The sequence below is a fragment of the Streptomyces yaizuensis genome (genome assembly GCF_034961445.1).
GTDB lineage: Bacteria > Actinomycetota > Actinomycetes > Streptomycetales > Streptomycetaceae > Streptomyces > Streptomyces yaizuensis.
The window spans coordinates 166,089-221,593 of the sequence record NZ_BSBI01000010.1; the positions used below are offsets into that span (position 1 = coordinate 166,089).

At 73.3% G+C, this 55,505-nt stretch carries 52 protein-coding genes (1 of these 52 only partly in view); 21 read left to right on the forward strand and 31 right to left on the reverse strand.

Features of this window, described 5'->3' with window-relative positions; all coding sequences use genetic code 11:
- Positions 1-1,094 carry the 5' portion of an MFS transporter gene (locus SYYSPA8_RS23515; RefSeq protein ID WP_323449417.1) on the reverse strand. Its footprint begins 235 nt before the window's first position, so the window shows 1,094 of its 1,329 coding nt (coding positions 1-1,094); it begins with the start codon at positions 1,092-1,094; its stop codon lies beyond the left edge, outside the window.
- 63 nt (positions 1,095-1,157) lie between these two features.
- Here SYYSPA8_RS23515 and SYYSPA8_RS23520 point away from each other — a divergent pair, with 63 nt between their 5' ends.
- Positions 1,158-2,270, forward strand: a complete 1,113-nt coding sequence (locus tag SYYSPA8_RS23520; protein ID WP_323449274.1) for a GlxA family transcriptional regulator — start codon at positions 1,158-1,160, stop codon at positions 2,268-2,270.
- A 3-nt stretch (positions 2,271-2,273) separates the two neighbouring features.
- Here SYYSPA8_RS23520 and SYYSPA8_RS23525 read toward each other — a convergent pair whose 3' ends face one another.
- The 3 genes from SYYSPA8_RS23525 to SYYSPA8_RS23535 are packed head-to-tail and all read right to left on the reverse strand — an operon-like array spanning position 2,274 to position 5,445.
- Positions 2,274-3,323: an alcohol dehydrogenase catalytic domain-containing protein gene (locus SYYSPA8_RS23525; protein WP_323449275.1), complete on the reverse strand. Its 1,050-nt coding sequence runs from the start codon at positions 3,321-3,323 to the stop codon at positions 2,274-2,276.
- Complete coding sequence (locus SYYSPA8_RS23530; protein ID WP_323449276.1) at positions 3,320-4,513, reverse strand: acyl-CoA dehydrogenase family protein; 1,194 nt, start codon at positions 4,511-4,513, stop codon at positions 3,320-3,322. The genes SYYSPA8_RS23525 and SYYSPA8_RS23530 overlap by 4 nt, the downstream gene beginning before the upstream one ends.
- 26 nt (positions 4,514-4,539) lie before the next feature.
- Complete coding sequence (locus SYYSPA8_RS23535) at positions 4,540-5,445, reverse strand: SDR family oxidoreductase (RefSeq protein ID WP_323449277.1); 906 nt, start codon at positions 5,443-5,445, stop codon at positions 4,540-4,542.
- Positions 5,446-5,546: 101 nt separating this feature from the next.
- Between SYYSPA8_RS23535 and SYYSPA8_RS23540 the strand changes: the two genes are divergently transcribed.
- Positions 5,547-6,473 (forward strand): cyclase family protein, encoded by a 927-nt coding sequence (locus tag SYYSPA8_RS23540; RefSeq protein ID WP_323449278.1) that lies wholly within the window; start codon positions 5,547-5,549, stop codon positions 6,471-6,473.
- Positions 6,474-6,572: 99 nt separating this feature from the next.
- Here the strand turns inward: SYYSPA8_RS23540 and SYYSPA8_RS23545 are convergent, their stop codons facing one another.
- The 4 genes from SYYSPA8_RS23545 to SYYSPA8_RS23560 form a co-directional block, all read right to left on the reverse strand.
- Entirely contained in the window at positions 6,573-7,019 is a 447-nt protein-coding gene (locus SYYSPA8_RS23545) for an ATP-binding protein (protein ID WP_323449279.1), read from the reverse strand.
- Between the two features lie 414 nt (positions 7,020-7,433).
- A complete protein-coding gene (locus SYYSPA8_RS23550) occupies positions 7,434-8,414 on the reverse strand; it encodes an acyl-CoA dehydrogenase family protein (RefSeq protein ID WP_323449280.1) in 981 nt (326 codons plus the stop codon).
- A gap of 3 nt (positions 8,415-8,417) precedes the next feature.
- Entirely contained in the window at positions 8,418-9,554 is a 1,137-nt protein-coding gene (locus SYYSPA8_RS23555) for an acyl-CoA dehydrogenase family protein (RefSeq protein WP_323449281.1), read from the reverse strand.
- Positions 9,554-10,777, reverse strand: a complete 1,224-nt coding sequence (locus SYYSPA8_RS23560) for an amidohydrolase family protein (RefSeq protein ID WP_323449282.1) — start codon at positions 10,775-10,777, stop codon at positions 9,554-9,556. The genes SYYSPA8_RS23555 and SYYSPA8_RS23560 overlap by 1 nt, the downstream gene beginning before the upstream one ends.
- A 145-nt stretch (positions 10,778-10,922) precedes the next feature.
- Between SYYSPA8_RS23560 and SYYSPA8_RS23565 the strand changes: the two genes are divergently transcribed.
- Both SYYSPA8_RS23565 and SYYSPA8_RS23570 read left to right on the forward strand, forming a co-directional pair.
- Positions 10,923-12,425: a class I adenylate-forming enzyme family protein gene (locus tag SYYSPA8_RS23565; RefSeq protein WP_323449283.1), complete on the forward strand. Its 1,503-nt coding sequence runs from the start codon at positions 10,923-10,925 to the stop codon at positions 12,423-12,425.
- A 221-nt stretch (positions 12,426-12,646) separates the two neighbouring features.
- Positions 12,647-13,237 (forward strand): lytic polysaccharide monooxygenase auxiliary activity family 9 protein, encoded by a 591-nt coding sequence (locus SYYSPA8_RS23570; RefSeq protein ID WP_323449284.1) that lies wholly within the window; start codon positions 12,647-12,649, stop codon positions 13,235-13,237.
- Between the two features lie 71 nt (positions 13,238-13,308).
- Here the strand turns inward: SYYSPA8_RS23570 and SYYSPA8_RS23575 are convergent, their stop codons facing one another.
- From SYYSPA8_RS23575 to SYYSPA8_RS23585, 3 genes are all read right to left on the reverse strand, one after another.
- Positions 13,309-15,564 (reverse strand): ATP-binding protein, encoded by a 2,256-nt coding sequence (locus SYYSPA8_RS23575; RefSeq protein WP_323449285.1) that lies wholly within the window; start codon positions 15,562-15,564, stop codon positions 13,309-13,311.
- Between the two features lie 153 nt (positions 15,565-15,717).
- The gene (locus tag SYYSPA8_RS23580; protein WP_323449286.1) at positions 15,718-16,347 is read right to left on the reverse strand and encodes a DUF6879 family protein; all 630 of its coding nucleotides are present in this window, start codon (positions 16,345-16,347) and stop codon (positions 15,718-15,720) included.
- The gene (locus SYYSPA8_RS23585; protein ID WP_323449287.1) at positions 16,340-16,609 is read right to left on the reverse strand and encodes a hypothetical protein; all 270 of its coding nucleotides are present in this window, start codon (positions 16,607-16,609) and stop codon (positions 16,340-16,342) included. The genes SYYSPA8_RS23580 and SYYSPA8_RS23585 overlap by 8 nt, the downstream gene beginning before the upstream one ends.
- 208 nt (positions 16,610-16,817) lie before the next feature.
- Between SYYSPA8_RS23585 and SYYSPA8_RS23590 the strand changes: the two genes are divergently transcribed.
- Positions 16,818-17,114: a hypothetical protein gene (locus tag SYYSPA8_RS23590; protein WP_323449288.1), complete on the forward strand. Its 297-nt coding sequence runs from the start codon at positions 16,818-16,820 to the stop codon at positions 17,112-17,114.
- A 64-nt stretch (positions 17,115-17,178) separates the two neighbouring features.
- Here the strand turns inward: SYYSPA8_RS23590 and SYYSPA8_RS23595 are convergent, their stop codons facing one another.
- Positions 17,179-17,694, reverse strand: a complete 516-nt coding sequence (locus tag SYYSPA8_RS23595; RefSeq protein WP_323449289.1) for an EF-hand domain-containing protein — start codon at positions 17,692-17,694, stop codon at positions 17,179-17,181.
- A 149-nt stretch (positions 17,695-17,843) separates the two neighbouring features.
- A complete protein-coding gene (locus tag SYYSPA8_RS23600) occupies positions 17,844-18,221 on the reverse strand; it encodes an STAS domain-containing protein (RefSeq protein WP_323449290.1) in 378 nt (125 codons plus the stop codon).
- A 283-nt stretch (positions 18,222-18,504) separates the two neighbouring features.
- Between SYYSPA8_RS23600 and SYYSPA8_RS23605 the strand changes: the two genes are divergently transcribed.
- Together SYYSPA8_RS23605 and SYYSPA8_RS23610 are read left to right on the forward strand one after the other, a co-directional pair.
- Positions 18,505-19,083 carry a sigma-70 family RNA polymerase sigma factor gene (locus SYYSPA8_RS23605; protein WP_323449291.1) on the forward strand — a complete coding sequence of 193 codons (579 nt, stop codon included), beginning with the start codon at positions 18,505-18,507 and terminating at the stop codon, positions 19,081-19,083.
- Positions 19,080-20,432: a zf-HC2 domain-containing protein gene (locus SYYSPA8_RS23610; protein ID WP_407706066.1), complete on the forward strand. Its 1,353-nt coding sequence runs from the start codon at positions 19,080-19,082 to the stop codon at positions 20,430-20,432. The genes SYYSPA8_RS23605 and SYYSPA8_RS23610 overlap by 4 nt, the downstream gene beginning before the upstream one ends.
- Positions 20,433-20,530: 98 nt before the next feature.
- Here SYYSPA8_RS23610 and purU read toward each other — a convergent pair whose 3' ends face one another.
- Both purU and SYYSPA8_RS23620 read right to left on the reverse strand, forming a co-directional pair.
- A complete protein-coding gene (gene purU / locus SYYSPA8_RS23615; protein ID WP_323449292.1) occupies positions 20,531-21,382 on the reverse strand; it encodes a formyltetrahydrofolate deformylase in 852 nt (283 codons plus the stop codon).
- A 73-nt stretch (positions 21,383-21,455) separates the two neighbouring features.
- Positions 21,456-21,902, reverse strand: coding sequence for an SCO4402 family protein (locus SYYSPA8_RS23620; RefSeq protein ID WP_323449419.1), 447 nt, complete (start codon positions 21,900-21,902; stop codon positions 21,456-21,458).
- 179 nt (positions 21,903-22,081) lie between these two features.
- Here SYYSPA8_RS23620 and SYYSPA8_RS23625 point away from each other — a divergent pair, with 179 nt between their 5' ends.
- Complete coding sequence (locus SYYSPA8_RS23625; RefSeq protein WP_323449293.1) at positions 22,082-23,443, forward strand: ABC transporter substrate-binding protein; 1,362 nt, start codon at positions 22,082-22,084, stop codon at positions 23,441-23,443.
- A gap of 97 nt (positions 23,444-23,540) precedes the next feature.
- On the opposite strand, the gene SYYSPA8_RS23630 is transcribed toward SYYSPA8_RS23625, so the two are convergent.
- Together SYYSPA8_RS23630 and SYYSPA8_RS23635 are read right to left on the reverse strand one after the other, a co-directional pair.
- The gene (locus SYYSPA8_RS23630; protein ID WP_323449294.1) at positions 23,541-25,439 is read right to left on the reverse strand and encodes a hypothetical protein; all 1,899 of its coding nucleotides are present in this window, start codon (positions 25,437-25,439) and stop codon (positions 23,541-23,543) included.
- A 140-nt stretch (positions 25,440-25,579) separates the two neighbouring features.
- Positions 25,580-26,962 carry a tetratricopeptide repeat protein gene (locus SYYSPA8_RS23635; protein ID WP_323449295.1) on the reverse strand — a complete coding sequence of 461 codons (1,383 nt, stop codon included), beginning with the start codon at positions 26,960-26,962 and terminating at the stop codon, positions 25,580-25,582.
- Between the two features lie 399 nt (positions 26,963-27,361).
- Here SYYSPA8_RS23635 and SYYSPA8_RS23640 point away from each other — a divergent pair, with 399 nt between their 5' ends.
- The 4 genes from SYYSPA8_RS23640 (at position 27,362) to SYYSPA8_RS23655 (ending at position 31,662) form a co-directional block, all read left to right on the forward strand.
- Positions 27,362-28,057: a bifunctional DNA primase/polymerase gene (locus SYYSPA8_RS23640; protein ID WP_323449296.1), complete on the forward strand. Its 696-nt coding sequence runs from the start codon at positions 27,362-27,364 to the stop codon at positions 28,055-28,057.
- A gap of 182 nt (positions 28,058-28,239) precedes the next feature.
- The gene (locus SYYSPA8_RS23645; RefSeq protein WP_323449297.1) at positions 28,240-29,112 is read left to right on the forward strand and encodes an ABC transporter ATP-binding protein; all 873 of its coding nucleotides are present in this window, start codon (positions 28,240-28,242) and stop codon (positions 29,110-29,112) included.
- Entirely contained in the window at positions 29,109-30,770 is a 1,662-nt protein-coding gene (locus SYYSPA8_RS23650) for a transporter (protein WP_407706067.1), read from the forward strand. The genes SYYSPA8_RS23645 and SYYSPA8_RS23650 overlap by 4 nt, the downstream gene beginning before the upstream one ends.
- A gap of 391 nt (positions 30,771-31,161) precedes the next feature.
- Positions 31,162-31,662 (forward strand): subtilase-type protease inhibitor, encoded by a 501-nt coding sequence (locus SYYSPA8_RS23655; RefSeq protein WP_323449298.1) that lies wholly within the window; start codon positions 31,162-31,164, stop codon positions 31,660-31,662.
- Here SYYSPA8_RS23655 and SYYSPA8_RS23660 read toward each other — a convergent pair.
- Positions 31,650-32,756 (reverse strand): alpha/beta fold hydrolase, encoded by a 1,107-nt coding sequence (locus SYYSPA8_RS23660; protein ID WP_323449299.1) that lies wholly within the window; start codon positions 32,754-32,756, stop codon positions 31,650-31,652. The two genes, SYYSPA8_RS23655 and SYYSPA8_RS23660, sit on opposite strands and share 13 nt — an antisense overlap.
- A 799-nt stretch (positions 32,757-33,555) precedes the next feature.
- Complete coding sequence (locus SYYSPA8_RS23665; protein ID WP_323449300.1) at positions 33,556-34,248, reverse strand: metal-dependent transcriptional regulator; 693 nt, start codon at positions 34,246-34,248, stop codon at positions 33,556-33,558.
- 265 nt (positions 34,249-34,513) lie between these two features.
- On the opposite strand from SYYSPA8_RS23665, the gene SYYSPA8_RS23670 reads away from it, so the two are divergent.
- Positions 34,514-35,269 (forward strand): SIS domain-containing protein, encoded by a 756-nt coding sequence (locus SYYSPA8_RS23670; protein ID WP_323449301.1) that lies wholly within the window; start codon positions 34,514-34,516, stop codon positions 35,267-35,269.
- 110 nt (positions 35,270-35,379) lie between these two features.
- On the opposite strand, the gene SYYSPA8_RS23675 is transcribed toward SYYSPA8_RS23670, so the two are convergent.
- Together SYYSPA8_RS23675 and pdxH are read right to left on the reverse strand one after the other, a co-directional pair.
- Complete coding sequence (locus SYYSPA8_RS23675) at positions 35,380-36,753, reverse strand: PAS domain-containing protein (RefSeq protein ID WP_323449302.1); 1,374 nt, start codon at positions 36,751-36,753, stop codon at positions 35,380-35,382.
- Between the two features lie 434 nt (positions 36,754-37,187).
- A complete protein-coding gene (gene pdxH / locus SYYSPA8_RS23680; protein ID WP_407706068.1) occupies positions 37,188-37,901 on the reverse strand; it encodes a pyridoxamine 5'-phosphate oxidase in 714 nt (237 codons plus the stop codon).
- Between the two features lie 268 nt (positions 37,902-38,169).
- Here pdxH and SYYSPA8_RS23685 point away from each other — a divergent pair, with 268 nt between their 5' ends.
- On the forward strand, positions 38,170-39,261 hold the full coding sequence (locus tag SYYSPA8_RS23685) for a citrate synthase 2 (RefSeq protein ID WP_323449303.1): 1,092 nt from the start codon (positions 38,170-38,172) through the stop codon (positions 39,259-39,261).
- A 53-nt stretch (positions 39,262-39,314) separates the two neighbouring features.
- On the opposite strand, the gene SYYSPA8_RS23690 is transcribed toward SYYSPA8_RS23685, so the two are convergent.
- From SYYSPA8_RS23690 to SYYSPA8_RS23720, 7 genes are all read right to left on the reverse strand, one after another.
- Positions 39,315-40,055 (reverse strand): enoyl-CoA hydratase family protein, encoded by a 741-nt coding sequence (locus SYYSPA8_RS23690; RefSeq protein WP_323449304.1) that lies wholly within the window; start codon positions 40,053-40,055, stop codon positions 39,315-39,317.
- Positions 40,052-41,722, reverse strand: a complete 1,671-nt coding sequence (locus tag SYYSPA8_RS23695) for a 4-coumarate--CoA ligase family protein (RefSeq protein ID WP_323449305.1) — start codon at positions 41,720-41,722, stop codon at positions 40,052-40,054. The genes SYYSPA8_RS23690 and SYYSPA8_RS23695 overlap by 4 nt, the downstream gene beginning before the upstream one ends.
- Before the next feature lie 43 nt (positions 41,723-41,765).
- Positions 41,766-42,950, reverse strand: coding sequence for an acyl-CoA dehydrogenase family protein (locus SYYSPA8_RS23700; protein WP_323449306.1), 1,185 nt, complete (start codon positions 42,948-42,950; stop codon positions 41,766-41,768).
- Positions 42,947-45,028: an ATP-binding protein gene (locus SYYSPA8_RS23705; RefSeq protein ID WP_323449307.1), complete on the reverse strand. Its 2,082-nt coding sequence runs from the start codon at positions 45,026-45,028 to the stop codon at positions 42,947-42,949. The genes SYYSPA8_RS23700 and SYYSPA8_RS23705 overlap by 4 nt, the downstream gene beginning before the upstream one ends.
- Before the next feature lie 5 nt (positions 45,029-45,033).
- Entirely contained in the window at positions 45,034-46,569 is a 1,536-nt protein-coding gene (locus SYYSPA8_RS23710; RefSeq protein WP_323449422.1) for an acyl-CoA carboxylase subunit beta, read from the reverse strand.
- 148 nt (positions 46,570-46,717) lie between these two features.
- Positions 46,718-48,436, reverse strand: coding sequence for an acyclic terpene utilization AtuA family protein (locus SYYSPA8_RS23715; protein WP_323449308.1), 1,719 nt, complete (start codon positions 48,434-48,436; stop codon positions 46,718-46,720).
- A gap of 4 nt (positions 48,437-48,440) precedes the next feature.
- Positions 48,441-49,229, reverse strand: coding sequence for a TIGR03084 family metal-binding protein (locus SYYSPA8_RS23720; protein ID WP_323449309.1), 789 nt, complete (start codon positions 49,227-49,229; stop codon positions 48,441-48,443).
- Positions 49,230-50,076: 847 nt separating this feature from the next.
- On the opposite strand from SYYSPA8_RS23720, the gene SYYSPA8_RS23725 reads away from it, so the two are divergent.
- Complete coding sequence (locus SYYSPA8_RS23725; RefSeq protein WP_323449310.1) at positions 50,077-50,301, forward strand: hypothetical protein; 225 nt, start codon at positions 50,077-50,079, stop codon at positions 50,299-50,301.
- Positions 50,267-50,617: a hypothetical protein gene (locus tag SYYSPA8_RS23730; protein ID WP_323449311.1), complete on the forward strand. Its 351-nt coding sequence runs from the start codon at positions 50,267-50,269 to the stop codon at positions 50,615-50,617. Before SYYSPA8_RS23725 ends, SYYSPA8_RS23730 begins: the two co-directional genes overlap by 35 nt.
- A gap of 61 nt (positions 50,618-50,678) precedes the next feature.
- Here the strand turns inward: SYYSPA8_RS23730 and SYYSPA8_RS23735 are convergent, their stop codons facing one another.
- Complete coding sequence (locus tag SYYSPA8_RS23735; RefSeq protein WP_323449312.1) at positions 50,679-50,879, reverse strand: DUF397 domain-containing protein; 201 nt, start codon at positions 50,877-50,879, stop codon at positions 50,679-50,681.
- Complete coding sequence (locus tag SYYSPA8_RS23740; RefSeq protein ID WP_323449423.1) at positions 50,876-51,706, reverse strand: helix-turn-helix domain-containing protein; 831 nt, start codon at positions 51,704-51,706, stop codon at positions 50,876-50,878. Before SYYSPA8_RS23740 ends, SYYSPA8_RS23735 begins: the two co-directional genes overlap by 4 nt.
- 327 nt (positions 51,707-52,033) lie before the next feature.
- Here SYYSPA8_RS23740 and SYYSPA8_RS23745 point away from each other — a divergent pair, with 327 nt between their 5' ends.
- From SYYSPA8_RS23745 to SYYSPA8_RS23760, 4 genes are all read left to right on the forward strand, one after another.
- Positions 52,034-52,237, forward strand: coding sequence for a hypothetical protein (locus SYYSPA8_RS23745; protein WP_323449313.1), 204 nt, complete (start codon positions 52,034-52,036; stop codon positions 52,235-52,237).
- Between the two features lie 325 nt (positions 52,238-52,562).
- Positions 52,563-52,841: a hypothetical protein gene (locus tag SYYSPA8_RS23750; protein ID WP_323449314.1), complete on the forward strand. Its 279-nt coding sequence runs from the start codon at positions 52,563-52,565 to the stop codon at positions 52,839-52,841.
- 490 nt (positions 52,842-53,331) lie between these two features.
- Positions 53,332-53,832 (forward strand): NUDIX hydrolase, encoded by a 501-nt coding sequence (locus SYYSPA8_RS23755; RefSeq protein ID WP_323449315.1) that lies wholly within the window; start codon positions 53,332-53,334, stop codon positions 53,830-53,832.
- A 116-nt stretch (positions 53,833-53,948) separates the two neighbouring features.
- A complete protein-coding gene (locus SYYSPA8_RS23760) occupies positions 53,949-54,158 on the forward strand; it encodes a hypothetical protein (protein ID WP_323449316.1) in 210 nt (69 codons plus the stop codon).
- A 74-nt stretch (positions 54,159-54,232) separates the two neighbouring features.
- Here SYYSPA8_RS23760 and SYYSPA8_RS23765 read toward each other — a convergent pair whose 3' ends face one another.
- On the reverse strand, positions 54,233-54,493 hold the full coding sequence (locus SYYSPA8_RS23765) for a GntR family transcriptional regulator (protein WP_323449317.1): 261 nt from the start codon (positions 54,491-54,493) through the stop codon (positions 54,233-54,235).
- Between the two features lie 503 nt (positions 54,494-54,996).
- On the opposite strand from SYYSPA8_RS23765, the gene SYYSPA8_RS23770 reads away from it, so the two are divergent.
- Positions 54,997-55,155 (forward strand): hypothetical protein, encoded by a 159-nt coding sequence (locus SYYSPA8_RS23770; RefSeq protein WP_323449318.1) that lies wholly within the window; start codon positions 54,997-54,999, stop codon positions 55,153-55,155.
- Positions 55,156-55,505: the final 350 nt, after the last annotated feature.

Consider the following 55,505-nt stretch of genomic DNA (forward strand, 5'->3'; position numbering starts at 1 on the left):
CTGTCGTCGCCGTAGTGCTCCCGGCACAGCGCGATCGTCGGCGGCACGGTCGCCACCCAGTCGAGCCCGTAGAAGACGATGAAGAAGATCATCGGGAGTTCGACCGAGGGGGCGAGCAGCATCGGCAGGAAGAGCAGGCTGATCCCGCGCAGCGCGTAGTACACGGCGAGCAGCCGCCGGGCGTCGAAGCGGTCGGTGAACCAGCCGGAGGCGATCGTGCCGATCACGTCGAAGACGCCGATGACCGCGAGGAGCGAGGCCGCTGCGGTGATCGGCATGCCGTGGTCGTGGGCGGCGGGGACGAAGTGGGTCTTGATCAGGCCGTTGGTGGAGGCGCCGCAGATCGCGAAGGTGCCGGCGAGCAGCCAGAAGGGGCCGGTGCGGGCGGCCCGGGAGAGGACGGTGAGGGCGCGGCGGGCGGCGCCGGGGACGGGGGGTGGCTTGGGGACGGCCTCGGTCGCGCCGTAGGGGGCGAGTCCCACGTCGGCGGGGTGGTCCCGCAGCAGCAGGAGGACGAAGGGGACGACGGCGAGGGCGGAGAGGGCGACGGTGATGGCGGCGGGCCGCCAGCCGTGTGCCTCGATCAGCCAGGAGAGCAGGGGCAGGAAGACGAGTTGTCCGGAGGCTCCGGCGGCGGTGAGGATGCCGGTGACCAGGCCGCGGCGGGCGGTGAACCAGCGGTTGGTGACGGTGGCGGCGAAGGCGAGGGCCATGGAGCCGCTGCCGAGGCCGACCAGGACGCCCCAGTAGAGGACGAGCTGCCAGGCGGCGGTCATGACGGTGGTGAGCGCGGAACCGGTCGCGATGACGGTGAGGGCGACGGCGACGACCCGCCGGATGCCGAACCGGTCCATGAGCGCGGCGGCGAACGGCGCGGTGATCCCGTACAGCGCGAGATTGACGGAGACGGCGAAGCCGATGCTCCCGCGTGACCAGGCGAACTCCTCGTGGAGCGGGTCGATCAGGAGTCCGGGCAGGGAGGTGAAGGCGGCGGCTCCGATGATCGTCACAAAGGCGACGGCGGCGACGGACCACGCGCGGTGGGGGAGGGGGAAGGGCAGGGAGAGGGGACGGTTTCCGGTCACAGCAGTCAGGATCCGTGGCGGGGGTCCCGGTCATCGAGTGGCCCGAAGGACAGCTTTCGCTAGGATCGGGCCATGGATTCTTCCCCGCGCCGGCGCCGCCGGGACGCCCCGCACCGGGTGGTGGTCCTGGCCCTCCCGGGCTGTATCCCGTTCGAACTGAGCATGCCGCACCGGTTGTTCGGCCGGGCTCTCTCGTCGGCGGGTGATCCGCTGTACGAGGTGCTGACCTGCACTCCCGACCCGGGCCGGGTGTCCACAGAGGCCGACTTCGACGTGTTCGTGGAGCACGGCCCGGAGCTGCTGGCGACCGCCGACACGGTGCTCGTCCCGGCGGCGTACGAGCCCGGTGTGCTGTTCCGGGAAGGGCGGCTGCCGGACGAACTCGCCGAGGTCTTCGCCCGGATCCGGCCGGGCACCCGGCTGGCGTCCATCTGCACCGGTGGTTTCTTCCTCGCGGCGGCCGGGTATCTGGACGGCCGCCCGGCCACCACCCACTGGAGCTGGGCGGAGCGTTTCCAGGCGCTGTTCCCCCGGGTACGGGTCGATCCGCAGGTGCTGTACGTGGACGACGGCGACGTCCTCACCTCGGCGGGGGTGGCCGCCGGGATCGACCTGTGTCTGCATCTCGTACGGCGTGACCACGGCGCGGCGGTCGCCAACGACCTGGCCCGGCGCAGTGTCGTGCCCCCGCACCGGGACGGCGGTCAGGCGCAGTACATCCAGCGGCCGGTGCCGGAGCCGCAGATCGCGACGACGTCCGGCGCGCGCCGCTGGGCGCTGGACCGGCTGGGCGAGCCGATCCTGCTGCGGGACCTGGCGGAGCGGGAGTCGATGAGCGTACGGACGTTCACGCGCCGTTTCCGGGAGGAGGTCGGGGTGAGCCCGGGGCAGTGGCTGGTGCGGCAGCGGGTGGAGCGGGCGCGGCAGCTGCTGGAGGCGACGGAGCTGTCGGTGGACCAGGTGGCGCGGGACGCCGGGTTCGGCACGGCGCAGTCGATGCGGCAGCATCTCCAGTCGGTGCTGGGGGTGGCGCCGACGGCGTACCGGCGGACGTTCCGCGCGGTCACGGAACCGCCCACGGAACCGCCCACGGAGCCGGCCACGGAGCCGCCCACCGCACCGGCCACCGCACCGGCCACGGAACCGGCCACCGCACCGGCCACCGCACCGGCCGGCGAACGCTGACGGTCAGAACGTGAGCACCGCGCGGGCCACCCGCCCCGCACGCGTGTCGTCGGCGGCCCGCGCGAAGTCCTCGACCGGATAGGTGGCGGTGACGAGTTCGTCCAGGAGGAGCAGGCCCCGCCGGTAGAGCGCGGCGTAGCGCGGGATGTCGTACTGGGGCCGGGAGCTGCCGTAGCGGCAGCCGAGGACGGACCTGTCCAGGAACATCGCGGCGGGCGGGAAGGCGGCCTCGGCGGTGGGCGCGGTCATCCCGAGCAGGATCGCCTGGCCGCCCCGGTCGAGCAGGTCGATCGCCTGCCGGACCAGGGTGGTGCTCCCGACGCATTCGAAGACGTGGTCCGCGCCGGCGGGCAGGACCGCGCGGACGCCGTCCGCCGAGGTGAGGAAGTCGGTGGCGCCGAAGAGCCGGGCGGCTTCCTCCTTCGCCGGGTTGGTGTCGACGGCGACGACGCGTCCCGCGCCTGCGAGTCGGGCGCCCTGGAGGACGTTGAGCCCGACGCCGCCGGTGCCGATGACGACGACGCTGTCGCCGGGGGCGACCCTGGCCCGGTTGAGGACGGCGCCGACGCCGGTGAGGACGGCGCAGCCGAGGAGCGCGGCCGACGCGGGCGGGATGCCGTCGGGGATCCGTACCGCCTGGACGGCCCGGACGAGGGTCCGCTCGGCGAAGGCGGAGTTGCGGGCGAACTGGAAGAGGGGGGCGCCGCCCCGGGTGAAGGGCCGGGCGGGGCGGGCCGTGGTGGCGCGGCAGAGCGTGGGGCGGCCACGGTCGCAGTCGGCGCAGGCCCCGCAGTTGGCCAGCGTCGACAGGGCCACCGGGTCGCCGGGGGCGACATGCCGCACACCCGCTCCGACGGCCTCGACCCGGCCCGCGCCCTCGTGGCCGAGGACCACGGGCACCGGGAAGGGGATGGTGCCGTCGAGGACGGACAGATCGCTGTGGCAGAGCCCGGCGGCGGTGATCGCCACCAGGACCTCGCCGGGGCCGGGGGCCCGCAGCTCCAGATCGCTGACGACGGCGGCGTCCGCCCCGTCGAAGACCACACCTCTCACCGCGGCTCCCTCGGCAGGCCGAGCACCCGCTCGGCGATGATCTCGCGCTGGATCTCGTCCGAGCCGCCGTAGATCGTGTCGGCGCGGGAGAAGAGGAACGCCCGCTGGACGGGGTCGAGCGCGTAGGGGTCGGCGGCGCTCCACGGGGCGGGTCCGGTCGTGGCCTCCGCTCCCCGTACGGCCATGGCCAGCTCCCCGAGCCGCCGGTGCCAGCCCGCCCAGAGCAGCTTGGCGACGCTGGGGGCGCCCGGGTCGCCGTCGGCGCCGAGGGTGCGCAGCGCGTTCCAGCGCATGGTGCGCAGCTCGGCCCACTGGCGGACGATCCGGTCGCGGACGACGGGGTCGGTGGCGGCGCCGGTGGCCACGGCGGTGCGGACGACGTCGGCCAGTTCGGCGGCGAAGCCGATCTGCTGGACGAGGGTGGAGACGCCGCGTTCGCGGGCGAGGAGGCCCAGGGCGACCCGCCAGCCGTCGCCCTCGGCGCCGACGCGGTGGGCGGCGTCGGCGACGGCCCCGTCGAAGAAGACCTCGTTGAACTCGCTGGTGCCGGTCATCTGGCGGATGGGGCGGACGGTGACCCGGCCGGGCTGGTCCATGGGGAGGAGCAGGAAGGACAGGCCCCGGTGGCGGGTGGAGCCGGGTTCGGTGCGGACGAGGGCGAAGCACCAGTCCGCCTCGCGGGCGAGCGAGGTCCAGATCTTCTGGCCGGTGATCCGGTAGTGGTCGCCGTCGCGGACGGCGGCGGTGCGCAGGGCGGCGAGGTCGGAGCCGGCGCCGGGTTCGCTGTACCCCTGGCACCAGTACTCCTCGCCCCGGGCGACGGGGCCGAGGAAGCGCTTCTTCTGGTCGGGGGTGCCGTGGGCGATCAGGGTGGGGGCGAGCAGGTTCTCGCCGATGTGTCCCAGGCGCGCGGGGGCTTCGGCGGCGGCGTACTCCTCGGCCCAGATCACCTGCTGGGTGAGGGTGGCGGTGCGGTTGCCGTGGCCGGCTTCGGGCCAGCCGATGCCGATCCAGCCGCCCCGGCCCAGTTCGCGTTCCCAGGCGCGGCGGGCGGTGAGGTCCCCGTCGTCACGGTGGTACGGGTACGGGCCGGGGGGTCCGAGCCGGGCGCGCAGCCACTGCCGGGCCTCGGCCCGGAAGCGCCGGTCGCCATCGGGGTCCAAAGCCGCGTCCGTGCTGCCGTTCGCCATGCGTCTCCCCCTCCGTCCGGGTCGGGTCACGCGTTGGGCCGCTGCCCGGACGCCGCCGCCCGGGCCATCTCCGCGAGCCGGTCCAGCATCGGCATCGGATCGGTCCCCACCGTCCCCGGCAGGAAGTCCGCGATCCGCTCCGGAGTCCAGGGCCCGTCCCCGTACGCGGCCCGCAACTCCCGGGGCTGCGCCCATACGGCGATCTTGGGCCCGGCGACGGTGTAGACCTGCCCGGTGATCTCCCGGGCCCGCTCGGAGAGGAGGTAGACGACGAACGCGGCCACGTCCTCCGGTTCGCCGATCTCCGTCAGCTCCACCGGCACCTGGGCGGACATCCGGGTACGGGCCACCGGGGCCACCGCGTTCGCCGTGACACCGTACTTGTGCAGCCCGAGCGCGGCGCTGCGCACGAGCGAGATGATCCCGCCCTTGGCCGCCGCGTAGTTGGCCTGGGCGACGGACCCCTGGTGGTTGCCGCTGGTGAAGCCGACGAGCGTGCCGGACCCCTGGCGGCGCATCACCGCCGACGCGGCCCGGAAGACGGTGAACGTGCCCTTGAGGTGGGTGGCGACGACCGGGTCCCACTCCTCCTCGGTCATGTTGAAGAGCATCCGCTCGCGCAGGATCCCGGCGACGCACACGGCCCCGTCGATCCGGCCGAACGCGGTGACGGCGGTGTCCACGAGCCGCTGCCCGCCCGCCATGGTGGCGATGTCGTCGGCGACGGCGACCGCCGTGCCGCCGGCCTCCTCGATCTCCCGGACGACCGCGTCGGCGACCGCCGACGTGGGCTCGCCGCCGCCGATGCCGACCCCGTGGTCGTTGACGACGACCCTGGCGCCCTCGGCCGCCGCCGCCAGGGCGATCGCCCGCCCGATGCCCCGGCCCGCGCCGGTGACGGCGACGACCCTGTCCGCCAAGAAGTTCCCCATACCGGCCTCTTCCCGCAGCTTCTGACGGTCCGTTAGATTTCGGCAACTGGATTCTAGGCGCAGGCCGACCGCAGAGCACAACCCCCAGGAGGGCCTTCCCGATGTCCCTGCCACCGGAGTTCCACGAGATCGCCCGGCGCGTCAACAACTGGGGACGCTGGGGGGACGACGACGAACGCGGCACCCTGAACCTCATCGACGACAAGGTGGTGCGCGCGGCGGCCGGCGAGGTGCGTACGGGCCGCCGGGTGGGGCTGGCGCTGCCGCTGCGGCAGGACGGGGTGCAGACCGGGATCATCCCGGGCCGGGTCAACCCGCTGCGCACCATGACCCAGATCAACCAGGAGGTGTTCGGCCCGGGAGGTGTCGCCGTCAGCGACGACACCGTGACCATGGGCCTCCAGGCGGCCACCCACTGGGATGCCCTCGCGCACGTCTCGCACTCGGGCCGGATCTACAACGGCCGCCCCGCCGGCAGCATCACCGCCCACGGCGGCGCGGCCCACGGCGGCATCGAACGGGTGGGGCACCTGGTCTCCCGGGGCGTCCTGCTGGACGTGGCCCGCGCCAAGGGGGTGGACCGGCTCCCGGCCGGCCATCCGGTGACACCGGAGGACCTGGACGAGGCGGCCGCGTTCGGCCGCGTCGAACCGGGCACCGGGGACATCGTGCTCGTCCGCACCGGCCAGGCCGGGATCTATCTGGCGGGCGACCGGGACGGCTACGGCTTCCCCTCGCCGGGCCTGTCCGTGCGTACGCCGGAGTGGTTCCACGCCCGGTCGGTCGCGGCGGTGGCCAACGACACCCTGGCGTTCGAGATCGTCCCGCCGGAGATCGAGAACCTCTGGCTGCCGGTGCACGCCCTCCACCTGGTCGAGATGGGGCTGATCCAGGGGCAGAACTGGGACCTGGAGGCCCTCTCCGGGGTCTGCGCGGACGAGGGGCGGTACGGCTTCCTGCTCTGCGCGACCCCGGAGCCGTTCACGGGCGCGACGGGGGCGCCGGTGGCCCCGGTGGCGGTCTTCTGATTCCTCTGACGACGGCCGCACCCCGGGGCCCGGCACGGGCGGGCCCCGCACGACCGGCAGGACCGGCAGGACCGGCAGGACCGCCTGGCCCGGCGCGGACTAACCGCGGGCCGAGGCCGTGCAGCGTTCGCGCGCGAGTTCCGGCTCGCCCCGGTCCACCTCGCACCAGATGGACTTGCCGACGCCCTCCGGCGCCCAGCCCCACCGGTCCGCGAGGCCGGCCACCAGCTCCAGGCCGCGGCCGCCCGTGTCCTCGCCGCACGCGTGGCGCTGCCGCGGCGGCCTCGCCGACCGGTCGGCGACCTCCACGCGGACCGTGCCGGCCTCCACCACCCCGCTGCCGAAGAGGACCCGCAGCACGGCCGGGCACCCGGTGTGCACGACGGCGTTGGTGACCAGTTCCGAGATCAGCAGGATCAGGGTCTCGGCGAGGGGTTCGCCGTCCTCTATCCCCGACCCGACCAGCCGGGATCTGGCCCACCTCCGGGCCCGCCCCACCTCCGAGGGCTCAGGACCGACTTCCAACTGAACCAGGAGCTGCTGCACCGCTCACACCATCCGAACCGGCGGACACTTCGCCTCGTGCCTCGACTGGATCACCGAACTCGACCAGGCCACCGGAGGTGACCCCGTTACCCGACAGCATGGTTGACGTACAGTCACCGCAACAAGCGCTTCGGGCATATTCCAACGCGAAGGATTACTCGTCGCGCTGCGTGTACGACGGCTGCGGCGGAGAGTCGAACAGAGGCTCGCGAACCTTCTGGCCAGGGGACTCGATACGACTCGCATCTCACCGAGCGTACCGGAGTCGAGCGCTCCGGAAGGGGTGCGACCACCCTGCGGAGAAGACCCGGAGACAGCGACGCACAGTGACGAAAAGGCGCCCGTTCCGTCCGCCCGGAGTACTCGGGACGCGCCCCGGCACGCGGTGCGCGCCCCCGGCGGCGCCGATGACCCTCAACCGGTGCCGAGCGCCCCCGCGCAGACTTCCTCCGCCTCCGCCGCCGTGGGGTGCGTCCGCGCCCGCAGCCAGGCCCGCTTGAGATGGAGATGGACGTCCGCCTCCCAGGTGAAGCCCATGCCGCCGTGGATCTGGAGGCAGTCGCGGGCATTGCGCACGGCGGCGTCGTCGGCGAGGAGCTTGGCCCCCGCGACGGCCACGGGGTCGGGCCCGGAACGCCTGTCGGAGCAGGCACCGGTGGCGGCCGCCGCGTACACCGCGCTCCGCGCCAGTTCCGTCCGTACGAGGGTGTCCGCGCACAGGTGCTTGACCGCCTGGAAGGACCCGATCGGGCGGCCGAACTGCTCGCGCTCCCGGGCGTGGCGGACCGCCATGGCGCTGGTACGCCCGGCGCTCCCCAGCTGTTCGGCGGCGGTGAGCAGGGCACCCACCGGGTCGTACGCCGGGTCGTATGCCGGCCCGGACACCGACGTACGAGTCCAGGAGGCCCGGGACACCCGGTGCACCGGCGTCAGCGGGTCCACCGACCGCAGCGGCCGCGCCCCGCCCCAGAGCCCCGGGTCGGCCCGCCGGGTGCGTACCGCGCCCTGGTCCCAGACCGCGTCGGCGGCGTCCAGCCAGGTCACCAGCTCCCCGTCCAGCCAGGCCACGGCCGACTCGCCGCGCGCGGCCGCCGGCAGCGCGGCCGCCGCCAGCTGGGTCCCCACCAGCGGTCCCGGCAGCAGGACCCGCCCCGCCTCCTCGAAGGCGAGCACCGCTTCGGGCAGCCCGAGCCCCGCGCCGCCCGCCGCCTCGGGCAGCCGCAGCGCGAAGAACCCGGCCTTCCCCAGCGCCCGCCACACCGCCCGGTCCAGCTCCGGCCGGTCCCCGTCCGGGGCGGCGGCCCGGCGCGGGGCGTCCCCGGGCCAGATGCGGGCGAGGAGTTCCCGTGTGTCCGCGCGCAGCGCCCGCTGGTCCCCGGTGAGCCGGAAGTCCACCCGTCAACCGCCCTTCGGAAGGCCGAGGATCCGCTCGGCGATGATGTTCCGCTGGATCTGCGAGGTGCCGGCGGCGATGGTGTACGCGAGGGAGGAGAGCCGGGCGGCCGTCCAGGGCCGGTCCAGGTCCAGGGCCGCGTCGCCGAGCACGGCGGCGGCGGCCTCGTACAGCTCCTGGCGCAGCTGCGCGTACCGCAGTTTGACCACGGAGCCGCCGGGGCCGGGGACCCCGCCCAGGTGCCGGGCCTCGCGCACATTCGTCTGGATCAGCCGCCACAGGGCGGTGAACTCGGCGTTCAGCCGGCCCAGGGTGCGCCGCAGGACCGGGTCGTCCCAGGTGCCGTCCGCCCGTGCGGCGGCGGCGAGTTCGTCCAGGGTGCGGCGGCAGCCGACGACCTCGCCGGCGAAGGCGGTCCCGCGTTCGAAGGCGAGGGTGACCACGGTGACCCGCCAGCCGTCGTTCTCGGCGCCGACCCGGTGGCCGGTGGGGACCCGTACCCCGTCGAGGAAGACCTCGGCGAACTCGGCGGTCCCGGTGAGGGTGCGCAGCGGTCGTACCGTCACCCCGGGGGCGTCCATGGGCAGCGCCAGCCAGGAGATCCCCCGGTGGCGGGGGGTGGCCGAGTCGTCGGTGCGCACGAGCAGTTCGCACCAGTCGGCGACCTCGGCGTGCGAGGTCCAGATCTTGGAACCGGTCACGACATAGCTGTCGCCGTCCCGGACCGCGCGAGTGCGCAGGGCGGCCAGGTCGGAGCCGGCGCCGGGTTCGCTGAAGCCCTGGCACCAGATCTCGTCGCCGCGCAGGATCGGCTCCAGCCAGCGGGCCCGCTGCTCGTCGGTGCCCTCGGCGGCGATGGTGGGTCCCGCGTGCAGCAGTCCGACGAAGTTGGCGCCGACGTAGGGGGCGCCCGCCCGTTCGGTCTCCTCCAGGAGGATCAGCCGGTGGGCGGGGTCGTCGGACCAGTACAGCCGGGCGTATCCGGCGTCGTGCAGCAGGCGCTGCCAGGCGGTGTCGTAGGCGCGCCGGGCGGGCCAGTCGGCGGCGGGCGGCGGGGGCGGGAGCGTGGGCAGGACCCGCGCGAGCCAGCCGCGCAGCCCGGCGCGGAACTCCTCCTCGTCCGCCGTGTACGCCGGGTCCATCAGCGCCCCCGGCCCGTATCGCGGTCCACGTTCCGGTCGAGATCGAGGCCGAGCATCCGGATCGCGTTCCCGCGCATCAGCTTGTAGACGGTCTCGTCGTCCAGCCCGGCGACATGGTCGAGGGCGACCTGTTTGGTGTGCGGGAAGGTCGAGTCGACGTGCGGATAGTCGGTCTCGAAGGTGGCGTTGTCCCGGCCGACGGCGTCGAGCGAGGCGACGCCGTGCTTGTCGCGGAAGAAGCAGCAGTAGATCTGGCGGTAGTAGTACGTGGACGGCGGCTCGGGGATCACCCCCCGGACCCCGCCCCAGGCCCGGTGCTCCTCCCAGACGTCGTCGGCGCGTTCCAGGGCGTACGGGATCCATCCCATCTGGCCCTCGCTGTAGGCGAGCCGCAGCCCAGGGAAGCGGACCAGGACGCCGCTGAAGAGGAAGTCCATCATCGAGGCCATGGCGTTGTTGAAGCTCAGCGACGCCTGGACGGCGGGCGGGGCGTCGGGGGAGGCGGCGGGCATCTGCGAGGAGGAGCCGATGTGCATGTTGACGACGGTCCCGGTCTCCTCGCAGACGGCGAAGAAGGGGTCCCAGTAGCCGGAGTGGATCGACGGAAGGCCCAGGTGGGTGGGGATCTCGGAGAAGGTGACCGCGCGGACCCCGCGGGCGGCGTTGCGCCGGATCTCGGCGACGGCGAGGCCGATGTCCCAGAGCGGGATGAGGCAGAGGGGGACGAGCCGGCCGCCGCTGTCGCCGCACCACTCCTGGACCATCCAGTCGTTGTACGCGCGCACGCAGGCGAGGGCGACCTCCTTGTCCCGGGCCTCGGCGAAGGTCTGGCCGCAGAAGCGGGGGAAGGTGGGGAAGCAGAGGGACGCCTCGACATGGTTGAGGTCCATGTCCTTCAGCCGCTCGGCCGGGTCCCAGCAGCCGGGCCGCATCTCGGCGCGGGTGATGCCCTCCAGGGTCATGTCGTCGCGGTCGAAGCCGACGGCGGCGATGTTCCGTTTGTACGGGAATTTCAGGTCCTCGTAGATCCACCAGTCGGTGGGGGGTCCGTCGGGGTCCATGGTGATCCGGTACTTGCCGCCGGTGTAGGCGAGCTGCCCGATGCCGGCGGTGAGCGGCCGGGGGCCCCGGTCGCGGTACTTCGCCGGGAGCCAGGTGTCGAAGAGGTGCGCCGGTTCGATGACGTGGTCGTCGACGCTGACGATCAGCGGGAGTTCGGTCATGGTGTCCCCCCTGGGAACCGCTTATCTGATGCTTCGTCAGATACACCGTCGGATGCAGGCTAGCCCCGCACCCCTGGACCGACAAGCGGGTCCGCCCTACGCTCGTCGCCGCATCTGACACTGCGTCAGCAAAGGGAGTACGGGGATGACCCCAGCCGTGCACGCCCACGCCCTCGACGGCTCCGCCACCCTCTGGGAACTGGTCGAACGCCGGGCCGCCGCCACCCCCGAACGGCCCGCGCTGTTCCAGGGTGACCGGAGCCTGACCTTCGGGGAGCTGCGGGAACGGGCCGAGCGGACCGCCGCCGGGCTGTACGGGCGGGGCGTGCGCCCGGGGACCGTCGTCGCCTGGCAGCTGCCCACCCGGATCGAGACCGTGCTGCTCTCGCTCGCCCTGGCCCGGCTCGGGGCCGTGCAGTCGCCCGTCATCCCGTACTGCCGCGACCGGGAGGTGGCGTTCGCGCTGCGGACCGCGCGGGCGGAGTTCTTCGCCGTCCCCGGCGTGTGGCGGGAATTCGACCACACCGCGATGGCCCGCCGGATCGGGGCACCGGGGCTCTTCGAGGCGTACGGGGAACTCCCCGACGGGGACCCCGCCACCCTGCCGCCGCCGCCCGCGACCGGCACCGACGTCTGCTGGATCTACTGGACCTCCGGCACCACCAGCGACCCCAAGGGCGTCCTGCACACCGACCGCTCACTGATCGCGGGCGGCTCCACCCTGGCCCACGCGCTCCGGCTCACCCGCGACGACGTGGGCTCGATCGCCTTCCCGTACGCGCACATCGGCGGCGCGGACTATCTGGTGATGCTGCTGCTGTACGGGTTCCCGGCGGTCCTCTTCGAGACGTTCGCGCTGCCCGGGGCGCTGGCCGAATTCCGCCGGCGCGGGGTCACCACGGCCGGTGGCTCCACCGCCTTCTACTCCCTCTTCCTCGCCGAACAGCGCAAGCATCCGGACCGGCCGCTGATCCCGACGCTGCGCCTGCTGGCGGGCGGCGGGGCGCCCAAGCCGCCGGAGCTGTACCACGCGGTCGTCCGGGAGCTGGGGTGCGAGCTGACCCACGGCTACGGCATGACCGAGGTCCCGATGATCACCATGGGCTCCCCGGACGACACCGCCGAACAGCTCGCCACCACCGAGGGACGGCCGCCTGCCGGCATGGAGATCCGGATCGTGGACGGGGAGATACGCCTGCGGGGCGAGGCCGTCTGCCAGGGCTATCTGGACCCGGCACAGACGGCACAGGCATTCGACGGCGACGGCTTCCTGCGCACCGGCGATCTGGGGCACCTCACGCCCGACGGGCATCTCGTCCTCACCGGGCGGCTCAAGGACATCATCATCCGCAAGGGCGAGAACATCTCCGCGAAGGAGATCGAGGACCTGCTGCACACCCACCCGGGGGTGGCCGGCGCGGCCGTGATCGGACTGCCGGACGCGGCCCGCGGGGAGCGTGTCTGCGCCGTCGTGGAACAGCCCCCCGGCGCGGCCCAGCTGACCCTGCCGGCCGCCGTCGCCCATCTGCGCGCCCAGGGGCTCGCGGTCCACAAACTCCCCGAACAACTGGAGGTCGTGGACGCGCTGCCACGCAACGACACGCTGCGCAAGGTGCTGAAACACCGCCTGCGCGAGCGCTTCGCCTGAGCCCCGCGGGAAGCTCCCCGCACCAGGCGGCCGGTGCCGGGACCGACCACCTGGTACGGGCGTGTTCCGGCCCGGCGCGAAACCCCCGGAAGCGGCGACGGGTCCGGTTCCGCACTTGCTATGGACATGACCATGGACTAGGGCTACCGTCGAACTTGGTCTAGACCGCAGCTCGTTCTCCTCCGAGCCGTCCCCACGGCTCCCCCACAACGGAGCGAAGCATGCGCAGAAAACTGACCTCGTTACTCATCGGACTCGGCCTCGCCGGCACCACCCTGGTCGCGGTGCCCGGCAGCGCACAGGGCCACGGCTACACCGACTCCCCGACCCTCAGCCGCCAGAAGCTCTGTCACAACCGCACGGTGGCCAACTGCGGCTCGATCATCTGGGAGCCCCAGAGCGTCGAGGGCCTCAAGGGCTTCCCCGCCGCCGGCCCCGCCGACGGCACCATCTGCGCGGGCGGCAACAGCCGCTTCGCGGAACTGGACGACCCCCGCGGCGGCACCTGGCCGGCCACCCGGGTCAGCGGCGGCTCCTCGCAGTCCTTCACCTGGCGCTTCACCGCGCGCCACTCCACCACCGACTTCCGCTACTACATCACCAAGGACGGCTACAACCCCAGCCAGAAACTCACCCGCGCCGCCCTGGAGTCGCAGCCCTTCCTGGTCGTGCCCTACCGCGGCCAGCCGCCCGAGAGCCTGACCCACACGGGCACCCTGCCCCGCAAGTCAGGAAAGCACCTGGTCCTCGCCGTCTGGACCATCGCGGACACCGGCAACGCGTTCTACGCCTGCTCGGACGTCCAGTTCTGACGCACTCCGCATCCGGGGGCCCGGCCGTCAGGCCGGGCCCTTCCGCCCGCGCTTTCACCGGGGGCGGTCCGTCAGCCGCCCCCCGCCAACCGGCCACGCAACCGCTCCCGCGCGGCGGCCGCCTTGGGGTCCCCGAAACCCGCCATGCGCTCCAAGGCCTCCGCCCAGTGCCGGCGTGCCTCGCCCGGGGCCTCCTCGTTCCTGGTCACACCGAGTTCCTCCAGCGCCCTGGCCTCCTGCCAGGCATCCCCCAGCGCACGCTGCACCGCCACTGCCGCACGGAGCAGGGCGGCGGCCTCCGCGCCCCGCCCCAGGCGGAAGCAGGTCTCTCCGGCTCCCTGCCAGGCCAGCGCCTCGCGGCCCCGGTCCCCCAGCCTGCGGTGCAGCGCCCCCGACCGCCGGTACGCGGCAAGAGCGTCGCCGTACTCGCCCAGGGCGTACCGGGCCTCCCCGAGAGCCAGCAGCCAGCAGCCCTCCAGGACATGGCTGCGCTGATCGAGGGCGATCCGCACCGCTTCCTCGGCGGCGCGCAGAGCCTCCGGGAACTCGCCCCGTGCCCGGTGGATCCCGCTCAGGATCCAGAGCGCGTTGCCGATACTGCGCGTCCTGTCCTGTCGGCGGTGGACGGCCAGTGCGGTGTGGAGAGGGGTGGCCGCCTGCCCGATCTGTCCGGCCCGGTAGTGCGCCAGCGCCGTGTTGGCCAGGGCCACGGCCTGCCAGTGGGTCTCCCCGAGCGCCCCGAAGGCATCCGCCGCCCGCTCCAGCGACTCACGTGCCCGTCCCAGCTGTCGTCTGCGCAGATGCACCAGCCCGAGCGCGTTGAGGGAGGTCGCCTCGCCCGGAGCGTCGGCCAGTTCCCGCCGGATCCGCAGGACCCGCTCGTGGCAGGACTGTGCCTCGTCGAGCCGGTTGAGCCTGACCCAGGCGAAGCCGAAGTCCTCCAGCAGCCGGGACTCGGCGACCGGGTCGCCCAGCCGCCGGGCCGTGTCCAGGCCGATCCTGCCCATCGTGAGCCAGTCGGCCGGCGGTGACGACGGTGGACCGGCGTTCCACAGCACGGCGGGCAGCAGCCACGCGTGCCGGTCGTGTCCGTTCTTCTCCGCGGCCCGGACCAGGGGGAGGAAATTGACCTGCTCCGCCTCGGCCCAGTCGACGGCCCGGTCGTGGTCGGCGAAGCCCAAGGGACTGACCCCGGCCGCCGGCGGGCCCGTCACCAGGGGGTCCTCGGCGGGCCTGAGCCGTCTCTGAGCCGCGTCGGCTGTGTGGAGATACCAGTCGAGCAGCCGCATCAGGGCGCTCGTGTGCCCTTCGGCGGACTCCTCCCGCCGGGCCTGATCCCTGGCGTAGGCCCGGAGCAGGTCATGGAACTCATACCGGTCCGGCGCCTTCTGCTCCAGCAGATGGGCTCCCACCAGAGTGTCCAGGAGCCGCCCTACCCGCCGCAGGCCGGCGCCCGCGAGGGCGGCGGCGGCCCTCGCGCCGATCCACGGGCCGGGGTGCAGCCCCAGCAGGCGGAAAAGCCGGGCCGCGTCCGGTGGGAGCGCCCGGTACGACCAGGCGAACACGGTGCCGACCGCCTCGGCCTCCTCCTCGTCCCCGGTGCTCAGGACGTCCCACAGAGCCGACTCGTCCCGCAGGTCCGCCAACAGCTCGGCCAGTTCCGTGCGGGGCCGGCTGGCGGCACGCTCGGCCGCCAGCCGGAGAGCGAGGGGCAGCCCGGCGCAGAGCCGGGCCAGCTCCGTCAGGTCGTGGGTGCTGTCCGACCGGTGCCCGTCGGTGACGGTACGGAGCAGTTCCACCGCCTGTGCTTCCGCCAGGACGTTCAGTGTCAGCCGGTGGGCGCCGTCGCGCACGGCAAGACCGGAGAGCCGCCCACGGCTGGTGACCAGGGTCAGTGAGCGGGCGCTGCCCGGCAGGAGCGGACGTACCTGAGCGACGGTGGCGGCGTTGTCCAGAACGATCAGCATCACACGGTCGGCCAGCAGCGAACGGTAGAGCGCGGCGGCCGCGTCCGGGTCGGCGGGCACCGCGTCGGCGGGTGTGCCGAGCGCGACCAGGAAACGCGGCAGCACCTGCTCAGCCGTGACCGGGTCGCCCGGATCGTAACCCCGCAGGTCGACATGGAGCTGACCGTCGGGGAAACGGTCCCGCACCTGGTGGGCCCAGCGCAGCGCGAGCGAGGTCTTGCCCGCCCCGGCCGTCCCCGCGATCACGCAGACGGGGATGGTGAACACCCCGCCCTCCTGGGCGAGCACGGCGTCCAGGCGTCCCAGCTCCTCGGTGCGGTTGACGAAGTGCCGCCCCGCCGCCGGGAGCTGGCGGGGCACCGGTCGCCGGCTCCCCTCGCCCCGGTCGCCGCCCTCGTGGAAGTGGACACCGCCGCTGATGTGGCCGGCCTGGACGACGTCCCGCGAGGTACCCGACAGCTCGGAACGGATCCCGTCGCCCCCGGGTCCGCCGCCTCCCCCTGTACCGATGGGTCAGCCCGCCGTGGGCCGGGGTGGAGGCAGCGCACTCACCCAGCGGTCGACGCAGGCCGGCAGGTCCTCGCCCGCCTCGAAGAGGTCCCGGATGAACCGCTCCCAGCCCTGGACGGTCTCCGTGCCGAGGAAGCGGACCGCCCCGTCCAGTACACCGGCCTCCGTGTACTTCACCTCGTAGAGGACCCGCCCCGCGAGAACGACGACCTCGGGGAGCGGCCCGGACTCCTCCCACGCGGCGATCCGTTCGCCGCTGACGACACGTACCGGCATTCCGCACTCGGCCTGTACCCGCAGGGCGTGCAGCTCCCAGTGGAGATACGGGGTCAACGGTTCCTCCACGACCCGGACCCGGTGGAACACACCGCCCCGCGCCCTGTCCTCGCGCGCGACCTTCGCCCAGTGCTCCCGCCGCTCGCCGAGCAGCCGTACCGCCTCGTCCCATTCCCCGCGCCGGAACGCCTCCCAGCTCGGTGACCCCGGCTCCTGGAAGTGCTGCCGCCGCTCGAACTTCCAGTCGTCCTGACCGGTGTTCTCCGCGTCCCGCAGGCGGAAGTCCCGTTGGTAGTCGGACCGGGAGAGGCGTTCGCCCCGGGCTCCGTCGAGCAGGAGCGCGGTGTCGTCACGCATCGGCGATGTCCGGGCCGGCAGCACGCAGGGTCCGGCCGGGGATGACGACGAGCCGTTCGTCGGCGGCGATGGACGCGTCCTCGGGCAGGTGGTCCCGGTAGACGTCGGTCAGATCACGCCCTATGACGGCGATGTCCCCGTTGTCCAGCTCCCAGATGTCCGGGCAGCCGTCCTTGTCCTCGGTGGTGCCCAGTTCCCGCGGCGAGCGGCCCAGCCGACGGACCAGACGGGCGGACGGGTCGGCTTCCCAAGGTCTGGCCATACGACACCCTTCAAGACGTCGGTCGCGCCGGTCACGAGCCATCAGCAGCATAGGACCGGCCCGTCAGCGGGCACAGACACCGCACACGTTCGGGTGGACCGGGTGTCGCACGGCCGCGTGGGGCGGGACGCGCGGAGTAGTTGTACGACCATGGGACTCGGAGACCACGCCAAGAGGATCGATGAATTCATCCGGGAGCACCGCCGCTGTGCGTAGTTGGCACTTCGTCCTGCACACACAGGACCCGTTCACGCCGGAGCAGTCCGACCTCATCGACGGGCTCGACAGCTTCGCCGACGGTTTCCTCGGCCCCGAGAGCGGACCCGGCTACGCCAAGTTCGTCTGCTACTTCCCCGCGCCGAGTCTTCTGGACGCCATGAATCAGGCGCTGGAGCGGGTGGCCGAGGTCCCCGGTGTGCTGATCCGCGGTATCGAGCTGACGCCGTGCTCCTTCGAGCACAACGGTATGGCGACCGCCGCCACCGTGCCCTGGCCGGCCGGGTGAGGCCCGGGTGCGGGCACTCGGGGCAGAGCCCCGCCCGGGGCGGGCGGGGGCGGGGCGGGGTGGGTCAGGGGTGTTCGGGCGTCACGTAGTACGAGGCGAACGCCGCCAGGACGTCTTCCTCCGCGATGCGGCCGTCGCCGTCGGCGTCCAGGGCGCGGCCGGCCTCGGCGGCCAGGGCGGGGTCGACGCCGAGGACGGTCAGGGCGCGGGCGACCGCGTCGGGGGTCAGGCCGGTGCCGTCGGCGTCGGCCACCGCGATGACCGCGTGGAGGAAGGGGCGGGCGATCTCGGCGAACCTCCCCGGGTTGTCGCGGAGGCGCTTGACCGCTCCGGTGACGAACTCCTGACGGGACACCCGCTGGTCCCCGTCCACGTCGGCGATTCCGGCCATGCCCTGCCAGAACGCCTCCGCACCGATGTAGAGGGACTGGCCCTTCTCGCAACGGGCGGTGATGGAGAACTCGGCAAGCAGTGCGGCGGCCGCCCCGCTGAAGTCCTCACGGTCGATGTAGCCATTGCCGTCCTGGTCAAAGGCGGCGAAGCGAGACGCGATCTTGCGCTCGTACTCTGCGCTGTCCATGCGGGGAGCGTAAGGCCACGGAAGGCTGACGCGTGCAAGTACCCGCGAATAAAGGAGAATCGTCCGATAGATCACTCTCTGTGGAAGGGGATGCGCAGGGGACGGAGGAGAAGGCGGTGGAGAGGACGGTGGAAAGCGCCGTCAGGCCGTCAGACGGCCGGGGCGGCGCCGGTCGCCGCCGTGAGGTCCCCGTACACCTCGAAGAGACGGCGGACACCCAGCGACTCCAGGACCCGGCGGACCTGGGTGGCGCCCGCCGGGGCGGTCGCCGGACCGGTCGCCGGGAGGACCAGCCGGAGGCGGCCGCCGCAGGAGTTCAGCAGCCGGCGGGCGGCGATCAGCACCCCCACCCCGCCGGCCTCGCAGGAGGCGACCTCCGTCAGGTCCAGCACCACGTCGCGGCGGCCCGCCGCCACCGCCGCGTGCACCCGGCGGCGTACCTCCGGGCAGGAGGCCGGGTCCCACTCCCCCCGGACGCGCAGCACGGTCCACGGGCCGCTGCGGTCCTCCTCCACCGTGAGCGTCACACCGGGCCTCCTCGTCGTCGGCGAACCGCCGTCCGCACCCAGGCATCCAACCCCATGCCCGGCGCGGACTCCCTGAGGCGCACGGGGCCCCTTTACCATCCCGGCCCCACCCGGGGGGCGCACTTGACGCAAAGGGGCGTGCGGAGACCGGGGTGCGCATTACATTCACAGCGGAGAGGACACACGGCGACGGGCACGGGAACGGGTACGGGAGCGCGCACAGGCACCGGACGACACACAGGACACACAGGCACGACGACACACCGCAGGGCTTGGGGGCCGGATGGCACGGGACGCAGCGCCACGCTGGGACCGGAGGATGCAGCAGCGACTGGCGCGCGGCGAGGCCGCCGCACTCGGTGAGCTGTACGACAGGTTCGCCTCGCTCGTGCACATGCTGGCGCTGCGCGTGCTCGACGACGAGGACGCCGCCGACCAGGTCACCCGTGAGGTGTTCGGCTACATCTGGGAGAACCCCGACGCGTACGACCCCAAGCAGGGCTCGATGCGTTCCTGGGTCGCCAAGCTCACCAACAGCCAGGCCGTCCACCGGCTGCGGCAGAGCGAGGCCGCGTCGGTCGCGGACGGCAGCGGCTCCCCGGAGGAGCTGGAGCTGAAGGTGCGCCGGGCGACCGTCGCCGCCCGTGCCGACTACATCGTCACCTCGATGCCCGCGCCGCTGCGGGCCGCGCTGGAGCTGGCGTACCACCAGCGCCGCGACTACCGGGAGACCGCCCGCGACCTCGGGGTCAGCGAGGACGAGGCCCGGCGCCGGCTGCGGCTCGGGCTCCAGCTGCTCTCCACGGCGCACGCCCGCCCGCTGGAGCGGTCCTCGCCACCCGGGTACGGCCGGCCGTGGTGAGCGGCACCCCCGGGCATCCGGGCCCAGGCGGCGGGCGCGAGGGAGAGGAGTGGGAGGGGCGGGACGAGCGGGAGGACCGGGGCGGCCGGACGCGGATACCGGCTCCCCGCACCGCCGCCGACGATCTCGATCCGCCCCCGTCACCGGCCCCCGACCCGCCGTACGGCACGACCGGGCCGCAGACCACTTCGCCGAAGGCCGATATGTCCGCACCACCCACCGACAGTTCCGGCAGCCCGTCGGACGGCGACACCGACGACCACGGCGTCCTCAAATCCTTCCTCGGCGCGTGGGCGCTGTCCGCCTGCTCGCCCGAGGAGAGCGCCGCCGTCGAGGCCCACCTCGGCGAGTGCGCGCCCTGCGCCGACGAGGCGTTGCGGCTGCGGGACGCCGTCGCCCTGCTCCACACCGAACGGGATCTGGACCTCGATCCGCTGCTGCGGTTCCGGGTGCTGGAGAACTGCCTGGGCCGCCGGCCCGCCCGGATCCCGGTGCCGGAGTGGGCCACCCCGTACGACGCGGAGACCGCGCGGCTGGACGCCCTGCTCCGCGACATAGGCGAGGCGGAGTGGAACCGCCCGGTCCGGCTGCGCTGGTTCGAGGCCGAGGAGCATGTCTCCCGCACCACCACCGTGGCCGGTGCCATCGGCCATCTGATGACCATGGACGGGCTGGTCGCCGGGGCCCTCGGGCTCGACGACCCGCTGGGCCGGGACGCCCCGTCGGCGCCCGTGGAACGGACCGAGAAGTTCTGGCGGGCCGAGGGCCACCCCGTCGCCAGCGAGGTCCACGGCCCCTGGCGGAGCCAGAGCCACACCCTGATCCGTACGGTGTCGTTCGCGAGCCGCGGGGTGGCCGAGCTGTCCGTCTCGTACGGCGACTTCTCGCTGCCGCTGCGCGATTCCCTGCTGGACCGCGCCTTCGAGTGCTGGATACACGCCGACGACATCGCCGACGCCGTGGACTATCCCTACGAGCCGCCCCGGGGCTCCCATCTGCACCGCATGATCGATCTCGCGATGCGGCTGCTGCCCGCCGCCCTCGCCGGACGCCGCCGCGCGGGGCTCGCGGGCCCGGCCAGGCAGCTGGTGACGGCAGGGTCACCGGGCCGCTCGCTCCATCTGGAGATCGAGGGCGCGGGCGGCGGCAACTGGTACATCCCGCTCGACTCCCCGGCCGCGCTGGGCTCCCCCGCCCACACCGTGGCGCAGGTCGCGCTGGACCGGATCGAGTTCTGCCAGCTCGTCGCCGGGCACGTACCGCCGGACGAGGCCGCCGTCGGACAGGACGGGGACCGCGAGGCGGTACGGGACGTCCTCTTCGCCGCCGCCTCCCTCAGCCGGATATAACCGGACGGCCGGACGGACGGACAGTGGGATGAAACGGAGAGTGGGGCGGGCCGGCGGGCGGACGGCCGGGGACCGAGCGCGACCGGCGGGCGCTGGTCTCAGTCGAAGACGACCGTACGCCGGCCGTTGAGCAGGATCCGGTGCTCCGCGTGCCACTTCACGGCCCGCGCCAGCGCCTGGCACTCCACGTCCCGGCCCACCGCCACCAGCTGCTCCGGCGTCAGCCCGTGGCCCACCCGCTCGACCTCCTGCTCGATGATCGGGCCCTCGTCCAGGTCGGCCGTCACATAGTGCGCGGTCGCGCCGATCAGCTTCACGCCCCGGGCGTGCGCCTGGTGGTACGGCTTCGCGCCCTTGAAGCTCGGCAGGAAGGAGTGGTGGATGTTGATGATCCGGCCGCTCAGCTCCTTGCAGAGGCCGTCCGACAGCACCTGCATATAGCGGGCGAGGACGACCAGCTCCACATTCTCCTCGCGGACCAGGTCCAGCAGCCGCGCCTCCGCCTCCGCCTTGTTCTCCCGGGTGACGGGGATGTGGTGGAACGGGACGCCGTACGAGCCGACCAGCTCGGCGAAGTCGCGGTGGTTGGAGACCACGGCCGCGATCTCCACCGGCAGCGCGCCGGTCCGGGAGCGGAACAGCAGGTCGTTGAGGCAGTGGCCGAACCGGCTGACCATGAGCACGATCCGCATCGGCTCGTCGGCCGCGTGGATCTGCCAGTCCATCTGGAACGAGTCGCCGACGGCGGCGAAGCCGGCCCGCAGCTTCTCCAGGGTCACCGGCCGCTCCGCCGAGAAGTGGACGCGCATGAAGAACAGACCCGTGTCCCGGTCTCCGAACTGCTGGCTGTCCTCGATGTTGCAGCCGGTGATGAAGAGACAGCTCGACACGGCGTGCACGATGCCCTGCTTGTCCGGGCACGAGAGAGTCAGGACGTACTGGTCGGTCATCCTCGTAGGGTGCCACACCGGTGGCACGGACGCGGGCCGCGTCCGCCCAGCGGAACGGGATGCCCGGCGTCCGTCAACCGGTACGGGTCATGATCCGCAGCACATCGAGCGAGCGCGGCGGGGTGTCGGGGTCGTCGCCGTCGTTGGCCGCGAGCCGCGCGTGGGCGTCCCGGCACGCCCGGACCGCCTCCGGCCAGCCGTGGTGGGCCATGAACGCGGAGACCGGGGCGTCCGCCCCCACCTGGTGCAGGATCCGCAGCACCCGCAGCACGGCCACATCGACCAGCGTGGCCTCGGTGGAGTCGCGGAAGATCGTGCCGACGTACTTCTCGGCCGACCAGTTGTCCAGCCAGGTGTCCTCGACCAGGCGGTAGACGGCGTCGGTCACATCGCCGTACCCGTCCACCCCCGCCAGCCAGGTCTCCTGATGGAAGACGGGGTCCGAGAGCATGTGCAGCGCCGACCGCACGTGGGCGCGCCAGCGCCACCAGGGCATGTCATTGAGCGGCATACCGCCCATGGTGGAGGAGCGACGGCCGCGACGGGAAGAGGAACCCGGTCCTTGCTGTTGCTGCACGCCCCCGATCGTACGTTCCGCCCGGATCCGTCCGGACGGGCCCCCGCAATTCACCTCCCCGACACTCCGCGTTGAAGAGCCCACACTCCCGCGTTACCCGGACGGCGGAAATGTGAGGGCCCATGACTGGTAGGCGAAGTTCCTCTTCTTCCCGCCGCAGCCGGAGACCAGCGGCGCACCGGGGCTCCCGGCTCCGCGCGGCCCTGGGTGTGCCGGTGGTCGCCGTGACGGCCGGGGCCCTGCTGATCTCCGGCTGCGGCGGGCTGCCGGGCATCGGATCCGGCGGCTCCCGGGAGCCGGTGACGGTGATGACCTTCGCCCCGGAGCACACCCAGGCCACCAATATGCCGGGCATGCCCGCCATGGCCCACGCCTACGCCCGCTGGGTGAACGACGCGGGCGGGATCGACGGCCATGAGCTGCGCGTCATCACCTGCAACGAGGAGAACACCTCCCGGGGCGCCGTCGCCTGCGCCCGCCGCGCGGTACGGGAGAAGGTCGACGCCGTCGTCGGCTCCTACAGCCAGCACGGCGACGCCTTCATGTCCCCGCTGGAGGTCGCCGGGATCCCCTTCATCGGCGGGTTCGGCCTCTCGAAGGCGGAGTTCGGCAGTTTTCTCTCGTACCCGGTCAACGGCGGTCAGGCCACCCTGCTCGCCGGACACGGTCTCCAGCTCGCGGACGTCTGTGCGAAGGTCGCTCTGGTACGGCCCGACTCGCTCGCCGGGGACCAGCTCGCGCCGCTGCTCAACGCCGGTCTCGCCGAGGCCGGCAACGAGACCACCGACGTGCTCGCGCCCGACGACGCCACCGAGTACACGGAGGCGGCGGCTCAGGCCCGGCGGACCGCGACCGGCGCATCCACGGACACCGGCGCATCCACGGACACCGGTGGGGAGGGCGCCCGGCCCGGCTGTGTCACCGCCGCGCTCGGCGACCGCACCGAGACGTTCTTCGACTCCTTCCGGCGGCTGCCCGACGACGGCGGGCGGGTCCGGGTCTCCTCCGTCATCGGCAGCGTCGGCCAGTCCCTCATCGACCGCACCGGCGGCCGGAACGGGCCGTTCGAAGGCGCGTACATCACCGGCTGGTACCCGGACGCCGGTGACGGCCGGTGGAGCGGGATGCGGCAGGTGATCGACGCGTACGCCTTCGGGGACAACCGGATCGACCCGGCCGACGCGGGGGTGCAGACGACCTGGATCGCCTACACCGTGCTGCGGTCGGTGGTCGAGTCGCTGGACTCCGACACCGTCCGGGCCGGGGACATCACCCGGGCCCTGGACGAAGGGCTGCGGGTGGACACCGGAGGGCTCACGCCCGAGCTGCGCTGGGAGTTCGACGACATGTTCGGGGCGCCGGACTTCCCCCGGATCGTCAATCTGCGGGTGACGTTCCAGGAGGTGCGCAAGGGGCGGCTGGTGGCGCAGCGGGAAGGGTTCGTGGACGTGAGCGAGCCGCTGACCGAGTCCGTGAAGAGTTAGGGCCGGCGAAAACGCAAGACCAAGAAGCAGGACCAGGACCAAGACCAAGACGGGGACAGGGACAGGGACGGGGATACGGGCAGGGCCGGCCGGGTACCTAGAGCTGGTCCGCCGTGCGCGGCGGGAGTCCGTACCGGCTTGCCGTCGGCTTCCACAGCTGAGCCGCCTCCTGTTTGGCCTCGGTCGCCTCGCCGCTGGCGCTGTTGCCCCGGGCGGTCCGGCCCGTGGTGCGGGCCTTGCCCTTCTTGCAGCCCTTGCGGCCGGCGACCTGTTCGGCCCAGGCCGCGTAGTGGTCGTCGGCCTCGGCGGACGCCTCCCACGCCTCGGTCAGCGCCTCCGTCAGGTCCTCGTGCTCGGGCAGCCGGTCCAGGCTCAGCCCGTTCAGCCGGGTGACCAGGGAGCGGCGCTGTTCGGCGGCGGCGCGCAGATCGGTGGCGGCCACGGACAGCTCCGTGCACCGCTTGATGTTCTCCACCGAGCGGATCACGGCGGCGCGGCTGTCGTTGCTGTCGGCGAGGAGCCCGTCGAGGGCCCGTGCCTGGGTCTGTACGAGGTCCTCGGCCGGGGGCGCGGAGGGCGCGGCCCCCGGGGCGGTGCCCTGGCCGGGCGCGGCCGGGGAGGCGGCGGGCCGGTCGTCGCGGGCCGGGTCCTTGCCGCCGTCCTCGTCGCCGGAGAAGAGCAGGGCGCTGACGCCGAGGCCGAGCACCGCGCAGCCGACGACGACGGCCGCGATCACGGGAACCCCGACCGTTCTGCCGGTCCTGCGGCGCTTGGGCGGCTGGGCCCGCCGCCGGGAGCCGCGCCCACCGGGGGCGGGGGCGGGGACCGGCGCCGGGGCGGGCGGCTGCGGGCCGCCCGGCCGGGGGCCCTGCCCGGCGGTACGGAAGAGGTTGTCGAACTCGGCGGGTGTCCGGCGGTCGTCCGGGGACGCGGCGCCGGGCTGCGGGGTGTCGGCGGGGGCGCCGGGGCGGATGCCGTAGGGGGCACCGGTCGGCGGGGGCGGTGTCCGCCGGGGTCCGGACGGCCCGGCGGGTGCTGCGGGTCCTGCGGGAATCGGCGGCATGACCCGGGTGGCCGCGTCCTGGTGGTGGCCTCCGGGGGCTCCGGCGGGGCTCTCGGGCGGCAGCGGCCCCGCGCCCACCGGCGGGATCACCTGGGTGGCGTCGGCGGCTCCGGCGGGCATCTGCGGCGGCAGGGGTCCCGCGCCGACGGGCGGGATCACCTGCGTGGCATCCCCGGAACCGAAACCGGAACCGGAACCGGCGGCCGGCACCGGCGGGATGACCTGGGTGGCGTCGGCCGCGCCCAGGGGACCCGGGCCGGAGGCGTATGGATTCTGCGCGGCGGCGCCCCCGTACGGATCGGCCCCGTGCGGATCGGCGGCGTACGGACTCGGCATGTGCGGACTCGCCGTGTGCGGGTCGGCGGCGTGGCGGCCTGCGGCATGCCGGCCGCCGGACGGGGGACCGGGGGCGTACGGGCCCGCGGCCCGCGGGCCGGCCCCGTACGGATCCGTCCGGTGCCGGCCGGTCCCGAACGGGCCGGGGGTGTGCGTCGGCTGCGCGGGCGGCAGCGGCTGGGAGCGCACCCCGGGGGCGTCGCCCCGCCCGGGCCCGCCGAAGCCGCCGTGCACGTCTCCGTATCCGTCTGCGAAGCCGCCGTGCACGTCTCCGGAGCCGCCGCCGTACCCGGGTACGGGCCCCGCGGGCGGCAGTGTGCCCGGGGCGCCCGGTCCGGGCGGGTACGGCTGCCCGGCAGAGTGCGCCCCGGCCGGCCGGTCCCACCAGTCGTCCGCCGCTTCGGCGTCCCCCGGCGGAAGCTGTCCCGGCCGCTGTCCCGGCTGCTGTCCGGCGGCGGGGAGGGCGTCCGGGTCCTGTCCCGGCGGGCGGGCGCCCGGCGGGACCCAGGGTGCGGAGCCGTCCGAGGGGAGGACCACACCCTCGTGGGCGGGGCGGGCGGCGGGGCGGCGGTCGTCACCCTGTCCGCTGTGCGTCACCGGGACTCCTCCATCAGACAGAACCTACGGAACCGTCGGGTCACGCTACCCGGTGCCCCGGCTCCCGCCGTACCGGCACGGCGGGGCCGGGCCCCTCGGCCCGCCTCAAGTCCCAGCTGGGACGGGCCCTGTGACAGTGGTCACGCGGCCTGGAGCTCCACCCGCGCGCCGAATTCACGGACCGCCGGCTCGTCCGCGTACGGCTCCAGCCGCTGCTGGAGATCCTCCAGATACTCCGCTCCCCGGGTGGAGCGGAGCCGCCCGAGCAGCTCGACGGCGCGCGTGCCGGTGTGGCACGCCTGTTCCACCTCCCGCTGCTGCACCTGCGCGGACGCGAGGAGGACCAGCCCGATCGCCCGCCGCCGGGCCCGGGATTCGGGATGCCCCTCCAGGGCGTCGGTCGCCTGCCGGGCCGCCGCCTCGCCCTGCCCCAGATCGCGGTAGCAGTGGGCGAGTTCGTCCGCGAGGTAGGCGCGGTCGAAGTGGGCGATCCAGTCGGGGTCGTCGCCGGTGGCGGGCTCGGCCCGCTCCAGTGCGGCACTCGCCCGGCCCGCCACGGTCTGGCAGGTGCGGGCGTCCCCGAGGAGGGCGTGCCCGCGCGCCTCGGCCGCGTAGAACATCGCCTCGGCGCGGGGCGTGACATGCCCCCGCGCCCCTTCCTGGGCGGCGCGCGCCAGTTGGGCGATCTCGCGGGGGTTGCCGAGCTGGGCCGCGAGATGGCTCATGGAGGCCGCGAGCACATAGCCGCCGTACGCGCGGTCGCCCGCCGCCTGGGCGAGCCGCAGCGCCTGGATGTAGTAGCGCTGGGCGAGCCCCGGCTGTCCGGTGTCGACGGCCATGTACCCCGCCAGCTCGGTGAGGCGGGCGACCGCCGCGAACAGTTCGCGGCCGACGGACTCCCGGTACGAGCCGGAGAGCAGCCCGGAGACGACGGAGTTGAGGTAGTGGACGACGACCGGGCGGACGTGTCCGCTGCCGAAGCGGTGGTCGAGGTCGGTGAGGGCGCGGGTCATCGCCCGGACCGCCTCGACGTCGGAGGCGCCGACCCGGGCCCCCGCCGTCCGTGCGACCTGGGTGTCCGCGCCGGTGATCAGCCAGTCACGGCTGGGTTCGACGAGCGCGGACGCGGCGACCGAGGCGCCGGAGAGGAAGTCGCGGCGGCCGACGTCGCTCCGCCACAACTCGCAGACCTGCTCGATCGCCCCGAGGACGGTCGGGGAGAACTGGAGGCCGACGCCGGATGCGAGGTTCTTGCCGTTGGCCATGCCGATCTCGTCGATCGTGACCGTACGGCCGAGTTTGCGGCCGAGAGCCTCGGCGATGATGCCGGGCGCCCGGCCGCGCGGCTGCTGTCCGCGCAGCCAGCGGGCGACGGATGTCTTGTCGTACCGCAGGTCCAACCCGCGTTCCGCGCCGACCATGTTGACGCGACGGGCGAGCCCGGCGTTGGAACACCCGGCTTCCTGGATGAGCGCCTGCAACCGTTCGTTCGGTTGTCGGGCGACGAGAGGCCTGGCTGCCATGAAAACCCCCTGAGCCGTGGTGATCCACGCAGGGATCACTTCCCGGCTGATAAGCGGAGAATGCAGAATTGACGGACTTGGTCTGGTTTTTCCAAAGGCGCTACCTGTCGGACGCGCCCGCCCCTCCAGGGGTCACCACCGCCGGCGTCCTTCGGCGGACCGGGGGTACGCCCCCGGACGACCGGCGGCGGCTCCTCGCGATCCGGATGCGCGGCGGCGTGACCCCTCCCCGGCACGGGCGACATCTCGCCCCTCTTGTACACGTAGCTACCCGCCGCCGTGGCCCGTCTCCGCGCGCGCCCCCGTCCGTGCATCGATGCGCCCCATATGCGGGATCATGAGCGCGGGCAAGCCGTAGGGTGCCCGTAACCCAAGGTGACGGCGAGAGTTGAGAGGGACGTGGAAGAGACCATCGGAGTCGAGAAGACCAACGGAGCCACGGAGGCCGCGCGGATTCCACGGCAGCGGGGCGGACAACTGCTGGACCACGCGGTGCAGTACACGGAGGAACGGCACTGGGACGTGTTCCCGGGGACCTGGCTGGAGGCGGGCGACGGCAAGGAGCACTGCTCCTGCGGGGACGCCGGCTGCGAGCTGCCGGGCGCGCACGCGGACGGGCCGGACTGGGCGAGCCAGGCGACGGGGAGCGCCACCGCCGCCCGCAGGATGTGGGGCAAGCACCCGAAGGCGTCGATCCTGATGCCGACGGGCCGGACGTTCGACGTGCTCGACCTGCCGGAGTCGGCGGGCTTCCTGGCGCTGGCCCGGCTGGAGCGGATGGAGCTGCCGCTCGGCCCGGTGAGCTGCACGCCCGACCGCCGGATGCTCTTCTTCGTCCTCCCCGGGGCGACGGCGAAGGTGCCCGACCTGATCCGGGGGCTCGGCTGGTCACCGAGCGCGCTGGACCTGGTCACGCGGGGGGAGGGGCACTATGTCGCGGCCCCGCCGACCCGGGTCGGCGGCCGGGGTGCGGTGCAGTGGGTGCGGCGGCCCACGGACACCAACCGGTGGCTGCCGGACGCGGAGGAGCTGATCAATCCGCTGGCGTACGCCTGTGGCCGGGACGCGGCGGAGGCCCGCACCCGGGGCGTCTGACTCCCGTGGTTCCGATGATCCCGGCGATGCCGATGATCCCCGACAGCTCCGATCCGATCCGGGGCGTTCCAGGGCATTCCGGATATCTTCGGAGTACTTAATCGGTGCCTACATAAGGTGGACCGTACCGCTGTGCCCGCAACCCGGGCAGGTGGGACACAAGGGACATCGAAAGGGGCGCCATGTCGCACGACCGGGCCACGGGGGCCGTGGAACAGGACACGGGCGGAGCGGCGGGGCGGACGCTGCCGCCCGCGGTTCGCGTGGAGGGGCTGTGGAAACGGTTCGGCGGCCAGATCGCCGTGTCCGGGATCGACCTCACCCTTCCCGCGGGCCGGTTCATCGGGCTGGTCGGGCCCAACGGCGCGGGGAAGACGACGACCCTCTCCATGATCACCGGGCTGCTCCGCCCGGACCAGGGCCGGGTGGAGATAGCCGGGCACGACGTCTGGCGCGACCCGGTCGCGGTCAAGTCCCGGATCGGGGTGCTGCCCGAGGGGCTGCGGCTCTTCGAGCGCCTCTCCGGGCGCGAGCTGCTCGCGTACACCGGCCGGCTGCGGGGGATGCCGGGCGCGGAGGTCGACAAGCGGGCCACCCAGCTGCTCGACGTGCTCGACCTCGCCGGGGCGCAGCACAAGCTGGTGGTGGACTACTCGACCGGCATGCGGAAGAAGATCGGCCTGGCGGCGGCGCTGCTGCACAACCCCGAGGTGCTCTTCCTGGACGAGCCCTTCGAGGGGGTCGACCCGGTGTCGGCGCAGACCATCCGGGGCGTGCTGGAGCGGTACACCGCCTCGGGCGCCACCGTCGTCTTCTCCAGCCATGTGATGGAGCTGGTGGAGTCGCTGTGCGACTGGGTCGCCGTGATGGCGGCGGGCCGGGTCCGGGCGCAGGGGACCCTCGCGGAGGTATGCGGGGACGCGGCCTCGCTCCAGGAGGCGTTCCTGGAGCTGGTGGGGGCGAACGGGCGGGACATCCACGGCCCGTCCCTGGAGTGGCTCGGCGGCGGCAACGGCGCCACAGGCGACACCGGGACCGACGGCGGTGAGCGGTGAGCGTGCCGACCGCGGGAAGCGCCGTCACCCCGGCGGGCACGGACACGCTCCCGCAGCCCCTGGGCACGGCGGCGCTGACCGCCGCGTTCGTCCGGCTGAAACTGTCGCTGCTGCGCAACGGGCTGCGCCAGTCGTCCGCCCGGACCGCCGTCTTCGTGACCTCCCTGGTCCTGGTGCTGCTCGTCGCCGTCGCACAGCTGCTGGGCCTGATCATGCTGCGCGGCCACGAGGACGCCCCGACCCTGGTGGTCGTGCTCCTGGGGGTGCTGGCGCTCGGCTGGGCCGTGCTGCCGCTGTTCTTCCACGCCGGTGACGACACCCTCGACGCGACCCGGCTGGTGATGCTGCCGCTGCGGCCCCGGCCGCTGGTCACGGCGCTGCTGACGGCGTCGCTCGTGGGCATCGGGCCGCTCTTCACGCTCACGCTGGCGGTGGGCTCCGGCATCGCGCTGGCGCACGGCGCGTTCGCCACGGTGGTCGCGCTGATCGCCGTACCGCTGGCGCTGCTGGTGTGCGTGGCGCTGGCGCGGGCGGTGGTCGCGGCCAACACCCGGCTGCTCACCTCGCGCCGGGGCCGTGACATCGCCGTCCTGGGCGGTCTGCTGATCGCCGTCGGCGCCCAGGTGGTCAACTACGGCGTGGCGCGGATCAGCGAGCAGGGGAGCGCCGCGCCGCTGGAGCCGGTGGCGGACGTCGTGCGGTGGCTGCCGCCCGGGTCGGCGGCCGGCGCGATCGACTCCGCGAGCCGGGGTGCGGCCGGCACCGCCGTGCTCCAGCTGGCGCTGACGGCGGCGGCGCTCGTCGCCCTGCTGTGGTGGTGGGAGCGGAGCCTGAGCCGGCTGATGACGTCCCCGGACGGCTCCACGCTCGGCGCCGCCGAGTCCGCCGCCGAGCGGAAGGAGAGCGGTTCGGGGCTGGCCCGGCTGCTGCCCGAGGGGCGTACGGGGACGGTGGCGCTGCGGACGCTGCGGTACGTGTGGCGCCACCCCAAGACCAAGACGGCGTGGGTGTCGTCGCTGGCGGTGGGTCTGCTGCTGCCGCTCGTCGGCGTGCTCCAGGGCTCGGACACGCTCTACGCGACGATCTTCGCGGCCGGGATGCTGGGCATCATGATGTACAACCAGTTCGGCCAGGACGGATCCGCCTTCTGGATGGTCGCGCAGACGATCTCCACCAGCCGGGACGCCCGGATCGAACTCGGGGGGCGGGCGCTGGCGCTGCTGCTGGTCACCCTCCCGTACACGGTGTTCGTGGTGTTCGTGGTGGCGCTGGTGCTGGGCGACTTCGGGGAGCTGGCCCCGGCGCTGGGGCTCTCGTTCGCGGGGCTCGGGGCGCTGTTCGCGACGGGCGCGCTGGCGTCGGCCCGCTATCCGTACTCCATTCCGCAGGAGGAGGCCCACAAGAACGTGGCGCCGGGGCAGGGGGCGCTGGCCTGGCTGTCGCTGCTCGGCGGCATGCTGGTCGCGGGGGCGGTGTGCGCGCCGCTGATCGGCGCCACGGTCTGGCTGCACCTCTCCGGCGGCCACGACCGGCTGTGGCTGGTGCTGCCGGCGGGGGCGGCGTACGGGGTGCTCGTCGGCTGGGCCGGGATACGGGCGGCGGCGCCGCTGACGGTCCGGCGGCTGCCGGAGATCCTCGCGGCGGTCAGCAAGGGCTGACGGCGTTCTCCGGCCGGTGCGCCGGTGTGCCGGTGTCCGGTGGCCGTCGCGTGTCCGCGCACGACGGCCACCGGGTCGCGGATCGTATGCAGTGTGCACCGGATGCCCCCTGCAAGCGATCGTTTCGCGTCGATGCGGGCTGGCTGAAGAAACGTACCGGCGGGGCATCGCCGCAGCTCAGGCCCGAGACTTGGACTGGACCAGGACGGCGTGTCCAGATGCCGGACACCCCACCACGGGCGCCCCGCGCACGCCCCCAGCAGCCCGAACGATCATTCGGTCAGCCCTCCGTCCACTCGTGCGGCCGGAAAGCGGCGATCAAGATGCGCTCACCGTGCGCTTACGTAAAACTCCTCGGCGCAACCACCCGTAGACCGAAGGAGTTCTCGCCATGCGTTCCGTACGCAGCACGATCGCCGTCACCGCCGCCGCCCTGGTGCTGAGCGGAGCGGCGGCGGGCACGGCCCATGCCGCTCCGGCACCGACCGCGCTTCCGCTCGCGTCCGGGTCCAGCGCCGGGGTCACCGCCCCGGCGTCCGCCACCGGCGCACTGCGGTTCGCCCCGCCCTCCGCGCTGGTGCTCACCATCGGCAAGGGCACCGAGCCGATGACCGCCGCCGTCCAGCGCGCCGTCACCCTCGGCTGCGAACCGCGCGCCACCGGCACGCACCCCTCGCCCCGCGCCGCCTGCCGGGAGCTGCGCGCGGTGGACGGCGACTTCGCCGCGCTGCCGTCGGTGCTCCCGGCGGTGAGCTGTACGCGGGAGTACGACCCGGTCACCGTCACCGCCCAGGGCGTCTGGCGCGGCCGGATGACCGACTGGTCGGCCACGTACAACAACGGCTGCGAGATGCGGGCGACGCTGGGCGGCGGGGTGCTCTACTCCTTCTGAGCCCGCCCCGCCCACCCCGTCTCCAGCAGCGGCCGTGAGCGCGGCTCCGGGCCGGGGCCCCGGCCCGGAGCCAGCGCCGCGAGGAACGGCTCGACCACCGCGCGCCAGCCCTCCGGCTGGTCGTGGTGGACCCGGTGGCCGGCGCCGTCCACCTCGGCGTACTGCCCGAGGGGGAGCACCCTGACCATCTCGGTGGCCTCGGCCCGGCCCAGCTCGCCGTCGAGGCCCCGGACCACCAGGGCGGGGCAGCGGACCTGCGCCAGCTCCTCCCAGTGGGCGTCGTGGGCCCACGCGGAGCGGGCCATGAGCATCTGCCGGCGGGAGAAGACCGGCCGCCAGCCGTCCTCCCGCTCGGCCATCACCTCGGCGAAGAACGCGCCCCGGGCGGGGCTCGGGCGCTCCAGGACCGGGTCCTCTGAGGCGAACCAGCGGCGGGCGTCGGCGAGGCTCGCGAAGGGCAGCGGCCAGGAGCGGAACCATTCCTCCCACTCCCGCTGCGAGGCCGCGCCCAGGGCCGACGCCCGCATCTCGCACAGGACCACCGCCCGCACCAGGTCGGGCCGGGCGGCGGCGAGCTGCCAGGCGGTCAGGGCGCCCATGGAGTGGCCGACGACGACCGCCGGGCCGAGGCCCAGGGTCTCGATCGCGGCGGCGGCGTCGGCGACGAAGGCGTCCCGGGTGAAGGGGCCGTCGGCCGGTTTGCCGCTGGCGCCGTGGCCGCGCTGGTCCAGAGCGGCGACCCGGTGGTCCGAGGCGAGCCAGCGGGCGGTGCCGGCCCAGTGGGAGGCGCGGCCCATCAGCCCGTGCAGCAGCAGGACACCGGGGGCCGGCCCGCCGGGTGGCTCCGGCCCCTCCGGCCCCTCCGGTCCCTCCGGTCCCTCCGCCCGATCCCCCCGATCCAGCTCCTCCGCCCGATCCAGCTCCTCCGCCCGATCCGGCCGCTCTGCCCGATCCGGCCGCTCCGGGCCCGGGGTCCCGGCGTCCTGCGCCGGTACGTCCCGGGCCTCCCGGGCCCCGTCCCCCGGCGGACCGGTGAACTCCCAGGCGGCGAGTGGCACGCCGCCCGTCCCGGTCACCTCGACGTGCCGCAGCATGCGCCTGGCACCTCTCCCCGTCCCCGTCGGCCCCGTCATTCCACGCACCCCGTCATTTCCCCGTCACCCCCGCAGCGTATCGAACAACTATTCGATACCACGTGGAGCAGCAAAAACATCGTTCTGGCTCATAACACCCCTCGTTCGAGTGACCACCGGACAGGAATGACCGCCGCCGGTGGGGGGAGACCTTCAGCGGGAGGCGGGCCGCTCGGGGAAGACGGTCCGTGGGGAATGACCCTGAGAGCTCGGGGCTCCGGGTCAGCACAGGGGAGGACAGGCCCCGGCGTCCTCGGACGCCGGGGCGCTTTCGCTCGTGTGCCGGGAGCGTTCCCGCTCGCACCGGGGACGGGACGGGCGCGGCTGTCGCGCCGTCGGCCGTGCCGTCCGCACCGGCCGCGACCCTGCCCGGGGCTCCACCGGACGCGCTGAGCGGCGCGCTGTCGGGTGCGCGGGGCGTACGGCGGGCGCATCACCCTGATCCCTCCCCGGCCGTGGGTCATATGCCTCGGGAACAGACTCGCACGGCCGCCCCCGTGGACGCCTCACTTCCGGCCGGAAATCCCGGGGTGGAAATCATCGGCGGGAAACCGTCGGCCGGAAATCACCCCGGGAAAGAACCATGGAGGGCCAGGCAAGAGGCGGGGGACCGGAGAGGGCCCGGGAAAAACGTCGGGGGCGGGCCGTATCCGGCCCGCCCCCGACATCCCGCTCTTCTCCCGCTCATCCCGCGCACCCGGGACATCCCGGGAGGCCCCGGGCGGTCCCGGAGCGGCCCGGGAGTCCGTCTACGACTGGTTCAGCGCTTCGCGACGAAGACGTGCGAGGCCACATCGGCCCCCAGCTCCGCCGCCTCACCGCTGCTGCCGACCAGGACCCCGCCGGCCGACTCCGTCACGCTGACGACCGAACCGGGCTGCACGCCCGCCCGCCGCAGGGTGTACATCAGCTGGGCATCGGTCTGGATGGGCTCGCCGATCCGGCGGACCACGACGGTCTTGCCGTCGGCGCCCGGGTCCAGATCCGCCAGCGAGACCATGCTCTCGTCCAGGAACGGATCGGCCTCGGCCTTCTCGCCCAGCTCCTCCAGGCCCGGGATGGGATTGCCGTACGGCGACTCGGTGGGGTGGCGCAGCAGCTCCAGCACGCGCCGCTCGACCGCCTCGCTCATCACGTGCTCCCAGCGGCACGCCTCGGCGTGGACCTGCTCCCACTCCAGGCCGATCACGTCGACGAGGAGACATTCGGCGAGGCGGTGCTTGCGCATCACCCGCGTCGCCAGCCGCCGGCCCTCCTCGGTCAGCTCCAGATGGCGGTCCCCCGCGACCTGTACCAGGCCGTCGCGCTCCATCCGGGCCACGGTCTGACTGACCGTGGGCCCGCTCTGGTCGAGCCGCTCGGCGATGCGGGCGCGCATAGGAACTACACCTTCCTCTTCGAGTTCGAGGATGGTGCGGAGATACATCTCCGTGGTGTCGATCAGTCCGGACATACGTGCCCCTCGATGAAATCGTGCCGCTGCGGCCCCGGACTCAATTCTTACGCATCGCGCCGACAACCGTCCCGCGCCGGGGTGAGCAGGTCTCCGAGGTGTATTGACAGGGCAATGGTCCAGACCGCACCGTGAGCGACGCCACAGGATCACACGGCACCTTCCGTGCTCCACCACGCTTCACCACGCTCCACCGCGTCACCACCCGTACCGGGACACAAGCGCCCCGGTACGTGTCCCCGCACCTCCCGGAAAGGGCTCAATGATGAGCGAGAGCAAGCTGGCCGGTCAGTTCTTCGACGCCGCGATCGGGCTGCTGCGCCGCGTACGGGACGAGGAGGCCGGGAGTATCGCGGCCGCCGGGGAGGCGATCGCGGACACGGTGGCCTCCGGCGGCCGGCTCTTCGCCTTCGGCGCCGGGCACTCCTCGCTCCCCGCCCAGGACGTCGTCTACCGGGCCGGCGGGCTCGCCCTGATGAATCTGCTCGCCGTGCCCGGTGTGGTCGGCGTGGACGTGATGCCCGCGACCCTCGGCTCCGCCCTGGAGCGGGTGGACGGCCTGGCCTCGGCGGTCCTCGACACCGGCCCGCTGCGGCGCGGCGATCTCCTGGTGATCATCTCGCTCTCGGGGCGGAACGCCCTCCCCGTCGAGATGGCGATGAACGCGCGGGCCCTCGGCATCACCGTCATCGGCGTGACCTCGGTGGCGTACACGGAGGGCACCACCGCCCGGAACCCCTCCGGCACCTTCCTCAAGGACCACTGCGACATCGTCCTCGACTCCAAGATCGCCGTCGGGGACGCGGAGCTGACCCACGAGGGCATCGAGGCCCCCTTCGCGCCCGCCTCCACCGTGGTGACCAGCGCGCTGATGCAGGCCACCCTCGCCGCCGCCGCCGAGCGGATGGTGGAACGGGGCATCGAGCCGCCGCTGCTGCGCTCCGGGAACGTGGACGGCGGCCACGAGTGGAACGGCCGGGTCATGCGGGAGTACGCCGACCGGATCTTCTACCGCCGCTGACCCGCGCGCGATCTTCTACCGCCGCCGGCCCACGCGCGATCCTCTGCCGCCGCCGGCCCGCGCGCGCCGGGTGGGCGCCTCCCACCCCTCCCGCGCCGGGCGGGCGGCCCTCACCCCTCCCGGTGCGCCCGTCCCGCCTCGACGGCCCGGTCCAGCGCGGGCGCCAGCAGGGCCGCCATGCTCTCCGCGTGGATCATGTCGGCCCGTTCGAAGGCGGGCCGGGGGTGGGCCCGCAGAAAGGTGAGGACGCCCAGGGTCCTCCCCCACAGCCGGAGCGGGACACAGAGCGCGTGGGCCATGTCCGGGGGCCACTGGCGGTCGCCCGGCCACGGCCCGGCGGCCACCGGCTCGGGGGCGCTCGCACGGACCGAGGAGACCCGCTCGGCGGCCTGGAGCGCGGGGTGGCCCCGCGGATAGCGGACGGGGATGTCACCGCCGCCCGTCACCCGCACGCACGGCCCCGGCGCGCCCACCGGGGTCTGCGCCGTCCGAACCAGCCGCGGCCCGTCCCCCCGCGCGCCCCCGGGCCGGGCCGCCACCACGTCGATCAGGACCTGGTCGGCGAAGCCCGCCAGCGCGAAGTCCGCGTACGCCGTCGCCGCCTCCATCGGATCCTCGTACTCGGCCGCCGCGCGGACCGCCCGGTGCAGCTGGCGGGCGCGGAACCGCTGCCGGTCCGCCTCCTGTTCCAGCTCCCGGACCTCGGTGACGTCGTTGAAGAGCCAGCCCACGCCCAGCGGCACCGGCTGCTTCGCCAGCGGCGACGCCAGCCGCAGGAAGCCGCAGCGCCAGCAGCGCCGCACCGGCTCCCCGCCCGGCCCCGGCAGCGCCACCCAGATCTCGGTGATCCCGCGCGGCGCGCCCTCCGCGAGCACGTGGTGCAGCGCGCCCTCCAGCTCGTCCACGCCCTGGACGAGCAGTTCGCCCAGCGGGCGGCCCAGCGGCGGGGTCCGGCCGAAGCCGAGGGCGCGGGCCGCGTAGGTGTTGACGACGGTGGGCCGCAGATCGACATCGACGAGGACCACGCCCCAGGGGGCGTCGTCGAACAGCGCCTCGCTCAGCGCGATCGACCGCTCCAGGTCCATCCGGGCGTGCACCTCGGTGAACGCGCAGTAGACCCCGGCCGGTTCGCCGTCCGCGCCCGGCACCCGCGCGGACTGGGCCCGTACCAGGACCCGGCCGCCGTCCTTGCGCAGCAGCGCGAACTCGTCCACCGTGCGGCCCGGTGACGCCAGGGCCGCGAGCAGCCGCCGCTCCGTCTCCGCCGCGTCGGCGGGCCGGGCCGCCCAGCCGCCGAGCCCGCGCCGGCCGACGGCCTCCCGGGCGCTCCAGCCGAGGATCCGCTCGGCCTCCCGGTTCCAGTGGGTGACGACTCCGTCGGTGTCGACGGCGCACAGGGCCGCGTCCATGCCGTCGAGGAGCGCGGCCAGCAGCTCCGCGTCCTCGGGCGCCGCCAGCGCCGGCTCACCGTTCGACCCACTCATGCCCGGCCCCCAGGACGTGATCGCGTGCGTTCATGCACGTCAGAGCCTATTCAACTGGAGCGTGACGCACGACACACCGGTTTTTGACCAGTCCTTGTCCGGGGGCCGGTGGGAGAACGGCTCAAATAATTCGCTTGAGCCGCCGTCCGCGCCCTCCTAACGTATGCGGCACACGACGAAAGGAGGTGATCCGGAAGTGGTTTCTTCTCGGATGCGTGAGGTGGCTGCGGGCTGACGGCCCGTCGTCGCACTCTGTGCAGTCGGCGGGCCTCCCGCCGCGTTTTCCAGCAGTCACCCGACCCGTGGGCCCGCCGGCCATCCGACCGGCTCTCTCCGTAACGTACGGCGGAGGGATCAGGCCCACGGGTCGTTCCGCTGTTCCGGGGCGGTCCCCGGCCCCCGCGCTTGTTCCGGGGCGGTCCCGGCCCCCGCGCTCAGGGCGCGAGCCGCTCCACCCGCCAGCCGCCGCCCTCCGCCACGTACCGCAGCCGGTCGTGCAGCCGGTTCTCGTGGCCCTGCCAGAACTCCACCGTCTCCGGCGCCACCCGGTAGCCGCCCCACTCGGCGGGCGCCGGGATCTGCTCGCCCTGCGGATAGCGGGCCGCCAGCTCCTCGTACCGGCGCAGCAGCTCCGCACGGGAGGGGAGCACCGACGACTGCTCGCTCGCCCAGGCGCCGAGCCGGGAGCCGTGCGGGCGGCTGCGGAAGTACGCCGCCGTCTCGTCCCGGCCGACCCGCACGGCCCGGCCCGTGACCGTGATCTGACGGGCGATCGGGTGCCAGGGGAAGAGCAGCGAGACCCACGGGTTCGCGGTGATCTCCCGGCCCTTGCGGGAGCCGTAGTTGGTGAAGAAGACAAAGCCCCGGGCGTCGTACTGCTTCAGCAGGACCATGCGGGTGGACGGGCGGCCGTCGGGGGTGGCGGTGGCGGCCACCATGGCGTTGGGCTCGGCGAGACCGGCCGCGATCGCGTCGTGGAACCAGCGGGCGAACTGGTCCATGGGCGTGGGGGCCAGATCCGTCTCCCACAGGGGTGTGGAGCGGTACTGCTCCCGCATCACGGCCGGGTCGGGCACGGGGCCCCGGCCGGAGTCCTGTGCGGGGGTCTGGACGGGCTTCTGAGCGGCGGCGTCGGTCACACCGCCCATCCTGCCGCAGGGGGCGAGTCTGCCCGCCGCCGTCTGTGGTCAATCCTCCCGGAGTGGGTAGGCGGGGTGTGCCGGTTCTCACTGCTCGCGGCAGCGGGTGAACCGCCGGGGAAACCGGCAGAATCCTGGCTCCCGGCCGTCACCCGCCGGAGCCAGGACGCACGCACCACAGAAAACGGAAAACGGCTTAACGGCAAACGGCAAACGGGACGCACCACCCCCGCGCCCAGCGCATTCATCCGCTGTGACACACCACGAGGAGCCGCCCATGTCCGACTTCGTACCCGGGCTCGAAGGAGTCGTCGCGTTTGAGACGGAGATCGCCGAACCCGACAAGGAGGGCGGGGCGCTCCGCTACCGGGGCGTCGACATCGAGGACCTGGTCGGCCGGGTCCCCTTCGGGCAGGTGTGGGGGCTGCTGGTCGACGGCGCCTTCGAACCGGGGCTGCCGGCCGCCGAACCGTTCCCCATCCCCGTGCACTCCGGCGACATCCGGGTCGACGTCCAGTCGGCGCTGGCGATGCTCGCGCCGGTGTGGGGCCTGAAACCGCTCCTCGACATCGACGCGGAGCAGGCCCGGGAGGATCTGGCGCGCGCGGCGGTGATGGCGCTCTCGTACGTGGCGCAGAGCGCGCGCGGACAGGGGCTGCCGATGGTGCCCCAGCGGGAGATCGACAAGGCGTCGTCGGTGGTCGAACGGTTCATGATCCGCTGGCGTGGGGAGCCGGACCCCCGCCATGTGCGGGCCGTCGACGCCTACTGGACCTCGGCCGCCGAGCACGGCATGAACGCCTCCACCTTCACCGCCCGGGTGATCGCCTCCACCGGCGCGGACGTGGCGGCGGCCCTGTCGGGTGCGGTGGGCGCGATGTCCGGGCCGCTGCACGGCGGGGCGCCGTCGCGGGTCCTCGGCATGATCGAGGAGATCGAACGGACCGGGGACGCGGTCGGTTTCGTCCGGCGGGCGCTCGACCGGGGCGAGCGGCTGATGGGCTTCGGCCACCGGGTCTACCGCGCGGAGGACCCGCGGGCGCGGGTGCTGCGGCGGACCGCGAAGGAGCTGGGGGCGCCCCGGTTCGAGGTGGCCGAGGCGCTGGAGCGGGCGGCCCTGGAGGAGTTGCACCACCGCCGCCCGGACCGGGTGCTGGCCACCAATGTGGAGTTCTGGGCGGCGATCATGCTGGACTTCGCGGAGGTGCCGGCGCCCATGTTCACGTCGATGTTCACCTGTGCCCGTACGGCGGGCTGGTCGGCGCACATCCTGGAGCAGAAGCGCACCGGCCGCCTCGTCCGGCCGTCCGCGCGCTACACCGGGCCGGGGATGCGCGAGGTGCGCGAGGTGCCGGGGTACGGGGGCTGAGCACCGGGCCGTACGCCGGACCGGGCGGCGGTGGCCGCCCGGTCCGGCCCGCCCTACAGCGCCCACGCCGCCGGCCGCCGCTCCAGGAACGCCGCCATCCCCTCGCGTGCCTCACCGCCGGCGAAGAGCGTGGCCGACCGCTGCACCAGCTCCTCCGCGTCCCGCTCGAACGCGGCCAGCACCCGCGCGGTGACCAGCTCCTTCGCGGCGGCGAGCCCCTGCGGGGACGCCTTGCGCACCCCCGCGAGCAGCGGGGCGAGCGCCCGGTCCACATCGTCGTCGGCGGCGAGCGTGAGCAGTCCGATGCGGGCGGCCTCGGCCGCGCCGAAGGTCTCCCCGGTGAGGTAGTAGCGTTCCGCCGCCCGGGGGTCGAGCCGGGGCAGCAGCGGCAGCGAGATCACCGCCGGCGCCACCCCGATCCGTACCTCCGTGAACGCGAAGTCCGCGTCCGGCCCGGCCACCGCGATGTCGCAGGCGCCCAGCACGCCGAGGCCGCCCGCCCTGGTCCGGCCCGTCACCCGGGCGATCACCGGCTTGGGCAGGGTCACGATCCGCCGGAGCAGGTCGACGAACGTGTACGGGCTGGGCGGGGCCTTCAGATCGGCGCCCGCGCTGAACACCGGCCCGGTGTGGGTGAGCAGCACCGCCCGTACGGCGGGGTCGGCTGCGCACTTCTCCAGTGCCTGGGCCAGCTCGCCCACCAGCCGCGCGGAGAGCGCGTTGCGGTTGGCGGGCGAGTCGAGCGTCAGGGTGGCGACACCGCGCTCCTGTGCGGTGGCGACCAGTTCCGTCATGGTGTGCCGTCCTCCCGGTCCGTCGATTCCCCGAGCCGGCGCGGCTCCCGTGCCGTGCGCAGCTCCCGGCGGAGGATCTTCCCCGATGCCGCACGAGGCACCCCGGAGACGAACGAGACCCGCCGGACTTTCTTGTACGGGGCGACGCGGGCGGCGACCCACTCCTGTAACTCGGTCGCGGTCAGGGGCTCGGTGCCCGGCCGCCGGACGACGAAGGCGTGCGGGATCTCGGTGCCGGCGTCCTCGTCGTAGGCGCCGACCACCGCCGCGTCGGCGATGGCCTCGTGGGACAGCAGCAGGGCCTCCAGTTCGGCGGGGGCGACCTGGTACCCCTTGTACTTGATCAGTTCCTTGACGCGGTCGACGACGAAGAGCCAGCCGCCGTCGTCCACCCGCCCGACGTCGCCCGTGCGCAGCCACCCCTCGGCGTCGATCATCTCGGCGGTCGCCTCGGGCCGCCCCAGGTAGCCCTTCATCACCTGGGGTCCCCGGATGGCGATCTCGCCGTCCTCGCCGGGTCCGGCGCAGCGGCCGGGGTCGTCCAGGGAGAGCAGTTTCATCTCGGTGCCGGGGACGAGCCGGCCGACGGTACCCGGCGGCGGGGCGGGTTCGGCGAGGGGGACGATGTGGGCGCCCGGGGAGAGTTCGGTCATCCCGTACCCCTGCCGTACGGCCGGCAGTCCGAGGCGGGCCCCGCACGCCTCGGCGAGCCGGGCGTCGAGCGGGGCGGCGCCGCAGTAGAGGTACTCCAGCGAGGAGAGGTCGTACCGCTCCACCGCCGGTTGCTTGGCCAGGGCGAGCACGATCGGCGGGGCCATGTACAGCCCGGTGACGCGGTGCTTCTCGATCGCGGCGAGGAAGCTCTCCAGCTCGAAGCGGGGCAGGACGACGACGGTGGCCCCGCTCTGGAGGGGGGCGTTCATCAGGCAGGTGAGGCCGTATATGTGGAAGAACGGCAGCACGGCGAGGATGCGGTCGCCGGGCTTCATCGGCAGCAGCGGCCGGATCTGGGCCAGGTTGGTGGCGACGGAGCGGTGGGTGAGCATCACGCCCTTCGGTGTGCCGGTGGTGCCGGAGGAGTACGGCAGGACCGCGATGTCGTGGTCCGGGTCGATGCCGGCATCCGGCTCGGGGGCGGTGGAGGCGAGCATCGCGGGGACGCCGGTGTGCCCTTCGGCCCGGTCGCAGACGAAGATCTCGCGGACGCCGGGGACGAGTTCGGCGGCCCGGCGGGCGGTGTCCAGGAGGGCGGCGACGGTGATGATCCAGCGTGCGGCACAGTCCTGGAGCTGGCGGGCGAACTCCTCGGCCGTGGCCATGGAGTTCACGGTGGTCACGCTGGCGCCGGCCCGGGTCGCGCCGTGGAAGACGGCCGGATAGACGGTGGAGTTGGGGCTGTGCAGGGCCAGGACATCGCCCTTGCGGACGCCGGCGGCGGCGAGCGCGGCCGCTATCCGGCGGTGGTCGTGGTCGAGTCGCGCGTAGCTGACCCGGGCGCCGGTCACCCCGTCGATGAGGGCGACGGCGTCCCCGTACCCGGCGGCCGGTCCGAGGACGGTGTCGTGGACGGCGACGGACACGGGGGCGACATCGGGGTAGGTGCTGCGGAAGACATGCTCGTCCCCGCCGTGCGGCGGGTGGGACGGCTGGTGCAGGGTGGACGCCATGGAACGCCTCCTCGCTGGGTCGACAGGGCCAGAATCACGGCTCTCAGTACGACTTGGGGAGACCCAGGGACTGATGGGAAATGTAGTTGAGGATCATCTCGCGGCTGACGGGGGCGATCCGGGCCACCCGGGAGGCGGTCAGGAGCGGGGCGAGTCCGTACGCGCGGGTGAGCCCGTTGCCGCCGAGGGTGTGCACCGCGCGGTCGACGGCGTCGGCGCACGCCTCGGCGGCGGCGTACTTGGCCATGTTCGCGGCCTCGCCCGCCCCGGTGTCGTCGCCGTCGTCGTAGAGGCGGGCCGCCTTCGCCGTCATCAGCCGGGCGAGTTCGAGTTCGACGTGGCTGCGGGCGAGGGGGTGGGCGATGGCCTGGTGGGCGCCGATGGGGGTGTCCCACACCTGGCGCTGCCGGGCGTACTCGACGGCCCGGCCCAGGGCGTAGCGGCCCATGCCGATCGCGAACGCGGCCGTCATCACGCGCTCCGGGTTGAGTCCGGCGAAGAGCTGGAGCAGCCCGGCGTCCTCGTCGCCGACGAGCGCGGAGCCGGGCAGCCGGACCTCGTCCAGGACCAGTTCGAACTGGTGCTCAGGGGCGTCGATCACCATGTCGACGCGGGTGCGGGAGAACCCTTCGGCGTCCCGGGGCACGACGAAGAGACAGGGCTTGAGGCGGTGGCCGGTGCGGGTGGTCGCGGCGGTGTCGGTGGTGGCGGTGGCTGCGGTGGCGGTGGCGGTGGTCCGGCCCACGATCAGGGTGGCGTCGGCGATGTCCACCCCGGTGACGAAGATCTTGCGGCCGGTGAGCACCCAGTCGTCGCCGTCGCGGCGGGCGGTGGTGGTGATCCGGTGCGAGTTGGAGCCCGCGTCCGGCTCGGTAATGCCGAAGGCCATGGTGAGGGAGCCGTCGGCGAGCCCCGGCAGCCAGGTGCGGCGCTGCTCGGGGGTGCCGAAGCGGGCGATGACGGTGCCGCAGATGGCGGGCGAGACGACCATCATCAGCAGAGGGCAGCCGGCCGCACCCAACTCTTCCAGTACGAGCGCGAGTTCGGAGAGTCCGGCGCCCCCGCCGCCGTACTCCTCGGGCAGGGCGATCCCGAGGAGGCCGAGGGCGCCGGCCTCCGCCCAGAGGCGGTCCCGGTCGTGGTCGGGGCCGTGGCGGCGGCCGAGGGCGGCGACGGTGGCGCGGAGGGCCCGGTGCTCGGGGCTCTCGGTGGTCACGGTGCTGCTCATGAGGGTCTCTCCTCGGGTTCCGGGCGGGATACGGCGGGCGTTGCTCCGATCCGTGCGCTGTGCTGTGCGCTGTGCTGTGCGCTGTGCTCTGCTCCTTCGTGGGCCGCGTCCGGTACGCCGGTCGTCGGGTGACCGGGCGCCGGGTTACCGGTCGCCTGCTCACCGGGCACCTGGACGACCGCGAGCAGCGCGCCCCGCTCCACCGTGCGGCCTGCCGCCGCGTGCAGCGCCGTCAGCACCCCGTCGGCGGGCGCGGCGACGCGGTGCTCCATCTTCATCGCCTCCAGCCACAGCAGCGGCTGCCCCCGGACCACCCGGTCCCCGACCGCGAGCCCGTCGGAGACCCGGGCGACGGTGCCCGGCATCGGGGCGAGCAGCGAGCCGGGCTCGTGCCGTTCGGCGGGCCCCGCGAAGCGCGGCAGGGCCGTCAGCGCGGTGGCCCCCGCGTACACCCGGTCCCCGTGGCGGGCCGTGTCGTACCGCCGCCGGACCCCGCCGGTCTCCAGGACCACCGCGTCCGGCCCGGCCGCGACCACCAGGACCGCCGGCTCGCCCGGCGCGCGTTCGACGGTGAGCCCGTCCCGGGTGTGGTGGTAGCGGATCTCGTGCTCGGCGCCGTCCGCGTCGGTGCGGTACCGCCGGGACTGCGGCTGCGAGGGCAGATTGCGCCAGCCGCCGAACCGGGAGCGGGCACCGGAGCGGGCGGCGTCGGCGAGGGCCGCCGCGACCGGCGCGTACGGGTCGGGGGCGGCGCTGACGAGTTCGGACAGGTGCCGCTCGTAGAACGTGGTGTCCGCCCGGCCGGCCGCCGTCTTGGGATGGCGCAGCGAGCGGATCAGCAGCTCCAGATTGGTGACGGGCCCGTGCACCCGGGAGCGCTCCAGGGCGCTGGCGAGCCGCCGCAGGGCCTCGGCGCGGGTGGGTGCCCAGGCGACGACCTTGGCGAGGAGGGCGTCGTAGTGGACGGGCACGGTGTCGCCGTCGGCGTACCCGGTGTCGATGCGGAGCCCCGGCCCGGTGGGGACGGAGAGCCGGTGCAGGAGTCCGCCGCCGGGCGCCCAGTGGCGGGCCGGGTCCTCCGCGTACAGCCGGGCCTCGACGGCGTGTCCCCGGGCGGGCGGCGGCTCGGCCGGCAGGCGGGCGCCCTCCGCGATCCGCAGCTGCCAGGCGACGAGGTCGAGGCCGTGGACCTCCTCGGTGACGGGGTGCTCGACCTGGAGCCGGGTGTTCATCTCCAGGAAGTGGGGCTCTCCCGAGGGGGTGACGAGGAATTCGGCGGTGCCCGCGCCGGTGTAGCCGACCGCGCGGGCCATCCGCGCCGATGCCTGCTGGAGCCGGCCGGCGAGACCGGGCGGCAGGTGGGGCGCCGGGGACTCCTCGACGACCTTCTGGTGGCGGCGCTGGAGCGAGCAGTCGCGGGTGCCGAGCGTCCACACCGTGCCGTGCGCGTCGGCGAGGATCTGCACCTCCACATGGCGGGCGCGCTCGATGTACGGCTCGGTGAAGACCTCGTCGTCGCCGAAGGCGGCCGCCGCCTCCGCGCGGGCCGCCGTGAGCGCCGCCGGCAGGTCCGCCGGGTCGCGGACGATCCGCATGCCCCGCCCGCCGCCGCCCGCCGCCGCCTTGACCAGCAGCGGGAACGCGGGAGCGGCGGCCGCACCCGTCTTCTCCCCGGCCAGTTCCTTCGCCCGGGGCTTGGACGCCATGGCCGCGACGGCGGCGGCGGGCGGGCCCACCCACAGCAGCCCGGCGGCGGTCACGGCCCGTGCGAACCCCGCGTTCTCCGCGAGGAATCCGTACCCGGGGTGGACGGCGTCGGCGCCGGCCGCCAGCGCCGCCGCGACCAGGAGATCGGCCCGGAGATAGGTGTCGGCGGGGGCCGCGCCCGGCAGCCGGACGGCGAGATCGGCCGCGCGGACATGGAGGGCGCCGGCGTCGGGGTCGGAGTGGACGGCGACGGTGGTGATGCCGAGTTCGCGGCAGGTGCGGAAGATCCGGCAGGCGATCTCGCCCCGGTTGGCCACGAGCAGCGTACGAATGACCGGTGTCTCTGTCGCTGTCGGTTCGGCGGTCGTCATGGCCCTCACATCCGGAAGACGCCGAAGCCGCCGCGCGCGCCTTCGACGGGGGCGTTGTGGATCGCGGAGAGACAGATCCCGAGGACGGTCCGGGTGTCGCGGGGGTCGATGACCCCGTCGTCGTACAGCCGCCCGGAGAGGAACGCGGGCAGCGACTCGGCCTCGATCTGCGCCTCCACCATCGCGCGCAGCCCGTCATCGGCCTCCTCGTCGTACGGCTCGCCCCTGGCCGCCGCCGAGGCGCGCGCGACCAGCGAGAGCACCCCCGCGAGCTGGCGCGGGCCCATGACGGCGGACTTGGCACTCGGCCAGGCGAAGAGGAAACGGGGCTCGTAGGCGCGTCCGCACATGCCGTAGTGGCCGGCGCCGTAGGAGGCGCCGAGGAGCACCGACAGATGCGGTACGCGGGAATTGGCCACCGCGTTGATCATCATGGCGCCGTGCTTGATGATGCCGCCCTGCTCGTACTGGCTGCCGACCATGTAGCCGGTGGTGTTGTGGAGGAAGACCAGTGGAATGTCCCGCTGGTTGGCGAGCTGGATGAAGTGGGCGGCCTTCTGGGACTCGGCGCTGAACAGCACGCCCTGCGCGTTGGCGAGGATCCCCACCGGATAGCCGTGCAGGGTGGCCCAGGCGGTGACCAGGCTGGGCCCGTAGCGTGGCTTGAACTCGTCGTACGCCGAGTCGTCCACGATCCGTACGACGACCTCGCGCGGGTCGAAGGGGGTCCGCAGATCCTCGGGGACGATGTCCAGCAGCCCGTCGGCGGGGTGGCGGGGCGGCTTCGCCGGGGGCGGGTCGGGGTGCGGCTTGCGCCGGTTGAGACGGGCGACGATCCGGCGGGTGATGCGCAGCGCGTCCGGTTCGTCCAGCGCGAAGTGGTCGGCGAGCCCGGAGACGGCGGCGTGCATCCCGGCGCCGCCCAGGGACTCGTCGTCGCTCTCCTCGCCGGTGGCCATCCGGACCAGGGGCGGGCCGCCGAGGAAGACCTTCGACCGCTCCTTGATCATGACGGTGTGGTCGGACAGGCCGGGGACGTAGGCGCCGCCGGCGGTGGAGTTGCCGAACACGACGGCGACGGTGGGGATCCGGGCGGCGGAGAGCCGGGTGAGGTCGCGGAAGAGCGCCCCGCCGGGGATGAAGATCTCCTTCTGGGAGGGGAGGTCCGCGCCGCCGGACTCCACCAGGGAGATCAGCGGCAGCCGGTTGGCGAGCGCGATCTCGTTGGCGCGCAGGGCCTTCTTCAGCGTCCAGGGGTTGGAGGCGCCGCCGCGCACGGTCGGGTCGTTGGCGGTGATCACGCACTCGACGCCCTCGACCACGCCGACGCCGGTGACGAGGGAGGCGCCGACGGGGTGGTCCGTGCCCCAGGCGGCCAGCGGGGACAGCTCCAGGAACGGGGTGTCCGGATCGAGCAGCAGCTCGACGCGCTCGCGGGCGAGGAGCTTGCCCCGGGCGCGGTGGCGGGCGAGGTACTTCTCGCCGCCGCCGGCCAGGGCCTTGGCGTGTTCGGCGGCCAGGGCGGCGAGCCGGTCGAGCATGGCGGCACGGCGGGCGGCGCGCTCCGGGTCGGGGTCGTGGTCGGGGTCGTGATCGTGCTGGTGGTCCTGGTCGTGCTCGCGGTCGTCCTGGTGGTCGTGCGGCGGTACGGGGTCGCTCACGGTTGACCTCCGGTGTCGGGGTGCCGCTTCAGTGGCCTCGGTCGGCGGCGCCGGGCGGTGGCAGCAGCGCCTCGGGGATCTCCAGCTCGCGGGAGCGCAGCCACTCCGCCAGCGCCTTGCCCTGCGGGTCGAACCGGGCCCGTGCCGCGACCCCCTCGCCGAGGATCCCGCGCACGGTGAAGTTGAGCGCCCGCAGATTCGGCAGCACCGCGCGGACCACGGGCAGGGGCGCGGTCTCCGGCAGCAGCGTGCGCAGCCGGTCGGTGGTCAGCTCGTGCGCGAGCCAGCGCCAGGCGCCGTCGGAACGCGCCCACACCCCGATGTTGGCGTCGCCGCCCTTGTCGCCGCTGCGGGCGCCGGCGACCAGGCCGAGCGGGGCGCGCCGGACGGGCCCGGCGGTCCAGGGCTCCGGCAGTTCCGCCGGCCCCTCCGTGGGATCGAACGGGAGGGTGCGGGCGGGCGGCGGGAGCACGGTCCGGGTGCCGTCCGGCAGGACGGCGGTGTGGGCGACCGCCGTGGCGTCGACGAACTCGGCGGTGAACACCCCGTACGGGGAGCCGTCGCCGGGCGGCCCGGTGAGATGGAAGCCCGGGTAGCTGCCGAGGGCCAGCTCGACGGCGGCGCCGCTGATCGCGCGGCCCACCTTCGCCGGGTCGGGGTCGCGGACGACGAGCCGCAGATACGCGCTGGCCCGCTCCTGGGTGTCGGCGTCGGGATGGTCCGTCCGCGCCAGCTCCCAGTGCGTCACGGCCGGCCGGTCGGCGCCGAAGGACGCTTCGAGCTGCTCCCGCGCGAGCCGGGCCTTGGCCTCGATGTCGAGACCGGTGAGGACGAGGACGACCTCGTTGCGCCAGCCGCCGATCCGGGTCACGCCGACCTTGAGGGCGGGGGGCGGCGGCTCCCCCCGGACGCCGGACATCCGGACCCGGTCGGGGCCGACGGCATCGAGGCGTACGGTGTCGAGCCGCGCGGTGACGTCGGGGCCCGGGTAGCGCGTACCCCCGGTCTCGTACAGCAGCTGGGCGGTGACGGTGCCGATGTCGACGCGGCCGCCCGTACCGGGGTGCTTGGTGATCACCGAGGTGCCGTCGCGGTGGATCTCGGCGAGGGGGAAGCCGGGGCGGGTGGCGTCCATGTCCCCGAAGAAGGCGTAGTTGCCGCCGGTCGCCTGGGTGCCGCACTCCAGGACATGACCGGCGACGACGGCCCCGGCCAGGGCGTCCAGGTCGTTCGGCCCCCAGCCGAAATGGGCGGCGGCCGGCCCGGTGACCAGCGCCGCGTCCGTGACCCGGCCGGTGACCACGACATCCGCGCCCGCGCGCAGACAGGCGGCGATCCCGGCGCCCCCGAGATAGGCGTTCGCGGTCAGCGCGCCGGGCGGCCAGGGCCCGTCCGCCAGCGCGTCGCCCTCGACATGGGCGACCCGCACCGGGATCCCGAGCCGGGCGGCGAGCGCCCGCACGGCGCCGGCGAGCCCGGCCGGGTTGAGCCCGCCCGCGTTGGAGACGATCCGCACCCCCCGGTCACGGGCGAGGCCGAGCGTGTCCTCCAGCTGCCGCAGAAAGGTCTTCGCATAGCCGAGACGGGCGTCCTTGAGCCGCTGCCTGCCCAGGATCAGCAGGGTCAGCTCGGCCAGATAGTCGCCGGTGAGGACATCGAGCGGACCGTCCGTCAGCATCTCGCGCACGGCGTCGAAGCGGTCGCCGTAGAAACCGGAGGCATTGCCGATCCGCAGCACGTCGTCCACGGCGTCACGCCCCCGCTCGCGGGGCACGGTCCGGGCCCGGGGGCCCCGCGAACGCCTGCGCGACCGTGAGCCAGTGGGCGGCCCCGGGCCCCTCGGCCGCCAGCGCGAGATCGTCGGGGTGCGCCCGGCGGGTCACCAGCAGACAGAAGTCGAGCGCGGGCCCGCTCACCCGCTGGGCCGCGTCCACCGGACCGTACGCCCACGCCTCGCCGCCGGGGCCGGTCAGCTCGACCCGGAAGGGCTCCACGGGCGGAGCGAGGCCACGGACCGCGTACGCGAAGTCCCGGGTACGGAAGCCGAGATGCGCGATGTGCCGCAGCCGGGCGGTGGGGGTACGGGCCACCCCCAGCGCGTCCGCCACGTCCTGGCCGTGCGCCCACGTCTCCATCAGCCGGGCCGTCGCCATCGACGCCACGCTCATCGGCGGCCCGTACCAGGGCAGCCGGGTCCCGGCGGGCACCGCGCGCAGGGCCGCCGCGAGCCGGGCGCGGCCCTCCCGCCAGTACGCGAGCAACTCGCCGGGCGGCCGCCGCGACCCCTCGGCGGCACCGTCGTCCACGAACGTCGCGGGCCGGGCCCTCCCGGCCTCGGTGGCGAACCCGTCGGCATCGGTGACCGCGAGCAGGGCGGCCCGGTCGGTCCACGCGAGATGTGCGATCTGATGGGCGACACTCCAGCCGGGCGCGGGCGTGCCACGCGCCCAGCCGCCCGGGTCCAGACCGGCCACCAGCCGGTCGAGTGCGGTGCCTTCGTCCTCCAGATCACCGAGGACGGCGGCGGCGAGGTCGGACACGGGGCCTCCGGGGGCGGGCGGGGCGGGTCGTGTGCGGGAGCATGGCAGCGCTCCCATAAACAATCAACGGTGCTTTTTTCTTTGGCGGGGGTGGGGCGCGGGTCGGCCTTGCGCCGGCCGGCCCGTGTCGGTACGGGGTCCCGCGCCCTTCTTCCCCCGGCTCGGGGTACCGGTCCGCCTGTGCTGGCTGTGTGGGTGGGGGGTGCAGGGTCGCCCCCGCAGGGGATCGGCGGGAAGTCCGGCGTGCGCTGACGGTGGGCCTTCGGTCCGCCGACCCCGAGGAGGTGAGCCCGGAGGCCACCACCAACCCGCACCACACCCGGCCCCGGGACCACCCGAACAAATCCAGCCTCGCCGGCGATTGAGGCGCGGGGGCCTCGGGGGCTGGCCCCCGACGACGACCCGAGCACATCCAGCCGGTCCGGCGATTGAGGACGGACCAGCACCCTGCCCCGCCGCATTCCGCACCCGCATCCTGGACACCAGCACCAGCTCGCGGCGGTGCTCCGCAAAGGCGGGCTCGCCGGCCGGTACGGCGTGACCGTGGAACGGCCTTCGGGGACGCTGGTCCCGTGGGCGGTGGTCCTGGTCGACCGGACCCCCGGCGAAGACGCACCAGGTGCGTGGGAGCGGGCCGTCCTGTCCGTGAACCTCGCAGCCTGACAGCGGCAGCAGCAGACAGCCCCGCCCCTGCGTCAATCAGGCGCGGGGCCACTGCGCATGCTATCTCCGGGGCTCAGGGACCGGGGCCCTTCGGCGTTCACCGCCAGGCGGACAGTCACCCGTACGGGCGGCTCCGCCCCGGTTCCGCCGTGTGCCGCCCCACCAGGGCGTAGGACGTGGTGACGTGGCACTCGGAGACCGACATCAGAAGAAGGACGTCGAGGCGGCGTTGAAGCGCGCGGAGGCGGCGGGACTCAAGGTCAGACACGACAAGAACAAGCACCGGTGGGGGTGGGTGCTCTGCTGCCCCTGCAACGATCAGACCGTGGTCTACTGCACCCCCAGAAACACCGGAGATGAGGCGAAGAAGATCAATGAGTTCGTCCGGAACCACCAGCGGTGCGTCTGAGCCCGCTTGGCACTTCAGTCTCGTACTGGACGCTCCCCTGTCCGATGAACAGAAGGACACCCTGGACGGGCTGGACCGCTTCGCCGAAGGCGGTATCGGTCTGGCCGAGCGACCCGGCTACAGTCGGTTCATGTGTGTCCTCCGGGCCACCACTCTCACCGACGCCATCGCGGACGCGCTGAGCCGATTCGAGGACTTCCCCGGTGTCCTGATCCGCAGTGTCGAACTGAACTGGATCGCCTTGGACGAGAACGGCATGGCGACCCCCGCCGTGGTTCCCGCGCCGCCCCCGCTGGAGGCTGACCCGGCGGCGTGATCACAGCGAACAGCCCCACTTCTCCGGTCCGATGAGTGGGGCTGTTGTGCGTTCTGCCGGGCTAGAGAGCGGCGTCACGGGCCATGGTCACCAGGCCGGCGAAGGCGTTTGCGGAAACGGTCAGGACCGGCCCGCCCGGGTTCTTGCTGTCCCGGACGGGGACGACGCCGGTCGTGGAGGCGTGCGCGGGGGCCCACTCGACGCAGGACCCGCCGCTACCGCTGTAGGAGGACTTGATCCAGTTGAGGGACTCGGTCGTCACGGGGTGCCCTTTCGTAGCTTTTCGATCAAGGCGACGGACTCTGTCTGGGAGAGGGCGTCAGCCTGAAGCTGATGATATTCCCTCGTCATCCGTTTCACAGAGGTGATGTCGCGATCCAGGTAGCCCTGACTCTGAGACTCGACGTACACGACCGTGGTCCGGTCAGGCAGGGTGAGCAAGTTCACCAGCCGATTGAACGGGCGACGCTCCCCCATGGTGTACGGCGCGATCTGAAGCACGGTGTTGGGAAGTGCTGCGAACTCGGTCAGACGACGTAGCTGCTCTTCCATGACCGTGGAACCCCCCACCCATCTGCGGATACAGCTCTCATCCAGTACCACAGAGATCAGGGGAGGGAATGCACGTGACAGGGCAGCCTGCCGCTCCATCTGGAGTGAGACCCGCTCTGTCGCCTCTTCTGTAGCGAGGACCCCCCGCCTCACGTGGTCAACCTCAATTGCTTCCGCGTAGTCGCGCGTCTGAAGTGGCCCAGGGACGAGACCCACCTCAAACAGTTTTACCTCGTCGGCCCGGCCCTCGTACTCAACGTACTCCGGGAACCCCTCAAGTAGCGCGGCCTGTCTGGCTGCTTGGCTCTGCCGCTCCAGCCGATCGCCTGTACCGAACACATGATCTAGGTTCTTGGCGAACTGTGGAGTTGCTGGCCGCCGGCCAGTTTCTACGGCAGACACGTGGGCGTCTGTGCACCCAAGCAGCTTCGCTAACTCCTCCTGTGTCCAGCCGCGTTCATCTCGCATCAGGCGCAGGACCTGCCCGAACTTCTCGCGCGGCCCCCTCTCGGGGTGCAACTCTTTGCGATTCGTCATCGAAACCCTTATCTCTACTAGCACCGCAGATCAGTTGAAGATGTGCCCGCCCCTGGTCCACGCTACCGGTGTCCAGTAGTAGCGCAGCTACGGAGAGGGATGTCGTGCCTGAGAGCGAACTGACACTCGGCGAGCTTGCCTTCGACACCGTGCGCCGCCGGGTCGGCCTGGTCATAGATGTTCAACCTTTGGGCTACGCACTCCGGCCGCCCGGGGGCGGGATCGAGTGGGACGCGTCGCGGAAGGACATCCGGCGCGCGACCACCGCTGACCAGCTCTCTCCGGCCCTCGCCGAGATCAACGCCCGTAGCCGACAAGGGAACGCACATGGAACCTTCGCCAGACCCGATACACCCTGACGACGCCCCGCCCGCCCGTCACCGCCCGGTGTGGATGCGCTGCCGCCTTGGCGCTGCCGACGCACTGACCACCGTACTGATCTTCGGGGGCGGGTACCTTGCCGCCGGCGGACTGCTGACCGGTGCCGTCGTACATGACCTCTACCCGCAGTCCCGGTATCTGCCGGACTGACCACGACTACCGCCTCAAGTGGCAGCGCACCGCACAACGCTAGCCACGGGGCGGTACTCGGCCCCTGAACCGCACACCAGGGGCCGACGGTGCGGGGCACCGCTGAGGGAAGTGCCCCCGGCGCCGGTCGGACTGCCTATATCCGGCCGGCGCCCACTACGCCCCTCACTCCCTGACTCCGCCCGACGCCGATCCGGGCGGACCCGTTCCCGGACGGACGCCAGGACCTCACCGCCTGGTGCATCCCGGAAACACCAGGGCCCCGGCGTGCCCCCCATTCCGCTCGCCGGGGCCCGTCCAACGCCGACTTCCGAAAGGCATTTTGATGACGCTTCACGTCGAAACCGCCCCGGACGGATCGTTCGAGCTGCGCATGGTCAAGCTGTACAACTGCGTCGTGCCGGAGGTGCGGATCGTCGTCCCCCGCGTCGCGCTCACCGTGTTCGTGAACGATGTCCGCGCGGGGGTTTTTGATCACTTGCTTGCGTCCGACGACGAGATGGCCGCCGCGCGGGAGCTGGTGAGCTGGTCCACCTCCGAAGATGCCGCCGGTCAGAACGCCTGTGACGGCTCCGGGCACGATGATGCCGACCCCTGCCGCTGAGGCATCCCGCCCTCCGTCCGAAGAGGCGTGTTGCCTCCCGTTCGGCGTCTGCATCCGTGCCGCGTCGGCCCGGGGCGACTACGACGGTGTCCTGATCCCCCAGGACGCCCGCGCGGAACACGAGGCCACGGCCCACCCGCCTTCGCCCGCCTGACCGGCCCCTGATTCCCTCCGGGCACGCACCCCACCCTGCTGCCCGGAGGCTGAGGGAGCACCCCCCACCCTGCGCTCCCTGACCCCGGTCGGCCCCGTCCCCCGCACCGGTCGACCGGGGTCCAACCCCTTCACACCCTTCCCGAGAAGAGAGCCATGCCCGAACTCGTCAAGCCCGGCGGCACTCCGCTGCCCGCGCCCACCGCCCGGAAGATCTGCCCCCTGCTTCCCCCCTGCGCGCAGCCGTGCCCCATGTGCGCCGGGACGCCGGCTGTCCCCGGACCCCCTGCCACCTGACCCGACCCATCCACCGCATTTCCAATCGAAGGAGATACCCATGGCGCATGCCGACATCGACCCCACCGCCCCGCCCCGCCGCCGGATCGGAGCCGTGGTCCTCGTCCAGGACCCGATCAGCCGCATCCTGCTCGTGAAGCCCACCTACAAGGACGGCGCCTGGCAACTCCCCGGAGGCGGGGCGCACGCCAGCGAGTCCATCGCCGACGCCGCCGCCCGCGAGCTGGCCGAGGAGACCGGGCTGCGTCTCAAGCTGACCCACGCGGTTGTGATCGATCAGGTCCCCGCCAACCCGGCCACCGGCACCGCCGAAGGCTTCAACTTCGTTTTCGACGGCGGCGTACTCACGGGCCCCGAGGCCGAGGCCGCAGCGATCCCCGACACGGCCCGCGCCGAACTGGAAGACCTGCGATGGGTGGCGCCGTCGGAGCTGGTCACGTACGTACTCCCGTACCAGGAACGCCGCATCCGAGCCGCCCTCCACGCTCAGGGACGCGGTGACTCCCTGCCCCCGCTGGTCTTCGGGTCGCCTGCCCCGTAGTACCCGCACCCATCAGAACTCCGCCCCCGCCACCTGATCCGAAATCGTGTCCCTCACGGCAACGGTCACGGCGGGGGCGGGCACCACACCCTGATCCCGTACAGCAGAGAGAGCCCGTGTTCGGTAAGAAGAAGGCGTCGCCCACCGTGAAAGCCGTCAAGGCGCAGGCCAGTCGCGAGACGGACGGCCCCGTCACCCCCGCCGACACTCAGCAAGCCGCGCACCGGAACGCCCTTCTCAAGGAGCTTCCGACCGACCTTCGCCGGCAGGAGCGTAAGGACCGTGTCCAGATGCGCGCGGAGGACCGACGCAACGGGCCGGCCTGACCGTAGGGGAACCGTGTGACCGGCCCCGGTCCGTGCTCGATACGGGCACGGGCCGGGGCACCGGTGCGTCAGAGCTAAGCGTCGCCCTGGTCGGACCGGTCCCGGATGTACGTGCCCCGACCCGTGACGGTGAAGACCAGCCCGCTTTCCCTGAGCACGGCGAGGGCAGCACGGACCGTGTTCCGCGCGACCCCGTACCGCTCCGTAAGTGCCTTCTCAGACGGAAGGGGGCTCCCCGGAGCCAAATCGCCCCGCTCAATCTCGGTGGTCAAGTCGGCAGCGATCTGCCGATACGGGGGCTCCGGGGCCCGGGGGTCGATCTCACGCGCTGCCATGACACAGAGCGTAGCCACAGAGCACACCGACTATCCGTCTAGACAGGACTGAACAGGGCTAGACGGACCTATATAGGTTCGCCTGCCGTCAGACACGAAAACGCCCCGACAGATCGCGCGAACGGTCCATCGGGGCTCCGCCGAGACAGCCCGTGGAGCTGAAACGACATGCGAGACCTTACCGTCCACGCCCTCACATGGGTGTTACACCTGCTCTTCCCCGCCCGGGGCCGACACCGCACCGCCACCCCCGAACTCGTCCCGGTCGTTCCGTCCACTGAGCCTGCCCCCGTCTCGCCGTGGTCTCGCCCTTGGACCGGACCGACGAAAGAAGAAGCCGCCGCGATCTTCTGGCAGCAGGCCGAAACCACACTCAGGCTCCGCGCCGTACAGCAGCAGCGCCGGAGGGCCCTCTACTACGCCACCCGGGGCGTAGACCTTCCGTACAGCTACCCGGGAGCCCCGTTCCCCGCAGCAGCGTGGACATCGACGGGTGTGACCGCATGACCGCCGAGGTGTTCGTGACCGCGCTGCACGACGGAGCCCCGGAACCGTTCAGCGCCGTATGCGTGGACTGCAAGCGCACCACCACCGGAGCCGTACCCGTCAGCATCGTGGACCGCTCCAGCGGCCCCCCCGGTGACCCTGTACGCGTGCCCTGACTGCGTGGTCCTGTATGGCGATGGGCCACGCCGGTACGACACGGCCCATCTGAACTTCTGGTAGATCCGCAACGCCAGAGAAGCCCCGTTCGGCCACGTGCCGGGTGGGGCTCTTTTCTATGCCTGAACTGCTGCCTTCCGAGTTCGCAGGGTGTACGGTCTGCTTCGTCCGGGGGGACCCCACAAGGCTGGATTTTGCCGGGTGATCGTCGGCGAGGCTGGTTTGTGCGGGTCGGCCCGGCCCGGGTGGTGGTGCGGGTTGGCGGGGCCTCCGGGCTCACCTCCTCGGGGTCGGCGAGCGTGTTCACGGGGTTGTGTGCGGGTGGGTCTCCGCCGATCCCCTGCGGGGG

Coding starts and splice junctions, on each gene's coding strand:
- SYYSPA8_RS23520 (WP_323449274.1), top strand. CDS start 1,158: ATGGATTCTTCCCCGCGCCGGCGCCGCCGGGACGCCCCGCACCGGGTG.
- SYYSPA8_RS23530 (WP_323449276.1), bottom strand. CDS start 4,513: ATGGCGAACGGCAGCACGGACGCGGCTTTGGACCCCGATGGCGACCGG.
- SYYSPA8_RS23535 (WP_323449277.1), bottom strand. CDS start 5,445: ATGGGGAACTTCTTGGCGGACAGGGTCGTCGCCGTCACCGGCGCGGGC.
- SYYSPA8_RS23540 (WP_323449278.1), top strand. CDS start 5,547: ATGTCCCTGCCACCGGAGTTCCACGAGATCGCCCGGCGCGTCAACAAC.
- SYYSPA8_RS23555 (WP_323449281.1), bottom strand. CDS start 9,554: ATGGACCCGGCGTACACGGCGGACGAGGAGGAGTTCCGCGCCGGGCTG.
- SYYSPA8_RS23560 (WP_323449282.1), bottom strand. CDS start 10,777: ATGACCGAACTCCCGCTGATCGTCAGCGTCGACGACCACGTCATCGAA.
- SYYSPA8_RS23565 (WP_323449283.1), top strand. CDS start 10,923: ATGACCCCAGCCGTGCACGCCCACGCCCTCGACGGCTCCGCCACCCTC.
- SYYSPA8_RS23570 (WP_323449284.1), top strand. CDS start 12,647: ATGCGCAGAAAACTGACCTCGTTACTCATCGGACTCGGCCTCGCCGGC.
- SYYSPA8_RS23580 (WP_323449286.1), bottom strand. CDS start 16,347: ATGCGTGACGACACCGCGCTCCTGCTCGACGGAGCCCGGGGCGAACGC.
- SYYSPA8_RS23585 (WP_323449287.1), bottom strand. CDS start 16,609: ATGGCCAGACCTTGGGAAGCCGACCCGTCCGCCCGTCTGGTCCGTCGG.
- SYYSPA8_RS23595 (WP_323449289.1), bottom strand. CDS start 17,694: ATGGACAGCGCAGAGTACGAGCGCAAGATCGCGTCTCGCTTCGCCGCC.
- SYYSPA8_RS23605 (WP_323449291.1), top strand. CDS start 18,505: ATGGCACGGGACGCAGCGCCACGCTGGGACCGGAGGATGCAGCAGCGA.
- purU (WP_323449292.1), bottom strand. CDS start 21,382: ATGACCGACCAGTACGTCCTGACTCTCTCGTGCCCGGACAAGCAGGGC.
- SYYSPA8_RS23620 (WP_323449419.1), bottom strand. CDS start 21,902: ATGGGCGGTATGCCGCTCAATGACATGCCCTGGTGGCGCTGGCGCGCC.
- SYYSPA8_RS23625 (WP_323449293.1), top strand. CDS start 22,082: ATGACTGGTAGGCGAAGTTCCTCTTCTTCCCGCCGCAGCCGGAGACCA.
- SYYSPA8_RS23635 (WP_323449295.1), bottom strand. CDS start 26,962: ATGGCAGCCAGGCCTCTCGTCGCCCGACAACCGAACGAACGGTTGCAG.
- SYYSPA8_RS23645 (WP_323449297.1), top strand. CDS start 28,240: ATGTCGCACGACCGGGCCACGGGGGCCGTGGAACAGGACACGGGCGGA.
- SYYSPA8_RS23655 (WP_323449298.1), top strand. CDS start 31,162: ATGCGTTCCGTACGCAGCACGATCGCCGTCACCGCCGCCGCCCTGGTG.
- SYYSPA8_RS23660 (WP_323449299.1), bottom strand. CDS start 32,756: ATGCTGCGGCACGTCGAGGTGACCGGGACGGGCGGCGTGCCACTCGCC.
- SYYSPA8_RS23665 (WP_323449300.1), bottom strand. CDS start 34,248: ATGTCCGGACTGATCGACACCACGGAGATGTATCTCCGCACCATCCTC.
- SYYSPA8_RS23670 (WP_323449301.1), top strand. CDS start 34,514: ATGAGCGAGAGCAAGCTGGCCGGTCAGTTCTTCGACGCCGCGATCGGG.
- SYYSPA8_RS23675 (WP_323449302.1), bottom strand. CDS start 36,753: ATGAGTGGGTCGAACGGTGAGCCGGCGCTGGCGGCGCCCGAGGACGCG.
- pdxH (WP_407706068.1), bottom strand. CDS start 37,901: ATGGGCGGTGTGACCGACGCCGCCGCTCAGAAGCCCGTCCAGACCCCC.
- SYYSPA8_RS23685 (WP_323449303.1), top strand. CDS start 38,170: ATGTCCGACTTCGTACCCGGGCTCGAAGGAGTCGTCGCGTTTGAGACG.
- SYYSPA8_RS23690 (WP_323449304.1), bottom strand. CDS start 40,055: ATGACGGAACTGGTCGCCACCGCACAGGAGCGCGGTGTCGCCACCCTG.
- SYYSPA8_RS23695 (WP_323449305.1), bottom strand. CDS start 41,722: ATGGCGTCCACCCTGCACCAGCCGTCCCACCCGCCGCACGGCGGGGAC.
- SYYSPA8_RS23700 (WP_323449306.1), bottom strand. CDS start 42,950: ATGAGCAGCACCGTGACCACCGAGAGCCCCGAGCACCGGGCCCTCCGC.
- SYYSPA8_RS23705 (WP_323449307.1), bottom strand. CDS start 45,028: ATGACGACCGCCGAACCGACAGCGACAGAGACACCGGTCATTCGTACG.
- SYYSPA8_RS23710 (WP_323449422.1), bottom strand. CDS start 46,569: ATGCTCGACCGGCTCGCCGCCCTGGCCGCCGAACACGCCAAGGCCCTG.
- SYYSPA8_RS23730 (WP_323449311.1), top strand. CDS start 50,267: ATGAGTTCGTCCGGAACCACCAGCGGTGCGTCTGAGCCCGCTTGGCAC.
- SYYSPA8_RS23740 (WP_323449423.1), bottom strand. CDS start 51,706: ATGACGAATCGCAAAGAGTTGCACCCCGAGAGGGGGCCGCGCGAGAAG.
- SYYSPA8_RS23745 (WP_323449313.1), top strand. CDS start 52,034: ATGGAACCTTCGCCAGACCCGATACACCCTGACGACGCCCCGCCCGCC.
- SYYSPA8_RS23750 (WP_323449314.1), top strand. CDS start 52,563: ATGACGCTTCACGTCGAAACCGCCCCGGACGGATCGTTCGAGCTGCGC.
- SYYSPA8_RS23755 (WP_323449315.1), top strand. CDS start 53,332: ATGGCGCATGCCGACATCGACCCCACCGCCCCGCCCCGCCGCCGGATC.
- SYYSPA8_RS23765 (WP_323449317.1), bottom strand. CDS start 54,493: ATGGCAGCGCGTGAGATCGACCCCCGGGCCCCGGAGCCCCCGTATCGG.
- SYYSPA8_RS23770 (WP_323449318.1), top strand. CDS start 54,997: ATGACCGCCGAGGTGTTCGTGACCGCGCTGCACGACGGAGCCCCGGAA.